At 65.8% G+C, this 57308-nt stretch carries 51 protein-coding genes and 1 tRNA gene (2 of these 52 only partly in view); 23 read left to right on the plus strand and 29 right to left on the minus strand.

Annotation, left to right across the window (positions count from 1 at the left end; genetic code table 11):
- Together ACLBWL_RS07675 and ACLBWL_RS07680 are read right to left on the minus strand one after the other, a co-directional pair.
- Window positions 1–28, minus strand: the start of a protein-coding gene (locus tag ACLBWL_RS07675) for an IlvD/Edd family dehydratase (RefSeq protein WP_447791653.1). The gene continues 1775 nt to the left of window position 1, outside the view; only the first 28 of its 1803 coding nucleotides appear in the window; the start codon lies at window positions 26–28; its stop codon lies beyond the left edge, outside the window.
- 24 nt (window positions 29–52) lie between these two features.
- The gene (locus tag ACLBWL_RS07680; protein WP_447792057.1) at window positions 53–1147 is read right to left on the minus strand and encodes an aldose epimerase family protein; all 1095 of its coding nucleotides are present in this window, start codon (window positions 1145–1147) and stop codon (window positions 53–55) included.
- 194 nt (window positions 1148–1341) lie between these two features.
- Between ACLBWL_RS07680 and ACLBWL_RS07685 the strand changes: the two genes are divergently transcribed.
- Both ACLBWL_RS07685 and araD1 read left to right on the plus strand, forming a co-directional pair.
- On the plus strand, window positions 1342–2670 hold the full coding sequence (locus tag ACLBWL_RS07685; protein WP_447792059.1) for a sugar MFS transporter: 1329 nt from the start codon (window positions 1342–1344) through the stop codon (window positions 2668–2670).
- Window positions 2671–2859: 189 nt separating this feature from the next.
- Window positions 2860–3852 (plus strand): AraD1 family protein, encoded by a 993-nt coding sequence (gene araD1, locus ACLBWL_RS07690; RefSeq protein ID WP_447792061.1) that lies wholly within the window; start codon window positions 2860–2862, stop codon window positions 3850–3852.
- Between the two features lie 116 nt (window positions 3853–3968).
- On the opposite strand, the gene ACLBWL_RS07695 is transcribed toward araD1, so the two are convergent.
- The 3 genes from ACLBWL_RS07695 to ACLBWL_RS07705 form a co-directional block, all read right to left on the minus strand.
- Window positions 3969–4044 (minus strand) — tRNA-Ile (locus ACLBWL_RS07695).
- A gap of 120 nt (window positions 4045–4164) precedes the next feature.
- A complete protein-coding gene (locus tag ACLBWL_RS07700) occupies window positions 4165–4431 on the minus strand; it encodes a hypothetical protein (protein WP_380780816.1) in 267 nt (88 codons plus the stop codon).
- A 154-nt stretch (window positions 4432–4585) separates the two neighbouring features.
- Window positions 4586–5986, minus strand: coding sequence for a M20/M25/M40 family metallo-hydrolase (locus ACLBWL_RS07705; RefSeq protein WP_447792063.1), 1401 nt, complete (start codon window positions 5984–5986; stop codon window positions 4586–4588).
- Between the two features lie 106 nt (window positions 5987–6092).
- Here ACLBWL_RS07705 and ettA point away from each other — a divergent pair, with 106 nt between their 5' ends.
- The gene (gene ettA, locus ACLBWL_RS07710) at window positions 6093–7772 is read left to right on the plus strand and encodes an energy-dependent translational throttle protein EttA (protein ID WP_307084344.1); all 1680 of its coding nucleotides are present in this window, start codon (window positions 6093–6095) and stop codon (window positions 7770–7772) included.
- A gap of 480 nt (window positions 7773–8252) precedes the next feature.
- On the opposite strand, the gene ACLBWL_RS07715 is transcribed toward ettA, so the two are convergent.
- The gene (locus ACLBWL_RS07715; protein ID WP_447791656.1) at window positions 8253–8975 is read right to left on the minus strand and encodes a Uma2 family endonuclease; all 723 of its coding nucleotides are present in this window, start codon (window positions 8973–8975) and stop codon (window positions 8253–8255) included.
- 119 nt (window positions 8976–9094) lie between these two features.
- On the opposite strand from ACLBWL_RS07715, the gene ACLBWL_RS07720 reads away from it, so the two are divergent.
- Window positions 9095–10288, plus strand: a complete 1194-nt coding sequence (locus ACLBWL_RS07720; protein ID WP_447791658.1) for a sensor histidine kinase — start codon at window positions 9095–9097, stop codon at window positions 10286–10288.
- A gap of 120 nt (window positions 10289–10408) precedes the next feature.
- On the opposite strand, the gene ACLBWL_RS07725 is transcribed toward ACLBWL_RS07720, so the two are convergent.
- The 4 genes from ACLBWL_RS07725 to ACLBWL_RS07740 are packed head-to-tail and all read right to left on the minus strand — an operon-like array spanning window position 10409 to window position 15356.
- Window positions 10409–11140, minus strand: coding sequence for a phosphocholine cytidylyltransferase family protein (locus ACLBWL_RS07725; protein WP_447791660.1), 732 nt, complete (start codon window positions 11138–11140; stop codon window positions 10409–10411).
- Window position 11141: 1 nt separating this feature from the next.
- Complete coding sequence (locus tag ACLBWL_RS07730; RefSeq protein ID WP_447791662.1) at window positions 11142–12233, minus strand: inositol-3-phosphate synthase; 1092 nt, start codon at window positions 12231–12233, stop codon at window positions 11142–11144.
- A gap of 15 nt (window positions 12234–12248) precedes the next feature.
- Window positions 12249–13109 carry a CDP-alcohol phosphatidyltransferase family protein gene (locus ACLBWL_RS07735; protein ID WP_447791664.1) on the minus strand — a complete coding sequence of 287 codons (861 nt, stop codon included), beginning with the start codon at window positions 13107–13109 and terminating at the stop codon, window positions 12249–12251.
- 54 nt (window positions 13110–13163) lie between these two features.
- Entirely contained in the window at window positions 13164–15356 is a 2193-nt protein-coding gene (locus ACLBWL_RS07740; protein ID WP_447791666.1) for an NAD(+) synthase, read from the minus strand.
- 77 nt (window positions 15357–15433) lie between these two features.
- Here ACLBWL_RS07740 and ACLBWL_RS07745 point away from each other — a divergent pair, with 77 nt between their 5' ends.
- From ACLBWL_RS07745 to ACLBWL_RS07765, 5 genes are all read left to right on the plus strand, one after another.
- On the plus strand, window positions 15434–16444 hold the full coding sequence (locus ACLBWL_RS07745) for an alpha/beta hydrolase (RefSeq protein ID WP_447791668.1): 1011 nt from the start codon (window positions 15434–15436) through the stop codon (window positions 16442–16444).
- Between the two features lie 110 nt (window positions 16445–16554).
- Window positions 16555–18381, plus strand: coding sequence for a DUF885 domain-containing protein (locus ACLBWL_RS07750; RefSeq protein ID WP_447791670.1), 1827 nt, complete (start codon window positions 16555–16557; stop codon window positions 18379–18381).
- 8 nt (window positions 18382–18389) lie between these two features.
- Window positions 18390–19883, plus strand: coding sequence for a S10 family peptidase (locus ACLBWL_RS07755; protein WP_447792065.1), 1494 nt, complete (start codon window positions 18390–18392; stop codon window positions 19881–19883).
- A gap of 23 nt (window positions 19884–19906) precedes the next feature.
- A complete protein-coding gene (locus tag ACLBWL_RS07760) occupies window positions 19907–20269 on the plus strand; it encodes an ArsC family reductase (RefSeq protein ID WP_447791672.1) in 363 nt (120 codons plus the stop codon).
- Between the two features lie 11 nt (window positions 20270–20280).
- Window positions 20281–20562, plus strand: a complete 282-nt coding sequence (locus ACLBWL_RS07765) for a DUF427 domain-containing protein (RefSeq protein ID WP_447791674.1) — start codon at window positions 20281–20283, stop codon at window positions 20560–20562.
- Between the two features lie 128 nt (window positions 20563–20690).
- Here ACLBWL_RS07765 and ypfJ read toward each other — a convergent pair whose 3' ends face one another.
- Window positions 20691–21602: a KPN_02809 family neutral zinc metallopeptidase gene (ypfJ, locus tag ACLBWL_RS07770; RefSeq protein WP_447791676.1), complete on the minus strand. Its 912-nt coding sequence runs from the start codon at window positions 21600–21602 to the stop codon at window positions 20691–20693.
- A 98-nt stretch (window positions 21603–21700) separates the two neighbouring features.
- Here ypfJ and ACLBWL_RS07775 point away from each other — a divergent pair, with 98 nt between their 5' ends.
- Together ACLBWL_RS07775 and ACLBWL_RS07780 are read left to right on the plus strand one after the other, a co-directional pair.
- Entirely contained in the window at window positions 21701–22486 is a 786-nt protein-coding gene (locus ACLBWL_RS07775) for a 3-hydroxybutyrate dehydrogenase (protein WP_447791678.1), read from the plus strand.
- 86 nt (window positions 22487–22572) lie between these two features.
- On the plus strand, window positions 22573–23232 hold the full coding sequence (locus ACLBWL_RS07780) for a DUF4893 domain-containing protein (RefSeq protein WP_447791680.1): 660 nt from the start codon (window positions 22573–22575) through the stop codon (window positions 23230–23232).
- A gap of 55 nt (window positions 23233–23287) precedes the next feature.
- Here ACLBWL_RS07780 and ACLBWL_RS07785 read toward each other — a convergent pair whose 3' ends face one another.
- Window positions 23288–24256: a cation diffusion facilitator family transporter gene (locus ACLBWL_RS07785; protein ID WP_447791682.1), complete on the minus strand. Its 969-nt coding sequence runs from the start codon at window positions 24254–24256 to the stop codon at window positions 23288–23290.
- A 202-nt stretch (window positions 24257–24458) separates the two neighbouring features.
- Window positions 24459–24623, minus strand: a complete 165-nt coding sequence (locus ACLBWL_RS07790) for a hypothetical protein (RefSeq protein ID WP_164913371.1) — start codon at window positions 24621–24623, stop codon at window positions 24459–24461.
- 189 nt (window positions 24624–24812) lie between these two features.
- Between ACLBWL_RS07790 and ACLBWL_RS07795 the strand changes: the two genes are divergently transcribed.
- Window positions 24813–26195, plus strand: a complete 1383-nt coding sequence (locus ACLBWL_RS07795; protein ID WP_447791684.1) for a helix-turn-helix domain-containing protein — start codon at window positions 24813–24815, stop codon at window positions 26193–26195.
- Between the two features lie 154 nt (window positions 26196–26349).
- On the opposite strand, the gene ACLBWL_RS07800 is transcribed toward ACLBWL_RS07795, so the two are convergent.
- The 3 genes from ACLBWL_RS07800 to ACLBWL_RS07810 are packed head-to-tail and all read right to left on the minus strand — an operon-like array spanning window position 26350 to window position 27911.
- A complete protein-coding gene (locus ACLBWL_RS07800) occupies window positions 26350–27297 on the minus strand; it encodes an aldo/keto reductase (RefSeq protein WP_447791686.1) in 948 nt (315 codons plus the stop codon).
- The gene (locus ACLBWL_RS07805; RefSeq protein ID WP_447791688.1) at window positions 27294–27536 is read right to left on the minus strand and encodes a hypothetical protein; all 243 of its coding nucleotides are present in this window, start codon (window positions 27534–27536) and stop codon (window positions 27294–27296) included. Before ACLBWL_RS07805 ends, ACLBWL_RS07800 begins: the two co-directional genes overlap by 4 nt.
- 3 nt (window positions 27537–27539) lie before the next feature.
- Entirely contained in the window at window positions 27540–27911 is a 372-nt protein-coding gene (locus tag ACLBWL_RS07810) for a hypothetical protein (protein WP_447791690.1), read from the minus strand.
- Window positions 27912–28082: 171 nt separating this feature from the next.
- Here ACLBWL_RS07810 and ACLBWL_RS07815 point away from each other — a divergent pair, with 171 nt between their 5' ends.
- The 5 genes from ACLBWL_RS07815 (at window position 28083) to ACLBWL_RS07835 (ending at window position 35762) form a co-directional block, all read left to right on the plus strand.
- Entirely contained in the window at window positions 28083–29036 is a 954-nt protein-coding gene (locus tag ACLBWL_RS07815; RefSeq protein WP_447791692.1) for an ArsR/SmtB family transcription factor, read from the plus strand.
- A complete protein-coding gene (gene metF / locus ACLBWL_RS07820; RefSeq protein WP_447791694.1) occupies window positions 29033–29989 on the plus strand; it encodes a methylenetetrahydrofolate reductase in 957 nt (318 codons plus the stop codon). Before ACLBWL_RS07815 ends, metF begins: the two co-directional genes overlap by 4 nt.
- Before the next feature lie 36 nt (window positions 29990–30025).
- Window positions 30026–31084, plus strand: coding sequence for a homocysteine S-methyltransferase family protein (locus tag ACLBWL_RS07825; protein WP_447791696.1), 1059 nt, complete (start codon window positions 30026–30028; stop codon window positions 31082–31084).
- Window positions 31085–31211: 127 nt separating this feature from the next.
- On the plus strand, window positions 31212–33917 hold the full coding sequence (gene metH / locus ACLBWL_RS07830; protein ID WP_447791698.1) for a methionine synthase: 2706 nt from the start codon (window positions 31212–31214) through the stop codon (window positions 33915–33917).
- 69 nt (window positions 33918–33986) lie between these two features.
- Window positions 33987–35762 (plus strand): SLC13 family permease, encoded by a 1776-nt coding sequence (locus ACLBWL_RS07835; RefSeq protein ID WP_447791700.1) that lies wholly within the window; start codon window positions 33987–33989, stop codon window positions 35760–35762.
- A 167-nt stretch (window positions 35763–35929) separates the two neighbouring features.
- On the opposite strand, the gene ACLBWL_RS07840 is transcribed toward ACLBWL_RS07835, so the two are convergent.
- Complete coding sequence (locus tag ACLBWL_RS07840; RefSeq protein WP_447792067.1) at window positions 35930–37390, minus strand: aldehyde dehydrogenase family protein; 1461 nt, start codon at window positions 37388–37390, stop codon at window positions 35930–35932.
- Between the two features lie 106 nt (window positions 37391–37496).
- On the opposite strand from ACLBWL_RS07840, the gene ACLBWL_RS07845 reads away from it, so the two are divergent.
- From ACLBWL_RS07845 to ACLBWL_RS07855, 3 genes are all read left to right on the plus strand, one after another.
- On the plus strand, window positions 37497–38471 hold the full coding sequence (locus ACLBWL_RS07845; RefSeq protein ID WP_447791702.1) for a quinone oxidoreductase family protein: 975 nt from the start codon (window positions 37497–37499) through the stop codon (window positions 38469–38471).
- Window positions 38472–38796: 325 nt separating this feature from the next.
- A complete protein-coding gene (locus tag ACLBWL_RS07850) occupies window positions 38797–39477 on the plus strand; it encodes a response regulator transcription factor (protein ID WP_447791704.1) in 681 nt (226 codons plus the stop codon).
- Window positions 39477–40826 carry an ATP-binding protein gene (locus tag ACLBWL_RS07855; RefSeq protein ID WP_447791706.1) on the plus strand — a complete coding sequence of 450 codons (1350 nt, stop codon included), beginning with the start codon at window positions 39477–39479 and terminating at the stop codon, window positions 40824–40826. Before ACLBWL_RS07850 ends, ACLBWL_RS07855 begins: the two co-directional genes overlap by 1 nt.
- Before the next feature lie 63 nt (window positions 40827–40889).
- Here the strand turns inward: ACLBWL_RS07855 and ACLBWL_RS07860 are convergent, their stop codons facing one another.
- The 9 genes from ACLBWL_RS07860 to aroQ all read right to left on the minus strand — a co-directional run bounded on the left by ACLBWL_RS07860 (window position 40890) and on the right by aroQ (window position 50860).
- Window positions 40890–43424: a TonB-dependent receptor gene (locus ACLBWL_RS07860; RefSeq protein ID WP_447791708.1), complete on the minus strand. Its 2535-nt coding sequence runs from the start codon at window positions 43422–43424 to the stop codon at window positions 40890–40892.
- A gap of 363 nt (window positions 43425–43787) precedes the next feature.
- Window positions 43788–45116: an ABC1 kinase family protein gene (locus tag ACLBWL_RS07865; protein ID WP_447791710.1), complete on the minus strand. Its 1329-nt coding sequence runs from the start codon at window positions 45114–45116 to the stop codon at window positions 43788–43790.
- A 528-nt stretch (window positions 45117–45644) separates the two neighbouring features.
- Window positions 45645–47057 (minus strand): type I glutamate--ammonia ligase, encoded by a 1413-nt coding sequence (gene glnA, locus ACLBWL_RS07870; RefSeq protein ID WP_447791712.1) that lies wholly within the window; start codon window positions 47055–47057, stop codon window positions 45645–45647.
- A 143-nt stretch (window positions 47058–47200) separates the two neighbouring features.
- Entirely contained in the window at window positions 47201–47539 is a 339-nt protein-coding gene (locus tag ACLBWL_RS07875) for a P-II family nitrogen regulator (protein WP_055875939.1), read from the minus strand.
- Between the two features lie 163 nt (window positions 47540–47702).
- Window positions 47703–48038 (minus strand): arsenate reductase family protein, encoded by a 336-nt coding sequence (locus ACLBWL_RS07880; RefSeq protein WP_447791715.1) that lies wholly within the window; start codon window positions 48036–48038, stop codon window positions 47703–47705.
- On the minus strand, window positions 48035–48538 hold the full coding sequence (locus tag ACLBWL_RS07885; protein WP_447791717.1) for a hypothetical protein: 504 nt from the start codon (window positions 48536–48538) through the stop codon (window positions 48035–48037). The genes ACLBWL_RS07880 and ACLBWL_RS07885 overlap by 4 nt, the downstream gene beginning before the upstream one ends.
- A gap of 17 nt (window positions 48539–48555) precedes the next feature.
- The gene (gene accC / locus ACLBWL_RS07890) at window positions 48556–49908 is read right to left on the minus strand and encodes an acetyl-CoA carboxylase biotin carboxylase subunit (protein ID WP_447791719.1); all 1353 of its coding nucleotides are present in this window, start codon (window positions 49906–49908) and stop codon (window positions 48556–48558) included.
- Window positions 49908–50411, minus strand: coding sequence for an acetyl-CoA carboxylase biotin carboxyl carrier protein (gene accB / locus ACLBWL_RS07895; protein WP_447791720.1), 504 nt, complete (start codon window positions 50409–50411; stop codon window positions 49908–49910). The genes accC and accB overlap by 1 nt, the downstream gene beginning before the upstream one ends.
- Before the next feature lie 14 nt (window positions 50412–50425).
- Window positions 50426–50860 carry a type II 3-dehydroquinate dehydratase gene (gene aroQ / locus ACLBWL_RS07900; RefSeq protein WP_093399197.1) on the minus strand — a complete coding sequence of 145 codons (435 nt, stop codon included), beginning with the start codon at window positions 50858–50860 and terminating at the stop codon, window positions 50426–50428.
- Between the two features lie 132 nt (window positions 50861–50992).
- Here aroQ and thiS point away from each other — a divergent pair, with 132 nt between their 5' ends.
- The 3 genes from thiS (at window position 50993) to ACLBWL_RS07915 (ending at window position 53224) form a co-directional block, all read left to right on the plus strand.
- Window positions 50993–52000, plus strand: a complete 1008-nt coding sequence (gene thiS / locus ACLBWL_RS07905) for a sulfur carrier protein ThiS (protein WP_447791722.1) — start codon at window positions 50993–50995, stop codon at window positions 51998–52000.
- Between the two features lie 125 nt (window positions 52001–52125).
- Window positions 52126–52308, plus strand: coding sequence for a CsbD family protein (locus ACLBWL_RS07910; RefSeq protein ID WP_056050734.1), 183 nt, complete (start codon window positions 52126–52128; stop codon window positions 52306–52308).
- Between the two features lie 262 nt (window positions 52309–52570).
- The gene (locus ACLBWL_RS07915) at window positions 52571–53224 is read left to right on the plus strand and encodes an HAD-IA family hydrolase (protein WP_447791725.1); all 654 of its coding nucleotides are present in this window, start codon (window positions 52571–52573) and stop codon (window positions 53222–53224) included.
- 121 nt (window positions 53225–53345) lie between these two features.
- Here the strand turns inward: ACLBWL_RS07915 and ACLBWL_RS07920 are convergent, their stop codons facing one another.
- From ACLBWL_RS07920 to ACLBWL_RS07930, 3 genes are all read right to left on the minus strand, one after another.
- A complete protein-coding gene (locus ACLBWL_RS07920) occupies window positions 53346–55016 on the minus strand; it encodes a formate--tetrahydrofolate ligase (RefSeq protein ID WP_447791727.1) in 1671 nt (556 codons plus the stop codon).
- A gap of 338 nt (window positions 55017–55354) precedes the next feature.
- Complete coding sequence (locus ACLBWL_RS07925) at window positions 55355–56950, minus strand: isocitrate lyase (RefSeq protein ID WP_447791729.1); 1596 nt, start codon at window positions 56948–56950, stop codon at window positions 55355–55357.
- A gap of 252 nt (window positions 56951–57202) precedes the next feature.
- A protein-coding gene (locus ACLBWL_RS07930; RefSeq protein WP_447791731.1) for a response regulator crosses the window boundary here: on the minus strand, window positions 57203–57308 show its 3' end. 3044 nt of this gene lie beyond the right edge of the window; the window shows 106 of its 3150 coding nt (coding positions 3045–3150); its start codon lies beyond the right edge, outside the window — the gene reads right to left on this strand; its stop codon occupies window positions 57203–57205.

Consider the following 57308-nt stretch of genomic DNA (forward strand, 5'->3'; position numbering starts at 1 on the left):
TGCTGGAAGCGGGGGACATGTCGGTCATCGGGAGCTTTCTGGAGATCGGGTGTCAGCGGGCGACGGAAAGGCGGTAGATCATCGCGTGGTGATACGGCTTGCCCGGATCGACGCGCGCGGAGACGAAGTTCGGTTTGTTCGGGGCATCGGGGAATTTCTGCGGTTCGAGCGCGATCCCGTCACCCATCCGGTAAAGATGGCCGTGCTTGCCGACATACGTCCCGTCAAGGAAATTGCCGGTGTAGAACTGCACGCCGGGCTCGGTCGTCAGCACTTCGAGCACGCGGCCGGATGCGGGATCCTCGAGCCGCGCGGCCAGTTCCGGCTTGGCGGTCAGGCCCTTGTCGAGCGCGAAATTGTGATCGTAGCCCTGGCCGTAGCGGATCTGCTGGTCGCGGCCGTCGCGGATGCCGTCGCCGACGATACGGCCGGCCCGGAAGTCGAACACGGTGCCGTCGACCGGTTGCAGCGCGCCGGTCGGGATCAGCCTGGCGTCGACCGGGGTGATCGCCTTGGCGGGAATCGTCAGGCGGTGGCCATAGGTGCCGATCCGCGAGCCTTCGCCGCCGAGATCGAAGATCGCGTGGTTGGTCATGTTGACCACCGTCGGCTTGTCGGTCTTCGCGTCATAGGCGATGCCGAGATTGCCCGCCTCGTCGAGCGTGTAGGTGACGGTGACGTCGAGGTTGCCCGGATAGCCGGCTTCGCCATCGGGGCTGCGATGGCCGAGCACCAGCGTGGCGACCGGGCCGCTCTTGACCGAAAGGACCTTCCACGCGGTCTTGTCGAAACCCTTGCCGCCGCCGTGCAGCGAGTTGGTCTTGTCGTTGAGCGGCAACTGGTAGGTCTTGCCGTCGAGCGTGAACTTGCCGCCAGCGATGCGGTTGGCATAGCGGCCGACGGTGACGCCGAAGAAATTGGGATGATCGACATAGGAGGCGAGGTCGTCATAGCCGAGCATGACGTCGGCGATCTTGCCGCTGCGGTCCGGGCCCATCAGCGATTGCAGCGTCGCGCCATAGGACAGGACGCGCGCGGAGATGCCGTGCGCGTTGCTGAGCGTGATCGCCTCGATCGCGGTGCCGTCCTTCAGCGTGCCCGCGGGCGAACGCTTCGCCTCGGCAGCGTGCGCAGCCTGTGTCGGCATGACCGCCAGTAACGTCGCCACGATGATCCCCGTCTTCCCCAGTCCGCGCATTTAGGTTCCCATCCTTAATCGTCCGACGCCGTTGACGCGCCTTGCCGGGGTATATAGTCCGACAATATATTTCTGAGCAAGCCATGCGGTGAAAGACTGTCGATCGGTCGCCGACATGGCACGGAGGATGGACGAACATGGCGATGCCGATACAGCCTACACAGACGACACGACCCTTGGAGCAGGGAACGCAGGAGGCGGGGCCGAGCTATCGGTCGGCGCTGACATTGCTGGCCAGCCTGTTCTTCATGTGGGGCTTCATCACGGTCATCAACAACACGCTGCTGCCGCACCTGCGCAGCGTGTTCGACCTGAGCTACACGCAGACGACGCTGATCGAGAGCGTCTGGTTCATCGCCTATTTCTTCGCGTCGATCCCGTCGGCCAAGCTGATCGAGCGGATCGGCTATCAGAAGTCGATGGTGTTCGGCCTCGCGCTGATGGCGGGCGGTGCGCTACTGATGGTGCCCGCGGCGCGGATCCCGTCCTACGGCGTCACGCTGGTCGCGTTGTTCATCATCGCGAGCGGGATCACGCTGCTGCAGGTCGCGGCGAACCCTTATGTCGCAGTGGTCGGGCCGCCCGAGACCGCGTCGTCGCGGTTGAACCTCGTACAGGCGTTCAACTCGGCCGGCGCGACGCTGGCGCCGCTGTTCGGCGGGTATCTGATCCTTGGCCGTTCGACTTCGGGCACGGCTGCGGCCGGATCGACCACCGCGCTGACTGCCGCCGAGCGACTCGCGGATGCGCAGTCGGTGGTGTTGCCGTATCTGATCGTCGCGGGCGTTCTCGTGGTGCTTGCGATCGTGATCGCCAAGTTCCCGCTGCCGGCGATGGGCTCGTCGACGCAGCGCTCCGCCAAGGAGGCGCGCAAGGGCCTGTCGCTCTGGTCGCACCGCAACCTGGTGTTCGGCATCCCGGCGATCTTCATCTACCTGGTCGCCGAGATCGGCGTCGCCAACCTGTTCATCAACTTCGTCAGCCAGCCGCAGATCGGCAACCTCAGCCACGAACAGGCGTCGCACTACCTGTTCATCCTGTGGGGCGGCATGATGGTCGGCCGCCTGATCGGCAGCGTCGTCATGCGAACGATTCCCGCCGAGCGCGTGCTGGCGTTCGCCAGCATCGGCGCGTGCGTCGTCATGCTGATCGCGACCTTCACCACCGGCCATGTCGCGATGTGGGCGCTGATCTCGGTCGGGCTGTTCCACTCGATCATGTTCCCGACGATCTTCACGCTCGGCATCAAGGGCCTCGGGCCGTTGACCGAGGAAGGCTCGGGGCTGCTGATCATGGCGATCGCCGGTGGTGCGCTGGTGATCGTGCAGGGCTGGCTGGCGGATACCTACGGCCTGCAGTCGTCGTTCCTGCTGACCGCGGCGTGTGAACTCTACGTGCTGTTCTACGCGGTGTGGGGCTCCAAGGTCACCGATCCGCTGCCCGATCCGACTCCCGTTCAGCCGGTCGCCTAAGCCTGAAAAGGAGGCGCGGCCGGCGATCCCGTCTGCCGCGTGTCATGTCCGACTATTCTAGCCAGTTCATTTATACGATATATACGCCTCGATCGTGCTCTTGCCGATCGGGGCGTTCGCGCGTTTGATGGCGGAATTCCGCCGCGTATCGGTGCAACCCGGGACCGTTGGGTCCATCAGGAGAGAATGATGACGTTACGTTTGCTGCAGCATGTCGGCGCCGACGGTACGCGCTCGGTGATCGCCGCGACCGCCGAGGGCGCGGCGGTCGTGAAGGGGGTCGACAGCGTCCGTGCGCTCGCGGCCAAGGCGATCGCCGACGGCAGTGACCTTGCGGCCACCGTAGCCGCCTGCGGAACGGGCGCGGGCGTCGACATCGCGGCCGAGCTGGACGCCGGACGTCTGGTGTCGCCGATCGACCATGTCGATCCGGCGCATCTGATCATGACCGGCACCGGCCTGACTCATCTCGGCTCGGCCGAGGGACGCGACAAGATGCACCGCGCCGCCGCCGACACGGCGAAGCAGACCGATTCGATGCGGATGTTCCTCGAGGGCGTCGAGGGCGGCAAGCCGGCGCCGGGCCAGCGCGGCCAGCAGCCCGAATGGTTCTACAAGGGCGACGGCTCGGGACTGGTCGCACCGGGCGGCGCGCTGACGATGCCCGACTTCGCCGAGGACGGCGGCGAGGAGCCCGAACTCGCCGGGATCTACCTGATCGGCCCCGACGGAACGCCGTTCCGGCTCGGGCTGTGCCTTGCCAACGAGTTCAGCGACCATGTGACCGAGCGGCACAATTATCTGTGGCTCGCGCATTCGAAGCTGCGCCAGGCGTCGCTCGGCCCCGAACTGCTGGTCGGCACGCCGCCCGAGCATATCGAGGGGGCGAGCCGCATCCACCGCGATGGCGCGGTGCTGTGGGAAAAGCCGTTCCTGTCGGGCGAGGCGAACATGTCGCACACGATCGCCAACCTCGAGGCGCATCATTTCAAATACGACCTGTTCCGCCGGCCCGGCGACGTCCATGTCCATTTCTTTGGAACTGCGACGCTGTCGTTCGCGGACGGCGTGACGACCCGCGAGGGCGATGTGTTCGAGATCGAGGCGGCGCCGTTCACGCTGCCGCTGCGCAACACGCTGACCAAGGCCGCCGCGCGGCCGTTGTCGGTCGTCACGCTCTAGGCCGCACATGAAGGACTGACGCCACGGTGCCCGGAACTTTCCGCGCATCGTGGTGAAGTCGTGGTGAAGTCGTGTCTGGGGCCGCTCATGGGCGGCTCTGGCTACGTGTGAAGGGTTGGTGGGCCCGGCAGGAATCGAACCCGCAACCTAGCCGTTATGAGCGGCCAGCTCTAACCGTTGAGCTACAGGCCCCACCGGCGCCCGCGTTAGCGCAAGCATTTGCAAAGCAAAAGACACAAAGAAAAAGGGCGCCCCCGAAGGAACGCCCTTTCCGACACTAAATCCTATCGGGCGCGAACGCCCGATGGAATATTAGTTCATGTTGTCGGTCTTTGCGTCGGCAGCGTCACGGACGTTGTCGGCAGCAGCGTTCATGTTGTCGGCTGCGTTCTCGAGCACGTCGGTAGCGACTGCGTTCGAGGTGTTGTCCGCCATGGCGTCCATGTTGTCAGCCTGCATTTCCATGTTGTCAGCCAGCATGTCCGCGTTGTTCTCAACGGCGGCGGCTTCTGGCGACTTGCTGCAGGCTGCGACGGACATCAGGCCGGCGGCAGCAGCGATCAGAACGATCTTCTTCATTCGAATGCTCCCAAGCATAGTTTCACTCGCGGCCGACCCGATTGCCGTCGCGAAGTCACGTCAAATAGCGGACCGCGGCGGCCGGTCAATCCGCTAAATTCATCTGTCCGCAAGGTTTGCGGCAGAACGATGACAGATCGGCCCATGCAATTGGTCACTTTCGGGGCACGACCGGACCGATTTCCTCGCGCGCATTGGCGACCGTCGCGATCATCGCGGTCCACGCGGCGACGTTCTGGCGAAGCTGTTCGGGATCGATCCGTTCCAGCGTATCCTCGGGCGTGTGGTGGTAGTCGAAGTAGCGCAGACCCGACTGGTTGAGGTCGATCCCGGCGACACCCGTCGCGATGGTCGGGCCGACGTCGGTGCCACCATGCGGCGCAGCGGTCCCGCGGATGATCCCGAGCGGCGCGAGTGCGACGGCTAGGCGGTCCTCGATAGGCTTGGCAGCGGCGGGCAGGCTGCTTTCGAACCGCCAGACGCGATCCGCACCGAAATCCGATTCGGCGGCGGTGGCGTGGCGCTCGCCGGCGTGCGCCTTGGCATAGGCGGCCCCGCCGAATCCGCCGCTCTCCTCGTCACCGAACCAGACGACGCGGATCGTCCGGCGTGGCCGCTGGCCGCTGTCCATGACGAGTTTGGCGGCAGCGGCGGTGATCGCGATGCCCGCGCCGTCGTCGATCGCGCCGGTGCCGAGATCCCAGCTGTCGAGATGGCCACCGACGAGGACGATGCCCGCCTTGGGGTCGGTGCCCGGAACCTCGGCGACGACGTTACCCGATTCCTGCATCCCGGCCTGCTTGTCTTCGAGCACCAGCTTCAGCGTCACCGGCTTGCCGAGCTTCACCAGCCGCTCGACATGCTCGGCGTCCGCGACCGACAGCGCCGCCGCGGGGATCGGAGCCACGCCCGCTTCGAAATTGGTGGTGCCCGCGTGCGGCCCGCGGCCGTGATCGGTGCCGATCGACCGGATCACGATCGCCGCTGCACCCTTCCTGGCGGCGACGTTCGGTCCGACGAAGCGCGCGGTGCCCTGCGATCCATAGCTCGATCCGTCCTGCGTCGGCTGCATCGAATTGGAGACGAACGCGATCTTGCCTTTGAGGCTGCCGTCTGCGGCCAGCGCGAGATCATTGTATGTCGGGAAATACACGATCGGCAGGGTCAGCCCGCCCGGCGGCGTCGCGCCTGAATTGCCGAGGCCGACCAGATGAAGTTTCTGCGCATAGGGTGCGACCAACTCCCCGCTCTCCGTGCCGCGCGACCAGACCGGCAGCTGGTATTTCTCGATCCGCACGTTCTTGAATCCGAGCGCCTTCAGCTTGGCGAGCGACCAGGCGCGCGCCCGCGGTGCCGCCTCGGTACCGGTCATGCGTGGGCCGACCTCGGTCGTGATCCCCTCGACGATCTTGTACGCGGTGTCGTCGGTCAGCGCCTTGTCGCGGAGCGCTGCGACCTTTGCATCGGCCGCGGTCGGCGGGGCGGCGGTACGCTGCGCCATCAGGGGAGAGGTGAGGGCGGAAGCGGCCAGCGCCGCGAGCAGGGTGCGTTTCATCATCAGGGTAGCGTATGGCGGCGCTCGCCGTTTGCCAACGGCTCGCCGCATCGCTATCTGCGCACGTCAAATCCCGCCCTTATTCAGAACGGAGCTCGGCACCCACATGGCCGTCCAGTATACCTACGTCATGAAGGGTCTGTCTAAGACCTTCCCCGGTGCCAACAAGCCCGTTCTCAACAACATACATCTGCAGTTCATTCCGTCGGCGAAGATCGCGATCATCGGCCCAAACGGTTCGGGCAAGTCGACCCTGATGAAGATCATGGCCGGCATGGATCCCGATTTTACGGGCGAGGCCTGGGCGGCGGAAGGCGTAAACGTCGGCTACCTGGCGCAGGAGCCTCAGCTCGATCCGACCAAGGACGTGATGGGCAACGTCAAGGACGGCGTGCGGCCCGTCGCGGACCTGGTCGACCGGTTCAACGCGATCTCGGCCGAGATGGGCGATCCGAAGGACGACACCGACTTCGACGCGCTGATGGAGGAGATGGGCGAGCTCCAGGCCAAGATCGACGCGGTCGACGGCTGGGCGCTCGACAGCCAGCTCGAACAGGCGATGGAGGCCTTGCGCTGCCCGCCGGGCGATGCGTCGGTGGTCAACCTCTCGGGCGGCGAGAAGCGCCGCGTCGCGCTCTGCAAGCTGCTGCTGGAGAAGCCGCAGATCCTGCTGCTCGATGAGCCGACCAACCATCTCGACGCCGAAAGCGTGTCGTGGCTGGAGAACTACCTCAAGGAATATACCGGCAACGTCATCCTCGTGACGCATGACCGCTACTTCCTCGACAACGTCGTCAACTGGGTCCTCGAGCTCGATCGCGGGCGCTATTACACCTACGAGAGCAACTATTCGGGCTATCTGGAGAAGAAGGCACAGCGCCTCAGCCAGGAAGAGCGCGAAGAGGCCGGCAAGCAGAAGGCGATCGCCGACGAGCTGGCGTGGATGCGCCAGACCCCCAAGGCCCGCCAGACCAAGTCGAAGGCGCGTATCCGTGCGTTCGACGAGCTGATGGAGAAGCAGGAGAACCGCGTCGCCGGCAAGGCGGCGATCCTGATCCAGCTGCCGGCGCGTCTCGGCGGCAAGGTGATCGAGGCGAAGGGCCTGACCAAGTCGTATGGCGACAAGCTGTTGTTCGACGGTCTCGACTTCACGCTTCCCCCCGGCGGCATCGTCGGCGTGATCGGCCCCAACGGCGCGGGCAAGTCGACCTTGTTCAAGCTCATCACAGGCCAGGAAACGCCCGACGAGGGCACGATCGAAGTCGGTTCGACCGTCAAGCTCGGCTATGTCGACCAGAGCCGCGACGATCTCGATCCGAACAAGAACGTCTGGCAGGAAATCTCCGACGAGCTCGAGATCTTCCGCTTCGGCAAGCAGGAGATGGGCACGCGCGCCTATGTCGGCGCGTTCAACTTCCGCGGGCCGGACCAGCAGAAGAAGGTCGGCCAGCTGTCGGGCGGTGAGCGCAACCGCGTTCACATGGCCAAGATGCTCAAGGAGGGTGGCAACGTCCTCCTGCTCGACGAGCCGACCAACGATCTCGACGTCGAGACTCTCCGCGCGCTCGAAGAGGCGCTGGAGACGTTCGCGGGCTGCGCGGTGGTCATCAGCCATGACCGCTTCTTCCTCGATCGCCTCGCGACGCACATCCTCGCATTCGAGGGCGACAGCCACGTCGAGTGGTTCGAGGGCAACTACGCGTCGTACGAGGAGGACAAGCGTCGCCGGATGGGTGACGCCGCCGATCGTCCTACGCGTCTGGCGTACAAGAAACTGACCCGCTGATCGCCTAAAGGGGCAGCGCGACCACCTTGCAATCCTCCCCTGCAAGGGGGAGGTGGCTGGCACTTGCCAGACGGAGGGGGAGGAAAGGGAAAACCTCTGTTCCGTGTCCTCCCCCTCCGTCGCCTCCGGCGCCACCTCCCCCTGGCGGGGGAGGATTGCTGGGAGACCACCTGGGGGAGGTCGGCCCGTCTTTCCCGTCATTCCAAGCCCTTGGGCTAGGTGAATTTGGATCTGGGGGGGTAGCGGCTCAGGTCGGCGCTTGTCTCTTTCAACTAGGGGCAAGACCACGATCCGCTGCCGCCACTCTCTCCCATGTTCTCCCGCGAAGGCGGGAGCCCAGTCTGGATCCCCGCCTTCGCGGGGAAACAGTGCTTACGTGGTTGAGAGGAATGTCCGCCGAACAGGTCTCGGTCGAACAACCAGTTGATCAGCTGTAACTCTACCGAGCGACCATCCACAAGCCGCGCATCAATGTGCTTATCAAAGCGTGATGGTCTCGATCTTCAGGCCAGGTATCGTCACCGACTCGATCCTCGCATCGAACGGGACGTCCCGTGACTGATTAAGGCGATCGCCTACCGGCGCCCACATCTGGTGGATCATCCGCGCCGCGACATCGGCGACCCAATATTCCGGAATGCCGGCCTCTGCGTAGATCCGGGCCTTCTCACGCAAGTCGAACGCAAGCGTGCTTGCCGATACCTCGCAGATCAGAGCCACCGACGCGCCCGGGATTGGGCCATCGCCCCGCGGTTCGCGGGTCAGCATGATATCGGGCTGGGGTTCGCTGAACGAAGACAGCGCCGCGGATTGCTCGGTCGCCACGTGCAGCGACGATCCCAGCGCTTCCAAGGCACGCCGCAACCGGTAGGCGATCTCGTCCTTCACGAAACCGTGCGGACGATATTGCGGACTCAGCGCGTAGATTGCGCCATCGAGCATCTCCGTTTTGCCATGACCTTGCAACGATCCCGCATCGGCGCGCAGGCGATATGCGCGACTGTCGAGCTTGATCGGCTTCGAGCCATCATATTCCGGTTCGTCGTCATCCTGGAGTCGAACGCCCGAGAGTTCCCCGTCGAGAAGCTCGACCTTGCCGTAACCGGCGAAGCTTCCCGCCCGCTTCAGCAGGATGAAGTCGTCGATCGTCAGCGGAACGGGATCGCGATGCAGGATGGGCGCATGGACGTTCACGCCGTTCATGTATCACGGCCGATCGCCGCCCCCAACAGTCGCCCCCGACAGCCGCCATGCAAGCGCCATGTTGATCCTTCAGGGAAGGTCGGTACTAGAGACGCTTGGTATCGACGAACGGAGCATACGTGGCAGTTATCGAACCTTCTCCCGGCGGGGATACTCCTCCGGGTGCGGGCGAGCTTCAGTATCGCCTTCGCCAGCAGTCGATCCTGGCCGATTTCGGGATCGAGGCACTGCGCGCGCGGGATCTGCAGCCGATGTTGCAGCGCGCGACCGAGCTGTGCGGCGAGGGGATGCGCTCGAAATATTGCAAGTTCCTCGAATATCGCCCCGAGCAGGACACGTTGCTGGTGCGTGCCGGCATCGGCTGGGAGCCCGGCGTGGTCGGGTCGACCGAGATGCGCACCGATCTCGGCTCGCCCGCTGGGTTCGCGCTGGAGACGGGCCTGCCGGTGATCTCGAACCATCTCGAGAACGAGCAGCGGTTTCGGACGCCCGAGTTCATGGCGCGACACAATATCCGACGGGCGATCAACGTGCTGGTCGAGACGTCGGGCAAGCGGTTTGGCGTGCTCGAGGTCGACAGCCCCGACGAGGGCCAGTTCGAGCCTGCCGACTTCGCGTTCATGCAGGGGTTCGCCAATCTCATCGGCGTCGCGATCGAACGGCAGCAGGCGGAGCAGCGGCTGAGCGAGGCGATGGAGCACCAGGAGCTGCTCACGCGCGAGGCCAGCCACCGCGTCAAGAACAGCCTCGCGCTCGTCTCGGCGATGCTCAACCTGCAGATGCAGGAGGACGACGATCCGCGAATCCGGCGGCTGCTCGGGGACGCGCAGGCGCGGATCACGGCGATCGCGCAGACGCACGACCAGCTGTGGCGCGGCGATCAGGTCGGCATCGTCGCGCTCAACGACCTGGTCTGCGGGATCGCGACGGGGCTGGGCGAGCAATCGCTCAAGCACCGGATCGAGTGCGATATCGAGCCGATCCTGATCAGCGCGGACGTCGCGATACCGGTCGGCCTGTTGGTGACCGAACTCGTCACCAACGCGATCAAATATGCGTATGGCGACAACGGCGGGGTGATCCTGATCACTGTGCGCAGCGCGGATGGGCGGATCGTGTTGACGGTGTCCGACGAGGGCGATGGATTGCCGGTGGACTTCGACCTGAAGGCGGCATCGCGGAAAAGCCTCGGGATGCGGATGATCGGCAGCCTCGCGCGCCAGCTGCGCGGGACGGTGACGATCGAGAACGCGGCGGTCGGGACGTGCGCGACGCTGGACGTACCCGATCCGCGGGTCGAGGAAGCGGGATAGGCGTTGCGTGCGCGATCCTCCCCCGCCAGGGGGAGGATACGCAACGTCCGTTGCACGTTCCTCCCCCTCCGTCTCGCTACGCGATCCACCTCCCCCTGGCGGGGGAGGATCGCGAAAAAGTTACGCCGCGACCGCGTCCGCTTTGGTCGCCATCCACGCCTCTGCCTTGGCCAGCGCGGGGGCGTCGTCGACGTCGATCCAGTCGATGTCGCTGCAATCCACGATGCGGGCGAGGCCTTGCGCGGCCAGCAACCGGACGCCTTCGGTGAGCGAAGGGCTCGCCAGCGTCGCGAGTGCATCCGACAGCGCAGGGCCGATCGCGAAAACGCCGGTATCGTAGCAGTCGTGCGGTTCGAGGCCCTTGCCGATTGCGACGATGCGGTCGCCTTCGGTGGCGACGCAGGTCACGTCCTCGGGGTCGACCCAGTCGTGGCCGAGACGTCGGTCGATGCCGAGCCGTAGACCACCGCCAGCGCCGGCTTTCGCCATCCGTGCGTAGAGGTCTGGGCTGACGAGGTGGTCGCACATCGCCAGCACCGCTTCGCCGCCGGCCAGCGCATCGCGTGCCGCGAGGACCGAAACGCCGTTGGGTTCGCGGTGGTCGGCGAGCACCGTCTCGACCTTCAGCGGCCAGCGCCGGCTACCGAGATACGCTTCGATCGCCTCACGTCCGTAGCTCACCGTCACGATCGCCCGCGCGAAACCGGCTTCCGCCAGCCCTTCGAGCGCGTGGGCGATCAACGGCCGCCCCGCGACCGCGCAGAGCGGCTTGTACGGGGCGGAGGTGCGAAGGCGGCTGCCTTCCCCGGCGGCGAGGATGATCGCCGTTTGAATCCGGGGCGTATCGGTCACGTCAGGCGGCCTTGATGAACCGCTCGACTTCGATCTGCGCGAGATCGTCGGTCATCTGCGTGCGCGGGTGCTTGCAGAAATACGCCGAGGCAGGGTCGATCACGCCGGCGATGCCGCGATCCTTGGCGATCTTGGCGCAGCGGATCATGTCGATCGCGACACCCGCCGAGTTGGGGCTGTCTTCGACCGAGAGACGCAGTTCGAGGTTCATCGGCACGCCGCCGAACAGCTGGCCTTCCATGCGTAGGAAGCAGACCTTGTTGTCGTTCTGCCAGGGGACGTAATCCGACGGACCGATATGGACGTTGTCGTCGTCCATCCGCTCGGCCGCGACCGACTGGACGGCTTCGGTCTTCGAGATCTTCTTCGATTCGAGACGGCGATGGTTCGACATGTTGAGGAAGTCGGTGTTGCCGCCGGTGTTGAGCTGGTAGGTGCGATCCAGCTTCACGCCACGCTTGGCGAACAGGTCGGTCAGTACGCGGTGGACGATCGTCGCGCCGAGCTGTGCCTTGATGTCGTCGCCGATGATCGCCACGCCGGCGTCTTCGAACTTCTTCGCCCAAACCGGGTTCGACGCGATGAACACGGGGATGTTGTTGACGAACGCCACGCCGGCTTCGATCGCGCAGTCGGCGTAGAATTCGGTCGCTTCCTGCGAACCGACCGGCAGGTAATTCATGAGCACGTCGGCGCCCGATGCCTTCAGGTCGGCGATGACCTCTTCACGCGTCGGCTCGGCGGCGTCGGACATCAGGAACGTGCGATCGTCCTTGAAGTCGGCCATGTGATCGGCGACGCCGTCCAGCTTCTTGCCCATCTTCACGATCGTGCCGGTGTTGCCGACATTGGGTGCGAACACCGCGGTGCAGTTGGGCTTGGCGAAGATCGCCTCGGCGACGTCCTTGCCGACTTTCCGCCGATCGATGTCCCAAGCCGCGACGACCTTGATGTCGCTCGGCTTGTAGCCGCCCATATCGAAATGCATCAGGCCGACCTGGTCGTTGGCGCCCTCACGGTAGTGCTCGAGGCCTTGCACGAGCGAGCTCGCGCAGTTGCCGATGCCGACCACGGCGATCCGAATGCTATTCATTACTGACCCTGTTCCTTACGATAGATGCATGCGCGACGCGGTCTTCGGTCGCGGCGGCGTTGTACTACGAACAAAGGCACGTTCGACACGACGGTGCCAGACGAGCCCGACGATGGCCACGAGCGTCAGAGGGACGATCTCGAACCACCAGAAGATGCGTGGGTTGCCCGCGAAGCAGGCGACGAAGATCGCCCATACCCGGACATTCGCGGTAAGCAAGGCCATGAACCGCAATGGCGCGACGGCGCGGGCCCCATAACTGGCACCAAGCGCGATCGGATCGCTCGCCTGACCGAGCGCGCGTTCGAACGGCATGGCGATTCGATCGATGCTGCTCGCGACGCCGTCGTAGAAGCGGACGAGTGCGTTACCGGTGGGTACGGGAGGCGCCGCAAGCGCCAAGCCCTTTAGCCGACGATGGAAGCGCGCGCGCTCGCCTTCGTACAGGTTCGACTGGACTGCATGGACGCCACCGGCGGCAAAGGCGAGAACCCAGCCTTCCGGCGTGGCGATAGTGATCGCCAGCGCGGTGTAGATCAGCGCGAACACGCCGTGATCGCACAGCCCGTCGAGCATGCGGCCGAGCGGACTTGCGGTCTTGGTCGCGCGCGCGACCATTCCGTCGAGTCCATCGGCGATCAGCCAGCCGACCGACAGGACCAGGCCGACCAGAGCGAGCGCCCAGCTATGCCAATTCGCGTACGCCAGCGCGGCGGCACCGCCAAAGCAGAGTCCCATGACCGACACCGCATTGGCCGAAATGCCACGCGCGAGCGCGAGCGGCAGCAGCGCACGGCCCGCCGGGTGTATCAGCCAAAGGTTAGATGGGATCTCGATCCGGCGATCGCGCGATCCATCCGGTGGAGCCACTGTCATAGGATTTTCATAATGCGCCGGGCGGCCGATTTATGCAAGGCGGCGCGGCGAACCTTAAGGAACGCTTGACCGCAATTCTTCGATCCAGGCCGTTGCGATGCCGTCCGACGGCGCCCGCCAATCGCCACGCGGCGACAGTGCGCCACCCGCCGAGACCTTCGGGCCATTGGGAATCGCCGAGCGCTTGAACTGGCTGGTGGTGAAGAATCTGAAAAGGAACTTTTCCAGCCACGTCATGATCGTCGGCAGGTCGTAGGCCACGCGCGCATCGTCGGGCAGGTCCTCAGGCCATGCGCCCACGCTCACGTCGCGCCAGGCGTGCCAGGCGAGAAACGCGATCTTCGACGGCGCGAGGCCGTGGCGGATCACGTAATGCGCGAAGAAGTCGTTGAGCGCGTACGGCCCGATCATCGACTCGGTGCTCTGCAACGCGCCGTCCGCGCCTGCCGGCACGAGCTCGGGCGAGATTTCCTGCGCGAGGATCGTCGACAGGATCGCATCGGTCGCCGCGTCATACTGGTCGGTGCGGATGCACCAGCGGATCAGGAACTGGATCAGCGTCTTCGGCACGCCCGCATTCACGGCGTAATGGCTCATCTGGTCGCCGACTCCGTACGTGCACCAGCCGAGCGCCATCTCGCTGAGATCGCCGGTGCCGAGCACGATCCCGCGCCGCTGGTTGGCCAGGCGGAAGAGATAATCGGTGCGGAGGCCCGCCTGCACGTTCTCGAAGGTGATGTCGTAGACCGGTTCGCCATCGCTGAACGGGTGACCGATGTCCTCGAGCATGCGGCGTGCGGCGGGGCGGATGTCGATCTCCTCGGCGGTGATGCCGAGCGCGCGCATCAGCGCCCAGGCGTTCGCCTTGGTGCCGTCGCCGGTCGCGAAGCCGGGCATGGTAAAGCCTAGGATCGCGCTGCGGGGGCGGCCGAGGCGGTCCATCGCCTTGGCGGCCACGATGAGCGCGTGGGTCGAGTCGAGCCCGCCGGAGACGCCGATCACGATCGTTTCGGCCTGCGCGGCGGCGAGGCGCTTCGACAGCGCCTCGACCTGGATGTTGAACGCTTCGTAGCAGTCGTCGTCACGCCGCGCCGGGTCGTTGGGCACGAACGGGAAACGACGGACGGCGCGCTCCAGCCTGTCCGATCCTCCCCCGCCAGGGGGAGGTGGCGCCGTAGGCGACGGAGGGGGAGGGCACGGAACAGAGGTTGCCCTTTCCTCCCCCTCCGTCAGGCTGCGCCTGCCACCTCCCCCTGGCGGGGGAGGATCGCTGGCTTGACCGTCGATTTCGGCTTCACGCTCAGCCAGATGATCGAACGCAATCCGCCGGAAGCGGGTCTCGGGATTGCCGGCGAATACAGCGGCATCGTTGAACGTGCCGTTGCGCAGACGCTCCTGCGTGATGCGCTCGCAGTCGATGTCGGCGATCACCAGTTCGGGCTCGGTCGAGAACCGCGCCGACTCCGCGATCTGTTCGCCGAGTTCGTGGATCAAGCCTTGGCCATCCCAGGCGACTTCGGTGGTGCTCTCGCCCGGGCCGGCTGCGGAATAGACGTACGCGCAGACCGCACGCGCCGACTGCGCCGCCGCCAGCATCGCCCGCTCGCGCGCCTTGCCGATGACGATGTTCGAGGCCGACAGGTTGCAGCAGATCAGCGCCCCGGCGAGCGCACCTGCGGTCGAGGGCGGGGTAGGGGCCCAGTAATCCTCGCAGATCTCGGCATGGAACACGAAGCCGGGCAGGTCGCGCGCGGCGAAGATCAGATCGGTCCCGAACGGCACCTCCTCGCCACCCAGGTCGATCGTCAGCCCGGTCAGGCCGGCCCCGCTCGCGAACCAGCGCTTCTCGTAGAATTCGCGGTAGTTCGGCAGGAACGTCTTGGGGACGACGCCGAGGATCTTGCCCCGAGCGATCACTAGCGCGCAGTTATAGAGGCGCCCGTTTCGCACCAGTGCCGCGCCGACCAGCAGCACCGACATCACCTCTGCACTGGCCGCCACCACGGCCGCAATCGCGGTCAGAGTCGCCCGCTGCTGCGCGGTCTGCAGATGCAGGTCGTCGATCGCGTAGGAGGTCAGGTTCAGTTCGGGGAACACGACGAGGTCGACACCCCGCGCGTCCGCCTCCTTTGCCAGCGCGATCGTCGCGTCTGCGTTGGCGGCGGTGTCCCCGACCGACGCGCGCGGCGTGGCGGCGGCAACCCGGATCATGCCGTGGCGATGGATCGCGAAGAACGGATGCGTCATACCCCACCGATAAACGCCAAGCCCGCGTCGCGCCACCGGCTTGGCGTTTATCGGCGCGCGCAAAAGGAGTCGTGGGTTTGAACACTGTCTTGGCCCTCGTCTCGGCATCGCTGCTGGCGATCGGCGCGGTCGCGATCGGACCAGCGCAGACCGCGCCGACCGCCGATCATGCTACCGAGATCGCGAAGGTCGCGACGGTCGGGGTGTGGCAAGCGGGGCCGGGCGGCACGCAGATGCCGCTGTGGCCGGCCGACCTTGCGATCCGCAAACCCGACACCGGCGACCATCCCGAGGAAACAGGCAACGGCTCGCCGCTCGTCGGCGGGCGAGCGTGGCATTGGGCAAGCTATGTCTCGCGACCCACGATGGCGCTCTATCGACCGAAGCGAAAGACTACCGGGGCGACGATCCTGGTCCTGCCGGGTGGCGGCTTCTCGGCGGTGGCGATCGATCTCGAAGGCACCGAGATCTGCGATTGGGTCGTCCGGCAGGGCATGACCTGCGTGATCCTGAAATACCGCGCGCCCCAGGAATGGATCGTCGACAAGACAACGGGGTTCGGTCGGCGACCCGAAGTGCTGTTGGCGTTGCAGGACGCGCAGCGCGCGATGGCGTTGCTACGACATCGTGCCGCCAGCTATGGCATCGATCCGCACAAGCTCGGCGTCATGGGTTTTTCGGCCGGCGCCTACGTTGCGGCGTCGCTGAGCAATGCCGAGCGCCGCACCTATCCGACGGTCGATGCAGCCGACCGCGAGCCGTCGCGGCCCGACTTCGCGGTGCTGGCCTATACCGGGCGTATCTGGGATCGGAGCAACGCCAAGACCGATCTCGGATTGGCACCGTGGGTGACGATCAGCGCGAAGGCGCCGCCGACGCTGCTGATCCACGCGATGAACGATCCGACCGACAATGTCCGGCATGCGATGGCGTATGCGCTCGCGTTGAACGAGGTCGGCGTGCCGGTCGATCTGCGCCTCTATGCCAAGGGTCGCCATGCCTTCGGCATGCGGCCGACGGCGGATCCGGTCACGCGGGAGTGGCCGGGGGAGGTCGGACAGTGGCTGCACGATCTCGGTATGCTCTGACCTTCGATATCGGCGAGATGCGGGTCCGGATGGCCCGATCTGCTCGCGGACGCTTGCGGGCAAACCTGTCGCATCCTACCCCTGCGTCGTCGCATTCGAAGGAACGCCTGTTGACCGTGAAATTGGTGATCGCCGCCTTGTTGTCCACCACGCTCCTAGCCAATGTTGCGACCGCGCAGGCGCTGCCGCCGCCGACCGCACAATCCGGCGAAAGTGCCGACGATGCCCGGCTCAAGCGGTTGTTCTACGACAGCGACGAGGCGAGCCTGAAGCGCAATCCGATCGAGGCGATCTTCCGCGGCGATCTGCGCTATGCCGACCGGCTGGGCGACTATCTGACCGACGCGTATCTTGCCGCCGAACGCGCTGCGATCGAGCATGATCTTGCCGCGCTCAAGGTGATCGACCGGACCAAGCTGACGCCGACCGACCAGATCGCCTATGACGTGTTCAAGACGCGCAACGAGACCGATCTTGCCGGTTATGCGCCGGCGATCCTCAAGGTCCAGCGCGACCTGCCGATCGACCATTTCGGGGGATTCCAGACCTTCTACCCCGACTTCGCGTCGGGAAAGGGTGCCGCGCCGTTCAAGACGCTCGCCGACTATGAGAACAACCTCAAGCGCAACGCGCAATATGCGGTGGTGCTAGACCGTGCGATCGGACTGTTTCGCCAGGGCATGATGGACAAGATCGTCCAGCCCAAGCTGGTCGTCACCAACATGATCCAGGAGTTCGACAATCTGATCGCGGAAGGCGTCGAGGGCTCGACCTTCTACGGCCCGGTGAAAACCTTCCCCGCGACGATCTCCGCGGCCGATCAGGCGCGTCTCAAGGCGGCCTATGCGGCGCAGATCCGCGACGTCATCACGCCCGCGCACCAGCGGATGCGCGATTTCCTCGCCAAGACGTATCTGCCGGTCGCGCGCGATACGGTGGGGCTGTCCGCGCTGCCCGGCGGCGATGCCTATTACGCGTATCTGATCCAGCAGCGCACGACGCTGCCGATGACCGCCGAGCAGGTCCATCGGCTCGGGCTGTCGGAGGTGGCGCGGATCCTGAAGGGGATGGAGGCGCAGAAGCAGGCGGTCGGGTTCAAGGGCGATCTGCCCGCGTTCTTCACGTTCCTGCGCACCGACAAGCAGTTCCAGCCGGGCTCGGTCGCGCAGCTACGCGACGGCTATCAGGCGATTGAGAAGCGCATCTATCAGCGCATCCCCGAGCAGTTCTCGCTGACGCCGAAGACCGCGCTCGAAATCCGGCCGGTGCCCGCGTTCAAGGAAAAGACCGCCGCGGGCGGATCGTACGAGGGCGGCACGCCAGACGGATCGCGGCCGGGCGTGTTCTACTACAACAGCTACGATCTGCCCTCGCGCTACATGTGGGAGATGGAGACTCTGTTCCTCCACGAAGGCGTACCGGGGCACCATTTCCAGATCAGCCTCGCGCAGGAGAACACCGCTCTCCCCGCCTTCATGCGGTTCGGCGGCAACACCGCCTACGTCGAGGGCTGGGCGCTGTACGCCGAGAGCTTGTGGAAGGAGCTCGGCATGGAGACCGATCCGTATCAGCGGATGGGTGGGCTGAACGACGAGATGCTGCGCGCGATGCGGCTGGTGGTCGACAGCGGCATCCATGCCAAGGGTTGGACGCGCGACCAGGCGATCGCCTACATGCTGGCCAACTCGCCGATGTCGCGGACCGACGCGACCGCCGAGGTTGAGCGGTATATCGCGATCCCGGGCCAGGCGCTGGCGTACAAGATCGGCCAGCTGACGATCGCGCGGACCAAGGCGAAGGCGCAGGCGGCGCTCGGGGCGAAGTTCGATCCGCGCGATTTCCATGCGCAGGTGCTCGATACCGGGTCGCTGCCGATGCCGGTGCTCGAACGCAAGATCGACGCGTGGATCGCGGTCGGCGGGGGGGCAGCCAAGTGATCGCGCGCATGCTCACCGCACTGGCCGCCGCCAGCCTGCTCGCCGCGCCGATCGCGGCGCAGGACAAGAAGGAGACCTCGACCGTCGAGAAGAAGGTCGACGAAGAGGTCAAGTTCCCGCCGCTCCCCGCCGACAAGACCGTGCGCCAGTCGGCGTCGATCGGCGGCCGGTCGATTGCGTACGACGCGACGATCGGGACGATCTCGGTTCGCGACGACAAGGGCAAGGAGATCGGTCAGGTCGTCTACACGTCCTATGTCGCAACCGGTGGAGCGACCAACCGCCCGGTGACGTTCGCGTTCAACGGTGGGCCCGGCGCGTCGTCGGTCTACCTCAACCTCGGCGCGGTCGGACCCAAGCGCGTCCAGTTCGGCGCACAGGGCAATGCGCCGTCCGACGCACCGATCACGACCGACAATCCCAACAGCTGGCTCGACTTCACCGATCTCGTCTTCATCGATCCGGTCGGCACCGGCTTCAGCCGCAGCCTGGTCGACGAGGAGAAGACCAAGAAGGCGTTCTACGCCAACGATCCCGACATCAAATATCTGTCGAAGGTCGTTTACGACTGGCTCGTGAAGGCCGGACGTCTGCGCTCGCCCAAATACGTCATGGGCGAAAGCTATGGTGGCTACCGCGCGCCGCGGATCGCGTACGAACTCCAGTCGCAGATCGGCGTCGGGGTCAACGGGATCGTCATGGTCTCGCCGTATCTCGATCCCGCCTCGGGCGACGGCGCCACCGCGCTCTCGCCGTTGCCGTGGATGATCGACCTGCCGTCGATGGCGGCGGCGCATCTCGAGCAGCAGCATCAACTGACGCCCGCCGCGATGGCCGATGTCGAGGCGTATACCAGGGGCGCGTTCGCGACCGACCTGCTGCGCGGGCGGACCGATCCGCAGGCGGTCTCGCGGCTGGTATCCAATGTCAGCCGGCTGACCGGGCTCGACCCGGCGCTGGTGCAGCGGCTCGGCGGGCGAGTCGATTCGGCGACGTTCCTGCGCGAGATCCACCGTGCCGACGGGACGATCGGCAGCGTCTATGATTCGAACGTGACGGCGTTCGATCCCTTCCCCTGGTCCGCGCAGCGCCAGTCGAACGATCCGATCCTTGACGCGCTGATCGCGCCGACGACCAGCGCGATGGTCGATTTCGTCACGCGCGTGGTCGGCTGGAAGACCGACGCGCGCTATCATGCGCTGTCCTACGCGGTGAACGAGGCCTGGGATCGCGGCAAGCCCGACGACACGCCGGTGACCGACCTGCGGAAGGCGATCGCCAACGATCCGAAGATGGCGGTAATGATCGTGCACGGCTGGGACGACCTGTCCTGCCCGTTCTTCGCCTCGCGGCTGATCGTCGACCAGATGCCGAGCTTCGGCGCGGCGGAGCGGGTGAAGCTCACCGTCTATCCGGGCGGGCACATGTTTTACAGCCGGCAGGATAGCGGCGCGGCGTTCAAGCGCGACGCCCGCACGATCTACGCGGGCAGGGCCGGGTAAGATCGGTCGCGAGTACGGAGGACATGGTTTTGACGATCACGATGTTCGGGATCAAGAACTGCGACACGATCAAGAAGGCGCGCGCCTGGCTCGACGAGCGCGGCGTCGCCTATGCGTTCCACGACTATAAGACCGCCGGGATCGATGCGGCGCATCTGCGCGACTGGATTGATCGGGTCGGCTGGGAGGTGGTGCTCAACCGCGCGGGTACGACGTTCCGGAAACTGCCCGAGGCGGACCGTGCCGATCTCGATGCGGACAAGGCGGTGGCGCTGATGCTGGCGCAACCGTCGATGATCAAGCGGCCGGTGCTCGACACCGGCGAGACGCTGCTGGTCGGGTTCAAGCCCGAGCGGTATGAGGCGGCGGGATTGGGACCTGCCTGAAGGAGACTGATATGCCTGTCGCAACTTGGAACGGCCAGGAAATTGCCCGGTCCGACGATACCGTCGTCGTCGAGGGCAATCATTATTTCCCCGCGAACAGCGTCGATCCGGCCCTGCTGGAGGACAGCGCGACTCACTCGAACTGCCCGTGGAAGGGCGTGGCGAGCTACAAGACACTGGTCGTCGACGGGAAGCGCAACGTCGATGCGGTCTGGTATTATCCCGACCCGAATTCCGCCGCGGCCGAGATCAAGGACCGATATGCGTTCTGGAAGGGCGTGACGGTCGGCTGATCCGCGGCCGCCGCCCCGCGCCTTGTTCTCCCGCGAAGGCGGGAGTCCAGGGTCAAGCAGGACGGCGTTAGTAGCTCCTGGACTCCCGCTTTCGCGGGGGAACGGGAGTGGGGCGGACCGATCCTGCGTCAGATCGCGCCCGAGAACGTATCGCACTGCGCCGGATCGCCGCTGTCCAGGCCGCGCTTCAGCCATGACTGACGCTGTGCCGACGTCCCGTGCGTGAAGCTGTCGGGCACGACGCGGCCCTGCGTTTCCTTCTGGAGGGTGTCGTCGCCGATCGCCTGCGCCGCGGTCATGCCTTCCTGGATGTCGCCGTCTTCCAATCGCGACCGATTTGCGGCCGCCCACACGCCCGCATAGCAATCCGCCTGCAATTCGAGCCGCACCGATAGCGCGTTGCCTTCTGTCTCGCTTGCCTGGCGTTGCGCCTGTTGGACCTGCGCGTTGGTGCCGAGCAATTTCTGGATGTGATGCCCGAATTCGTGCGCGATCACGTAATCTTGCGCGAAATCGCCCTGTGCGCGGAAGCGGGTCGACAGCTCGTTGAAAAAGCTGGTGTCGAGATAGATGCCCTGGTCGGTCGGGCAATAGAACGGTCCCATCGCCGACTGCGCCGCGCCGCAGCCCGAGCGACCGGTGCCGTCATAGAAGACGAGCTTGGGCGCTTCGAATTTCTGGCCGTTCTTGGCGAAGATCGCCTCCCAGGTGTGATCGGCCGAGCTGAACGCGTTGCACGCCGCCTTGCTCTCTGGGGTCAGGGTGCAGCTCGACGTCGTGTCGGTGCCTGCGCGCGGGCCGCTCTGCGTGGTCGGTGCCGAGGTTTGCCCGCCACCGAGCAGCCCGCCAAGGCCGCCCATGCCGCCGAACACCGCCATCAGGATCAGCACCACGACGATCCCGCCGCACCCGAACCGGCTGCCGATCATCGGCAACAGTCCCATCAGCAGGCCGCCACCGCCGCCGAAGCCGCCGCCACCGCCGCCCGAGCCGCGCTGATCCTCGACGTTGATGTTCGGATCGAAGTCGTCGAGCCGCATGATATGCCCCTTTTCGTTTCTGCTTGGGAACGAAATGCGCAAGGTGGCGCTAGAGTTGCAAGGCCGTCGCATCGGCCGGACGCAAAGGAGGAGTGCGCATGTTCCTGCAGGGCAAGACCGCGGTCATCACCGGATCGACGTCGGGAATCGGGCTCGCCTACGCCAAGGCGTTCGCGACCGAGGGCGCGGCGGTCGTCCTCAATGGCTTCGGTGATGCGGATGCGATCGAGCGCGAACGCGCCGCGCTCGCGCAGACCAGCGGGGCCGCCGCGCTCTACGATGCAGCGGACATGACCAGGCCCGACGAGATCGCCGCAATGGTAGCGCGCGCGGCGACGGAAACCGGCAGCGTCGACATCGTCGTCAACAACGCCGGAATCCAGCATGTCGCGGGGATCGCCGACTTTCCGGTCGACAAGTTCGACGCGATCATCGCGATCAACCTGTCTTCGGCATGGCACATGATGCGCGCCGCCGTGCCGCTCATGCGCGAAAAGGGCTGGGGGCGGATCATCTCGACCGCGTCGGCGCATTCGCTGGTCGCGAGCCCCAACAAGTCCGCCTACGTGATGGCCAAGCACGCGATCGCCGGGCTGACCAAGACGATCGCGCTTGAGACCGCGACCGACGGGATCACCGTCAACTGCATCTCGCCGGGCTATGTTTGGACGCCGCTGGTGGAGAACCAGATCCCCGACACGATGGCGGCAAGGGGCATGACGCGCGACCAGGTGATGAACGACGTGCTACTGGCCGCGCAGCCGACCAAGGCGTTCGTCACCCCCGAGCAGGTCGCGGCGTTCGCGCTGTATCTGTGCCGCGACGAGGCCAAGTCTATCACCGGCGCGAACCTGTCGATGGATGGCGGCTGGACCGCGGCGTGAGAAAGGGGCTTGCCAGCCTCATGAAAACCGTTTCAGATCAAGGTGATGCAGGCGTGGTTTTGCGCAGGCCAGCGGGGCACCCGACGATGCGGACTTGGTTCGGCACGAGTGCGTGCATGATGGTCGCGGTCTGCGGCTCGACCGTTATCGGGGCCGGGACTGCGCGCGGCGACTCCTCGCGCGCCGCGCTCGACTGGCGGCGCGTCGCCACCAGTGCGGATCGCGCGCGGCTGCGGAACTGGCGTGAAGCGTGGATCGACGCCTTGGCACAGGTCGATGCGCAGGAGCTCGCGCGCGATCCCGTGCTGTTCAACCCCGACCGTTCGCTGGTCGATCCGCTGCCGCCCGCCGGCGCGTATCGGTGCCGCACCTACAAGCTCGGCGCACGTGCAAAAATCGGCCCGACCTTTACGATCTCGGGCTGGTTCGCCTGCCGGTTCGGCACGACCAAGCAGGACGGGGAAAACGATGGCGATGCCGGCGGCGAGAGTACGGTCAGCCTGATCAAGCTCGACGGATCGCAACGGCCGGTCGGCACGATCTTTCCCGACACCGACGCGCGGGCCGTGTTTCTGGGGACGATGGAGCTCGGCGATGAGAAACGGCCGATGCGTTATGGCCGCGACGCGAACCGCGACATGGCCGGGTTGATCGAACGGGTCGGGCCGCAGCGCTGGCGCGTGGTTCTGCCCTATCCGCGGTTCGAATCGGTCCTCGACGTGGTCGAGCTGGTCCCTGCCGGCTAGCGAGCGGGCGCTCAACCCGTGTTCGGTCTGATTTCTGTTAGCGACGCCTGACAGCTCAGGCGGGTTCCGGGGTAGCGGGCGAAATCGGCGCGAGCGTAGCGTTCTCCTGCTTTTCGGGGCGGATATAGATCGACGACAGCATCGGCACCGCAGCACGCAGCTCGGTTTCCATCGCCTCGATCATCGTCTCGCCGGCGCCCATCGTGATCGAATCGTCGAAGTCGGCGCTGATCGCAGCGAAGATGCTGTCAGGCGCGGTGTGGATCGTGCGGACGTGGTTGACCGACACGATCGCGGGGTGCGCCGCGACGATGCCGCGGATCTTGGCAATCACTGCCGGGTCGGCGCGCTCGCCGATCAGCAGCCCCTTCGATTCGCGCGCGAGGAGCACGGCCACCAGCGCGAGAATCACGCCGATCGCGATCGAGGCGGCGCCGTCGATCCGCGGATCGTTGAACGCGTGGCTCGCCCACACACCGATCCCGGCGATGACAAGCCCGGCCAGCGCCGCCGAATCCTCGAACAGGACGATGAAGCCCGCCGGATCCTTCGACCGGTGGATCGCGTCCCACCAGCCCATGTCGCCCTTTGCCTTGGAGAATTCGTGCACCGCGATCGTCCAGCTGCTGCCCTCGAGCGCGAACGAGATCGCCAGCACGATATAGTTGATTGTCGGGCTCGCAAGCGGCTCGGGCTCCTGGATATGCCGCCAGCCTTCGAAGATCGAGACGCCCGCGCCGATCGCGAAGATCAGGATCGCAACGACGAACGCCCAGAAATAGAGTTCGCGGCCATAGCCGAACGGGTGCGCCTCGTCGGCGGGGCGTTTGGCCTTGCGCTGGCCATAGAGCAGCAGCACCTGGTTGCCGCTGTCGACCACCGAGTGGAACCCTTCGGTGAGCATTGACGACGATCCGGTCATCCCGGCGGCGACGAATTTCGCCACGCCGATCCCGAGATTGGCGGCGAGTGCGCCGTACAGGACGACGTCGTCCTTGATGTGAGCGATCAATCCTTTGGCCATGTCGCTGTCCTACACGAGGCAGCGGGGTTGGAAAGGGGCCGCTTCGCAACAGGTTGGGGGTGCGGAGTTTACTGATCCTCCCCCGCAAGGGGGAGGGTGAGGGGAAGGGTGTCGCCCTCCTTGCCCGCCAAAAACAGGAATATCCGCCGGTGGACGAACCACCGGCGGACACCTTTCCTCCCCAGGAAACTTCTTGAAACTTTCAGCCGAGCCGGCCGAGGCGATGATAGAGCGCGCTCATCCGCGTCAGCCGCTCGTCGTCGATCGAGGTCTTGCTGATCATCTCGCCCAGCACTTCCTTCATCAGCGCGAAATCATTGGTCGAGAAGACGGCGCGGGCGCGGGGTTGTTCGGTGGTCGTCTGCATGGCTTGCCTCCTTCAATAATCTTGTCTCTCTCTTTACAGTGGCCCTGTGCGGAGCGAGGCGATGCACACCGAATAGCCAACATTGCCGCCCGGTTGGAATGCATGACCGCACTGGACTAGCGTCGCGCTGTGCTTCACCCTTGTGCCTCGCGTGTCGATCTGTAAAGATCGTGACAGGAGGGTACTGCGATGGCCGAACGCAAATTGCTGGCGGGACATGCGATCCGGCGGTTGCGGCGCGGGGCGGGGCTGACCCAGGCGGCGATGGCCGACATGCTCTCGATCAGCCCGAGCTATCTCAACCTCGTCGAGCGAAACCAGCGGCCGGTTTCAGCGACGTTGCTGATCAAGCTGGCGGAGAGCTTCGACTTCGATCCGCGCTCGCTTACCGCGGCCGAGCCGGGCGGCGGTGCGGACGCGATCCGGCGGCGGCTGGCGGACCCGATGTTCGCCGACCTCGAGATCGACCGCAACGAGGTCGAAGAGTGGCTCGCCAGCGCCCCCGGTGGCGCGGCGGCGTTCGCGCGCGTGTTCGACCGGATCGGCGGCGGCGCGGTGATCGAGGCGGGCGACGATCCGGTCACGCTCGTGCGGCGCGAGATCGAGCGTTGGCGCAACCATTTCGCCGATCTCGACGCCGCGGCCGAAGCGCTGGCGGACGAATTGCGGCTCGGCGCGGGCGATCTGTACGGCGCGATCGCCGAGCGGTTGCGCGCGAAACATGGCCTGACGATCCGCGTGCTGCCCGCAGACGTGCTGCCCGACACACTTCGCCGACTCGACCTGCACGCGCGGCAATTGCAGTTGAGCGAAATGCTCGACCCCGCCTCGCGCACGTTTGCGGTGGCGTTCCAACTCGGCCAGATCGAAGCGAAGGCGGAGATCGACGCTTTGGCGAAAGGTGCAGGCTTCACCGACCGCGCCGCGGAAAGGCTCTATCGGCGCCACCTGCTCGGGTATTTCGCTGCGGCACTGATGATGCCCTATGCGCGGTTCCTGCGCGCGTGCGAGACGACCGGCTACGATATCGAACTGCTCCAACGTCGGTTCGGCGCGGGCTTCGAACAGGTCGCCCACCGGCTGACGACATTGCAGCGCGTCGGGGCCCGGGGGCTGCCGTTTTTCATGATCCGGATCGATCGCGCGGGGCAGGCATCGAAGCGCTATCCCGGCGCAAGCGGTGCGGCGCTGGTCGAGGCGGATGGGCGCTGTCCGCTGTGGCGGCTCCACCACGCGTTCGATCGGCCGGGTGGCCTGATGGTGCAGCTCGTCGAACTGGAGGATGGCGCACGCTGGCTGACGATGGCGCGCACGGTGACGCCGCAGGGGAGCCGCTTTGGTGCGGTCCACGCCGAGTTCGCGATCGGCCTCGGCGTCGCGGCGTCACAGGCGGGCGTGCTCGCGGCGGCAAGCGGTTTCGATCTGGCGGGAAGGGCGATGCCGATCGGGCTTGGCTGCCGAGCCTGCTTTCGCAACGACTGCCCGCAACGCTCGGTCGCGCCGGCAGGTCGGGCGCTGCTGATCAACGAACGCGAGCGGCGCACGTCCGCCCTGACGTTCGCAGGCGACTGATCGAAAGGACGACCCTGGAACCAATCCTCCCCCGCCAGGGGGAGGTGGCACCGAAGGTGACGGAGGGGGCGGAGACGCAACGAGCGTTACCCTTTCCGCCCCCTCCGTCTGGCAAGCGCCAGCCACCCCCCCCTGGCGGGGGAAGATCATCAGGTCAGGCGCCCGCGTCGGTCAGCGCGTCCAACTGGTCCTTGGTCAATTCCAGCGTCATCGCGGGGAGGAGGTCTTCGATCTGCTTCACGCTGGTCGCACTGGCGATCGGGGCGGTGACGCCCGGTTGCGCGATCAACCAAGCCAGCGCGACCTGCGCATGCGTCGCCCCAGTCGCCTCCACCACCGAGTCCATCGCGTCGAGAACGACCTTGCCCTTGCCTTCGAGTAGTTCGCCCATCCGGCCTCCACGGACGCTCTGCCCGAGATCTTGCTTGGTGCGGTACTTACCGGTGAGGAAACCCGACGCGAGGCCGTAATAGGGCAGCACGCCGATGTTCTCGGTCACGCAATAGTCTTGCAACTCGCCCTCGAACTTGGTCCGGCTGACCAGGTTATATTCGGGCTGGAGGACGTGATAGCGCGGCAGGTCCGACGTCTTGGCGGCCTCGACCGCGGATTTCAGGCGAGCGGCATGGAAGTTCGACGCACCGATCACGCGGACTTTCCCAGCGTCGACGAGCTTGCCGAACGCGTCGAGCACCGCGTCCTGCGGCACGTCCTCGTCATCCTGATGCGCGTAATAAAGGTCGATCCGATCGGTGCCGAGACGTTTGAGCGACGCTTCGGCAGCGGCGGCGATGCGCGCAGGGGCCAGTTTCTCGCCGCCTTCGCCGGGGAGCATGCCGACCTTAGTCGCGATCAGCACGTCGTCGCGCTTGCCGCTGGCCTTCAGCCACTCCCCGATCATGCTCTCGGACTCGCCGCCCTTATGGCCGTCGACCCAGGCTGAATAGACGTCCGCGGTGTCGATCATCGTGCCGCCGCCGGCGACGAACGCGTCGAGCACGGCAAAGCTGGCGGCGCGGTCGGCGGTCCAGCCGAACACGTTGCCGCCGAGCACGAGCGGGGCGATCTTGAGGTCGGTCGAACCGAGGCGGCGTAGGGTCATCGGGTCTGATCGCTTTGATTCGAGGGTGTTTCGGTACCGTCAGGATCGGCGGACACCGCGTTAAGGTCGACGCTGTTCGCATCGAGCATCGCGGCGGCTTCGTTCAACTGATGCGCTTCGTCAGCGGTGACCGCGCCGGGTTCGCTGGCCGGCGAGCAGGCGCCGAGCACCACGGCAACGAGAAACGCCCCCACCCGAGCGCTCGCCGAGATGGCGGAGAGGTGGGGGCGTCTGGCCACGGCTTAGTCCTTGATCGCGTTGCCGGCGCGGGTCAGCGCGTTGCCGGTGGCGTCGGCGGCGCGGTCGGCACCGTTGCTGATCGCGTTGCCAACATGCTTGGCGCCGTTCTCGATCTTGTCGCCAGCATGGTCGGCCTTTTCGTCGGCATGATCGGCGGCGTTGTCGAGATGCGCACCGGCTCGATCGAGCGAGTTCTCGGCCGAGCCCAGCGCACGGTCGCTGGCTGCAGCGACGTCGTCGACGGCATTCTCGGTAGTTGCGCTTGCGTCGGCGGCGATCGCGTTGGCGGCCTGGGCGGTCTGGTCCTGTGCGTTGTTGCTGCAGGCGGCGAGACCGGCGGTGAGCGCCAGGGCGGGGATCAGGAACTTCTTCATGCGTATGCACTCCCGTGGATGTCGTCTTGTGGACCAGCGAAAGTCCGGCCCATAGCGCAATCGAACGCGGGTCGAGCGTTTCCGATCCGTCACGATCGACCGGGATGCGATAAGTCGCAGACGCTTACGCCCGCGTTGACCTCATATAAAGAAATCTTTATATGACCTGTCATGACGATGGCGCTCGAAATCTTCCGTGCTTTGGCGGACGCGACCCGGTTGCGGATCCTCGCGCTGTTGCGGCGGATGGAGTTGTCGGTCGGCGAACTCGCGCAGGTGCTCGGGCAGAGCCAGCCGCGCGTTTCGCGGCACGTGAAGATCCTGTGCGATGCCGGGCTGGCCGAACGGCGCAAGGAGGGCAGCTGGGTGTTCGTCGCGCTGGGCGCGCCGGATGTGGTCGAGCCTGTCGCGGGTGCGCTTGATGCCTGGGCGAAGGCCGAACCGGATCACTGGGCGGTGGCGGACGCGGCGCGGTTGGCGGCGGTGCGCGCGGATCGGGCGGCGTCGGCGGCGGCATGGTTCGAGGGGCATGCCGACGAGTGGGACGCGATCCGGTCGTTGCACGTTGCCGACAGCGAGGTCGAGGCGGCGATGTCGGCGGTGCTCGGTGACGCTCCCGTCGGTACGCTGATCGATATCGGCACGGGGACCGGGCGGATGCTCGAACTGTTCGGCGGGCGTGCGACGGTGGCGCTCGGGATCGATCGCAGTTCGGAGATGTTGCGGCTCGCGCGTGCCAAGCTGCACGACATGACGCACGCGGAACTGCGTCAGGCGGACCTGTATGCGCTGCCGATGGCGGATGCCGCCGCCGATGTCGCGATCCTGCACCATGTGCTGCATTTCGCGCAGCAGCCCGGGGCCGCGGTCAGCGAGGCGGCGCGCGTCCTCGCGCCCGGCGGTCGGTTGCTTATCGCGGATTTCGCGAGCCACGACCGCGAGGAGTTGCGGGTGCGTGATGCGCATACGCGGCTCGGGTTTGCGGACGAGCAGATGGCAGCGTGGTTCGAGGCGGCGGGCTTGCAGACGGCGCGCGTTGAGACGCTCGAGGGCGGCGAGTTGACGGTAAAATTATGGCTCGGTCGGAAGATCGGCGCGAGCTTGCGTGAGGTGAAGGCGGCATGACGAACTCTTCGATTTCCCAATTGGCCCCCAATCCGACCGAGGCGCGCCGCGCGCTCGAGGAACCGCTGTTCGCGGATCTGGCGGGCGACGTCGGCATCAGCTTCGAATTCTTCCCGCCGAAAAGCGACAAGATGGAGACGCAGCTCTGGGAGGCGATCCGCACTTTGGAGCCGCTCCAGCCCGATTTCGTGTCGGTGACCTATGGCGCCGGCGGGTCGACGCGCGAGCGGACGCATGCGACGGTGGCGCGGATCCAGCGCGAGACGTCGATGAATGCGGCGGCGCATCTGACCTGCGTCGAGGCGACCAAGGCGGAGATCGACCAGGTCGCCGAGGAATATTGGGCGGCGGGCGTGCGCCACATCGTCGCTTTGCGCGGCGACATGCCCACCTTGGGCCAGCCGTATCAGGCACATCTGGGCGGGTATGAGAATGCGGCGGCCTTGGTCGCTGGCCTCAGGAAGCTGCACCCGTTCGAGATTTCGGTCGCGGCCTATCCCGAATGCCATCCTGAATCGGGTGGGCACGACGCGGACATCGACAATCTCAAGCGCAAGATCGATGCCGGTGCGACCCGCGCGATCACGCAGTTCTTCTTCTCGCCCGAGGCGTATTTCCGGTTTCGCGACCGGGTCGCGGCGGCGGGAATCACCGCACAGATCCTGCCGGGCATCCTGCCGGTGTCGAACGTCGCGCAGACGCGGAAATTCGCGGGACTCTGCGGGGCCGAGATCCCGGCGTGGATGGACCGCTTGTTCGAGGGGCTCGACGATCATCCCTCGGCACGGCAGCTCGTGGCGGCGACGATCGCGGCCGAGATGTGCCGGCGGCTCTATGCGGGCGGCGTGAAGGATTTCCACTTCTACACGCTCAACCGCGCGGAACTGGCCTATGCGATCTGCCACATGCTCGGAGTCCGCGCGAAGCCGATCGACAAGATCGCCGCGGCGTAACTCCCCTCCCGCTTGCGGGAGGGGAGGAGATTGACGATGACACCACGTGAACGATTCAACGCGGAAGCCGCCAAGCGCATCCTGATCACCGACGGCGCGTTCGGCACCGAGATCCAGAACTGGAAGCTCGACGAGGCGGCCTATGCGGGCAATCTCGGCTTGAGCCATGACCAGAAGGGCAACAACGACATCCTGGCGATCACCAAGCCGGAAGTCCCCGAGACGATCACGCGCGAATATCTGGAGGCGGGGTCAGACATCGTCTCGACCAACACGTTCAGCGCGAACGTCATCAGCCAGGCGGATTACGGCGCCGAGGCACTGGTGCGCGACATCAACGTCGAGAGCGCCAAGATCGCCCGTCGGCTCGCGACCGAATATGAGGCGAAGGACGGCCGGCCGCGGTTCGTGGCGGGGGCGATCGGGCCGACCAACAAGACGCTGTCGCTGTCGCCCGATGTCAACGATCCCGGCTTTCGCGAGATCGACTTCGATTATCTGAAGGGCGTGTACCGCGAGCAGATCGACGCGTTGCTGGAGGGCGGCGAGGGGGTCGGCGTCGACTTCATCCTGATCGAGACGGTGTTCGATACGCTCAACGCCAAGGCGGGCATCATGGCGGCGATCGAGGCGGGCGACGCGCTCGGCCGCGAGGTGCCGATCATGCTGTCGATGACGCTGACCGATCTTTCGGGGCGTAATTTGTCGGGGCATACGGTCGAGGCGTTCTGGCACGCGGTGCGGCATGCCAAGCCGATCACGATCGGGCTGAATTGCTCGTTCGGGGCGGAACAGTTGCGGCCACACGTGAAGACGCTGAGCGCGATCGCCGATACGCTGATCATGATCTATCCGAACGCCGGGCTGCCCAACGAACTCGGTGAGTATGACGAGCAGCCGGAGACGACCGCGGGTCTGGTCGGCGAGTGGGCGGTGGCCAAGCAGGTCAACGTGCTCGGCGGCTGCTGCGGCTCGACCCCGGCACATATCAAGGCGATGGCGGACGGCGTGCGCGGGCTCGAACCGCGTGCGGTCGCGAAGCCGGAGGTGCGGACCAAGCTGGCCGGACTCGAACCGTTCACGATGGCGGCTTAGGCCGCTGCTCCCTCTCCCCGTCGGGGAGAGGGCCGGGGTGAGAGGCGCCGCAAACGCTACCCTCCCCAACTACCCCTCACCCCAACCCTCTCCCCGGAGGGGAGAGGGGGCTAGAAGAAACGAACCGATGACCACTTCCTCCTCCTCCTTCGTCAACATCGGCGAGCGCACCAACGTCACGGGCTCGGCGCGCTTCAAGAAGCTGATCATGGCCGGCGACTACCCCGCCGCGGTCGAGGTCGCGCGCCAGCAGGTCGAGAGCGGCGCGCAGGTGCTCGACGTCAACATGGACGAGGGGCTGCTCGACGCGCATCACGCGATGACGACGTTCCTGAAGCTGATCGCCGCCGAACCCGACATCGCGCGCATTCCGTTCATGGTCGACAGCTCGAAATGGAGCGTGATCGAGGCCGGGCTGAAGTGCGTCAGCGGCAAGCCGATCGTCAATTCGATCAGCATGAAGGAGGGCGAGGAGCAGTTCCTGGCACAGGCCAAGAAATGCATGGCGTACGGCGCGGCGGTCGTCGTGATGGCGTTCGACGAGGTCGGCCAGGCCGATACCAAGGATCGGAAAGTCGAGATTTGCGAGCGCGCCTACAAGCTGCTCGTCGGGATCGGTTTCCCGCCCGAGGACATCATCTTCGATCCCAACGTGTTTGCGGTCGCGACGGGGATCGAGGAGCATAACAACTACGGCGTCGACTTCATCGAGGCGTGCAAGGAGATCAAGGCACGCTGCCCGCACGTCCACATCTCGGGCGGGCTCTCGAACTTCAGCTTCTCGTTCCGCGGCAACGAACCCGTGCGCCGGGCGATGCACAGCGTGTTCCTGTATTATGCGATTCCCGCGGGCATGGACATGGCGATCGTCAACGCCGGGCAGCTCGACATCTACGATGATATCGATCCCGAACTGCGCAAGGCGGTCGAGGATGTCGTGCTCAACACCGATCCCGAGGCCGGCGACCGGCTGGTCGCGCTCGCCGAACGCTATCGCGGCACCGACGTGGTCGCCGAGAAGGCGGCGGCGGAATGGCGGTCGCTGGGGGTGAACAAGCGGCTCGAATATGCGCTGGTCAAGGGTATCGACCTTCACGTGGTCGAGGATACCGAAGAGGCTCGGCTGATCATCGCCGGTAATGGCGGGCGCCCCATCGAGGTCATCGAGGGGCCGCTGATGGACGGCATGAACGTCGTCGGCGACCTGTTTGGATCGGGCAAGATGTTCCTGCCGCAGGTCGTGAAATCGGCGCGCGTGATGAAGAAGGCGGTCGCGCATCTGCTGCCGTATATCGAGGCGGCCAAGGAGCCCGGTGCGCGCGGGAAGGGCAAGATCATCATGGCGACCGTCAAGGGCGACGTGCACGATATCGGCAAGAACATCGTCGGCGTGGTGCTGCAGTGCAACGGCTTCGACGTGGTCGATCTCGGTGTGATGGTGCCGTGGTCGAGAATCCTCGAGTCTGCGAACGAGAACGACGCGGACATGATTGGCCTCAGCGGGCTGATCACGCCGTCGCTCGACGAGATGGTGACGGTCGCCGAGGAGATGAAGCGCGCGGGGATGACGATGCCGCTGCTGATCGGTGGCGCGACGACCTCGAAGGTGCATACCGCGCTTCGGATCGCGCCAGCGTATGACGGTCCGGTGGTGCATGTGCTCGATGCGAGCCGTGCGGTGGGCGTCGCGTCGACGCTCGTCAGCGACACGATCCGCGACGAGTTCGTGGTGAAGACAGCGGACGAGTATGAGGCGGTACGAATCTCGCGCGCGAACAAGGGGCAGAGCGAGTTGCTGCCCCTGGCGACCGCGCGGGAGCGTAAGTTCGTGGCGGACTTTTCGCTGAAGCCTGCGGCGCCGGCCAAGCCCGGCGTGCATGTCTTTGCGGACTGGGATCTGTCGGACCTGCGCGAGTATATCGACTGGACGCCGTTCTTTCGCGCTTGGGAGCTGGCGGGGAATTTCCCGGCGATCCTGACCGACGAGGTCGTCGGCGAGAGCGCGAGTGCGCTGTATGCGGACGCGCAGGCGATGCTCGACACGATCGTCGCGGAGAAGTGGCTGACACCGCGCGGTGTTGCGGGGCTGTGGCCGGCGCGGCGTGAGGGTGATGATGTGGTGGTCACTGCTCCCTCTCCCCTGCGGGGAGAGGGCTGGGGTGAGGGGCAGCCAAGCAGTGCTGCGCCCGGAACAGCCCCTCACCCCGACCCTCTCCCCGGAGGGGAGAGGGAGCAGAAGGACGTCCGTCTCCCCATGCTGCGCCAGCAGATCGCCAAGCGCGAAGGGCGCGCCAATATGTGTCTGGCCGATTTTGTCGACACGCAGGACGACTGGTTCGGCGGCTTCGCGGTCGGCATCCACGGGATCGACGAGCATATCGCGCGGTTCAAGGCCGGGCATGACGATTACAACGACATCCTGCTCAAGGCGCTCGCCGACCGCTTCGCCGAAGCCTTCGCCGAACGCCTCCACAAGCATGTCCGCCAGGAACTCTGGGGCTATGCGCCCGAGGAGCAGCTGACCAACGACGCGCTGATCAAGGAGCAGTATCGCGGCATCCGCCCGGCACCGGGTTACCCCGCGTGCCCGGACCACAGCCTCAAGCCGATCCTGTTCGACCTGCTCGACGCGCCGACCGCGACCGGGCTCGAACTCACCGAGAGCTTCGCGATGTTCCCGACCGCAGCGGTGTCGGGCTTCTATTTCGGCCACCCGCAGGCCGAGTATTTCGGCGTCGCGCGCGTCGGCCGCGACCAGCTCGAGGATTACGCCGCACGGCGTGGTGCGGACCTGAAGACCGCAGAACGCTGGCTTCGTCCTAACCTAGACTAAGGTCCGGGCTCGCGCGCGGAACAACCGCCGCGAGCCCGCGCTTATTATGGGTCCACAAGCGGAGACCCAATGACCGTTCCCCAGTATCTCTCGATCGCCACGCTGTTCGGCATGATGGCGCTCTTCATCTGGGGCAGGTTCCGCTACGACGTCACCGCGATCCTCGCGCTGCTCGCCAGCATCGCGCTCGGCATCGTCAGCCCGAAGGACGCGTTCAAGGGCTTCTCCGACGACATCGTCATCATCGTCGGCTCGGCGCTGGTGATCTCGGCGGCGGTGCAGCGCTCGGGTATCATCGAACGCGCGCTCGCCAAGTTCGCCAGCCGCGTGACCCGCGTCCGCTCGCAATTGCTGCTGCTGACCGCGTCGGTCGGGTTCGCCTCCGCGCTGGTGAAGAACATCGGCGCGCTGGCGATGCTGATGCCCGCCGCGTTCCAGATGGCGAAGAAGAACGACACGTCTCCGTCAGTCTTCCTGATGCCGATGGCGTCCGCATCTTTGCTCGGCGGGCTCATCACGCTGGTCGGCACATCGCCGAACATCATCGTCAGCCGCGTCCGCGAACAGATGACCGGGCATCCGTTCGGCATGTTCGACTATGCCCCTGTCGGCCTAGGCCTCACGCTGATGGGGCTGATCTATCTCCGCTTTGCGTACCGGCTGCTGCCGCGCGATCGTCGCGCCGCCCCGACGATGGGCGAGGCGCTCGACATCAAGGGGTACGTGACCGAGGCGATGATCCCGGAGGGGTCTCCAGCGGTCGACGATACGGTCGACGCGTTCCTCGACCGCCACGACCGCGAGGTGACGATCACGCGGATCCTGCGCGCCGGGATGCGCAGCGCGCCGCATGAGCACACGCATCTCCGCGCGGGCGACACGCTGATCCTCGGCGGCGATCCCGACGCGCTCGAACGCGTGATCGCGCGCGACCGGCTGAAGCTGGAGGGCGAGGACCGCGAGAAGGCGGACGAGGATGACGACGACGAGGTCGGCGTGATCGAGGCGGTGATCGGGCTCGGCTCGGCGCTGGTGGGCAAGACCGCGGCGCGGCTCGCGTTGCAGGCGCGCTACGGCGTCAACCTGATCGCGATCTCGCGGCAGGGCGAGCATCTCTCGCGCCGTCTCGCCAACACCGAGTTGCGCGCCGGCGACGTACTGGTGTTGCAGGGGCCACTCGAGCAATTGCCGGGCAAACTGCGCGATCTCGGCTGTCTGCCGTTGGCGCAGCGCGAGATGCGGCTCGGCGTGTCGAAGCGGAGTTGGTTGCCGATCGGCATCCTGGCCGTGGCGATGAGCGCGACCGCGCTGGGGTTCGTCCCGGTGGCGGTCGCGTTCTTCGCCGCGGCGGGCCTGATCATGGCGACCGGCGTGCTGCCGGTGCGCGAGGCGTACGACCATGTCGAATGGCCGATCCTGATCATGCTCGGCGCGCTGATCCCGGTCAGCGATTCGCTGCGCACCACCGGCGCGTCGGAGGTGATCGCAACCTGGCTGTCGTCGACTGCGGCGACCTTGCCGCCCTGGGGCGCGGTCGCGCTGATCCTGGCGGCGGCGATGGCGGTGACGCCGTTCCTCAACAATGCCGCGACCGTGCTGGTGATGGCGCCGATCGCCGCCACCTTCGCGGGTGATCTCGGGTTTCGGCCGGAGGCGTTCCTGATGGCGACTGCGGTCGGGGCAGGGTGCGATTTCCTCACCCCGATCGGCCACCAGTGCAACACGCTGGTGATGGGGCCGGGCGGGTACAGGTTCAGCGACTACGCACGGCTCGGCGCGCCGCTGTCGCTGCTGGTGTTGCTAATAGGCACCCCGCTAATCGTAGCGGTCTGGCCAATGCACTAGCCCACCTAAATCCTCCCCCGCCAGGGGGAGGTGGCTGGCCCTTGCCAGACGGAGGGGGAGGAAAGGGTCACATCTGTTCCGTGTCCTCCCCCTCCGTCGCCTACGGCGCCACCTCCCCCTGGCGGGGGAGGATCAGAAGAAGATTCCGCGTCTCTCCGGGAAAGGGATTACGCGCCAGCCTCAGCCGGCTTGCCCTCGCGAACGTCCCCCGGCAGGCCGGTAATCGTCTTCACCTCCATGAAGTCCGTCAGCCCATACCGCCCGTTCTCGCGGCCGTTGCCCGATTGCTTGTAGCCACCGAACGGCGCGCCGATGTCCGGGCTCCACGAGTTGATCGTCACCAGCCCCGCGCGCAACCGCGGCGCGACCTTTGCCGCCGCCACCGGATCGCCCGAGATCGTCGCCGACAGCCCGTATTCGGTCGCGTTGGCGATGCGGATGCCCTCGTCCTGATCGGCATAGGACGTGATCGTCGCGACCGGGCCGAAGGTTTCCTCCTGCGCGATCCGCATGTCCGGTCGCACGTCGGTGAACAGCGTCGGCTGGATGTAGAAGCCCGCATTGCGTCCGTCCGGTCGCCCGACGCCGCCCGTCACCAAGGTCGCGCCTTCGTCGATCGCCGACTGGATCAGCCCCTGGATCTTGTCGAACTGCGCCTTGTTGACGACCGGGCCGATATGCTGGCCCATCTCGGCGGGATCGCCGACCTTGGTTTGCTCCATCATCGACTTTACGATCGCAGTCGCCTCCGCGACCTGGCTCGCATGCACCAGCAGCCGGGTCGGCGCGATGCAGCTCTGGCCCGAATTGGCGAGCACGCCCGCGACGGTCGGCGGCAATACGGCCGCCAGATCGGAGCCCTCCAGCACGAGGTTCGCCGCCTTGCCACCGAGTTCCTGATGGACGCGCTTCACCGTCGGTGCTGCGGCCAGTGCCACTGCGATGCCGGCCCGCGTCGAGCCCGTAAAACTCACCATGTCGACGTCGCGGTGCGCGCACAGCGCCGCGCCGACGCCCGGACCGTCGCCGTTGACGAGGTTGAAGACCCCCGCCGGCACGCCCGCCGCGTCCATGATCTCCGCCAGGATCACCGCGCACGATGGTGCCTCCTCGGACGGTTTCAGGATCATCGTGTCGCCCGCCGCCAGCGCCGGGGCCACCTTCGCGCAGATCTGGTTGAGCGGCCAGTTCCACGGCGTGATCATCGCGACGACGCCGAGCGGCTCGTGCACGACGGTCGCATTGCCGATGACTTCGGAGAACTCGAACGCCGCCAGCGCCTTCGCGGTCGCGGAGAAATGCGCGAGCCCCGTTGGCGCCTGCGCCATCGACGCGAGCGCCATCGGTGCGCCCATTTCCTGCGACATCGCCTTCGCCAGATCGGGCATCCGCGCCTTGTATTCGGTCATGATCCGGCCGAGCAGGTCGAGCCTTTCCTGCACGCTGGTCTGGCTCCAGCTCTCGAATGCCGAGCGTGCCGCGGCGACCGCCTTGTCGACATCGGCCGCGGTGCCGAGCGTGATCTCGGTGCAGGGCTGTTCGGTCGACGGGTCGATGACCTGGTAGACGGTACCGCCTTCGCTCGGGACCCACGCGCCGTCGATATACTGGTTCAGATAGCTTTTCATCATGCCTCTCCGCATCTTGTCGTGCAAAGGTTTGGGCTCGGCGCCGATCGGTTGCAACCCGAAACGCGTTCGATAGGTTGACCGGGAAATTCACCAGGAGGCCGGCATGGCGAGAGTAGCATTCATCGAGAAGACCGGCGGCCCCGAGGTGATCCAGTGGCGCGACGTGACGCTGCCGCCGCCAGGCAAGGGCGAGGTGTGGATGCGCAACACGGCGGTCGGACTCAACTATATCGACACCTATCACCGCGGCGGCGTGTACCCGGTTGACCTGCCCTCTGGCCTCGGCAGCGAGGCGGCGGGCGTGGTGATGACGGTCGGCGAAGGCGTCACCGACTTCGCGCCCGGCGACCGCGTCGGTATTTTCGGCCCATCGCGTGGCGCCTATGCGACTGAGCGCAACGTGCCCGCGACCGAACTCTTCCATCTGCCCGATACGCTCGACGATCGCACCGCGGCGGCGATGCTGCTCAAGGGCTGCACCGCGGAGTTTCTGGTCGAGCGCTGCGCCAAGGTCCAGGCGGGGCAGACCGTGCTTGTCCATGCGGCGGCGGGCGGCGTCGGCCACATCCTCGTCGGGTGGTTGAAGGCGATCGGCGCGTCGGTGATCGCAAGCGTCGGCAGCGAGGACAAAGCTGAGCGGACGCGCAAGGCGGGTGCCGATCACATCATCCTCCACAAGTCCGAAGACATCGCCGCACGTGTCCGCGAGATCACCGACGGCAAGGGCGTTCCCGTGGTGCTCGACGGCGTCGGCGGCGCGACGTGGGCCGCCTCGCTCGACAGCGCGGCACGGCGGGGATTGATCGTCAGCTATGGCAATGCCGGCGGTGTGGTGGACGGCGTGAACATCGGCGTCCTTGCGCGGAAGGGCTCGCTGTTCGTCACGCGTCCGACGCTGTTCGATTATTACGTCACGCCCGAGGAGCGGAAGGCCGGCATCGCTCGCCTGTTCGCGATGATCGAGAACGGTGCGATCACCCCCGAGATCGGCCAGACCTTCGCGCTCGAGGACGCAGTCGAAGCGCACCGCGCGATCGAGGGCGGCGCGACGTCCGGCAGCACGCTGCTGCTCCCTTAGTCCGAGCGCAGCTCACGAAAGAGATTGGTTCACGCGAAGCTTGTCCTGAGCGAAGCCGAAGGGGCGCGAAGGCGCGAAGAAGATTTGTTCGCGCGGAGACGCGGAGACGCGGAGGTGTCGCGAGCGGGATCTCTGTCGCGCGCACTTTGGCCGTCGATGATGAGGAGGACCGTTGGTCCCATATTCACCACCTCCGCGTCTCCGCGTCTCCGCGCGAACCCATTCTACTCTCGTCTTTGCGCCTTCGCGCCTTCGCGTGAATCCATGCTAGGCTATCGCTTCCGCGCACGATGATAGCGCAAGCGCCTGCCCGAGTGAGACGACGATGAGCCTGAACCTGTTGCTGGTCGAAGATGATGCGATGTTCGCGCAGACGCTGGCGGAGGAACTCCGCGGACTCGATCATTCCGTCACGGTCGCGGTCGATGGCCGCGAGGCACTGGCGGCGGTCGACAGCGCGCCGTTCGATGCAGTCGTGCTCGATCGGATGTTGCCCAAGGTCGACGGAATGTCGGTGCTGGAACGGCTACGCGGCGGCAACATGACGCTGCCGGTGATCATGCTCACCGCGCTCGGCCGGTCGGTCGAGAAGATCGAGGGATTGCAGGCGGGCGCCGACGATTACGTCGTCAAGCCGGTCGCCGCGGAGGAACTCAGCGCGCGGCTGGGTGCGATCGTCCGCGGGCGCGGCTGGACGGGCGGCAGCGCCGACACGATCCGCGCGAGCGATATCGTCGTCAGCCCGACCAAGTTTCGCGCGTGGCGCGACGGCATCGCGCTCGATCTCGGCAAGCTCGAATTCAAGCTGCTCGCCGAATTCGTCGCCAACGCCGATGCGGTGCTGACGCGGGCGATGCTGGTCGAGCGGGTCTGGGGGTATGACTTCGCGCCGACCACCAACATCGTCGACGTCTATATCCGCCACCTGCGCGTCAAGCTGACCGCGGCGGGGGGCGAGGACCCGATCGTGACGGTGCGCGGCGTCGGTTACATGCTGCGCGGCTGATGCGCTTCCGGTCGCTGCGGGCCCTGACGCTGACGTTCCTGCTGGCGTTTCTCGTCGCGACGCTGGGTACCGGGCTGGCGATCCACAGCGCGACCCGCCAGACCGTGGAGCAGTTGGTCGATCGCCGTATCCTGGCGGTGAACGATAGCGTGGGCGGCGGGAACGGCGCGCGGCGACCCGCCGATATCCTCCGCCGGATCGAGGCGGCGATACGGCAGCGCGACACCGGCGATATCGGCTTCGTTTTGCGCGCAGCCGATGGCCATGTGCTGGCTGGCAACATCACGCCGTCGCGCCGCCTGCCGCTCGGCTTCTCGACGCTGGAAGAGGGGGACCGGATCGCGGGTCTCTCGGCGGGGCGCTCGCTGGTTCGCAACGTCGGCGGCGGCATGACGCTGACGACGATCGCCGAGACCGAGCCGTTCGACGATGCGGACGCCGCGCTGGTTCGCATCACGGTGATCGGGTTCGGATCGATCGTCCTGCTCGTCGTCGGCGGTACGCTGGCGTTCGCGATGACGGTGCGGCGGCGGATCGGCGCGGTGCGAGTCGCGGTCGATGCGATCATCGACGGCGATGTCGGGCACCGCATCCCGGTCGATCGATCGGACGGCGAGTTCGCGCAACTGGCGGTCGCGTTCAATCGCATGCTCGATCGCATCGCCGAGCTGATGGCGAACATCAGCAACGTTTCCAACGATATCGCGCATGATCTTCGCACGCCGTTGGCGCGGTTGCGGAGCCAGCTCGCGCTGTCGCTCGAGCATGCGGTGGGCGATCGGCAGCGCGACGACCTGACCGCGGCGATCGCGATGAGCGACGACGTGCTTGCGATGTTCGCCGCCATCCTGCGGATAGCCGAACTCGAGGAGGGCGATCGCCGCGCGGCCTTCACGTCGTTCGATCTCGCGGCGCTGGTCGATGATGTGGCGTCGATGATGCAGCCGGTGGTGGTCGATGGCGGCCGGACGCTGGTCATCGCCGCCGCCCCGCGGACGCCGATCGTCGGCGACCGGCAGCTGCTCGGCCAGATCGTCGTCAACCTGATCGAGAATGCGATCCGCCATACGCCGGTCGGCAGCCGGATCGAGATCGCGATCGCGACGCGCGGCGATTTCGCTATCCTCAGCGTGACCGATGACGGGCCGGGCATTCCGGACGATCGCCACGACGTGGCGCGGCGGCGGTTCGGTCGGCTCGACCAGAGCCGTCACGATTCGGGGCATGGCCTGGGCCTGCCGCTGGTCGATGCGATTGCGAAGTTGCATCGCGGCACGCTGGCGCTGGAAGACGCCGGCCCCGGACTGCGCGTCGTCGTCAGCCTGCCCAAAGGCCTGCTCAGAGCCTGAACGCAAAACGACCCGAGCGGGCGCTGGTGCCTGCTCGGGTCGCGATGCCAACCTATGCTCGGATCAGAACTTGACCGAGGCCTCCGCGCCGAAGGTGCGCGGCGCGTTGAAGTTGCCGTAGTCGCCGAGGATATTGTTGATGCTACCCGACGTCGAGGTGGCCGAGGTCGGTGCACCCGGCAGGCTGTTCGACGGGTCGCGACGGAAGATATACTGCTTGTCGAACATGTTGCGGACCCATGCCGAGATCGTCACCATGTTCGTGTCGCTCACCCGGATATTGGCGAGTGCGACACGACCGTTGACGAGGAACGAGGCATCGTTCTTGGTCGCGAACTGATCGAAGGCCTGCGTGGCCTGCGAGTAGTTGCCGTCGAGGTGGAACTTCAGATCCATGTCGCCGAGCGGCATCGTGTAGTCGATCGCGCCGTTGGCGGCATTGCGCGGCGTGAACACGATGTAGAAGTTTTGGTACACGCCGGTCGACGCGATCAGCACGGGCGGGATCTTGGTGTAGGTATAGGCGTAGCCCGCGGTCAGCGTCAGGCCGGTGACCGGCTGCACCGTCAGATCGGCCTCGATGCCGCGGATCTTGGTGATGCCGGGGGCATTGATCGTGACCAGGTTGTTGAAGCTGCCCGACGCGGTGGTCTGGATCGAGCTGATGTCGACCTGGCTGTTCTTGCGGTCCATGATGTAGCCGGCAAGGTTCAGGCGTGCGCGGTGGTTCCAGAAATCGGTCTTCGCGCCGATCTCGTACGACTTCACGTCCTCGGGGTTGAACGTCTGGTAGTTCGACGTGCGCGAGCTGGCACCACCGGCGCGGTAGCCGGTCGCGTATTTCGCATACAGATGCACCGAATCGCTGGCGTCGTAGGCGAGCGTCGCCATCGGATTGAAGCGGTTCCAGCTGGCGTCGAGCGGCTTGTAGCCCGCCGCGGTCAGCTGTGCCGGGGTGGCGGTGTCGTAGTTCAGGTTGCGCGAGAAGTGCAGGACGCCCTGCTTCTCGTCATGCGTGTAGCGACCACCGGCGGTCAGGTGGATCGCGTCGGTCGCGTTCCACGTCACCTGGCCGTAGCCCGCATAGCTCTTCGAGAAGACTTCCGATGCACGATCGATCGAGCGGCAGCCGACCTGCGACCCGAACCCACCCGAGCCAGTGCACGGATCGAGAACCGAGATGGTCGTCAGCGCGGAGTTGAACGCGAGCGAGTTCGGCGTCGCCGCGTCGTCGCTGATGTGCTCGTTGAAGTAATACAGGCCGGCGACATAATCGATCTGGCCGACGGTGCCGACCGCCTGGAATTCCTGGCTGAACTGGTTCTGATGCAGGTCGGCGAGGCTGTAGCGGCTGAAGTTACACGCGCTGCCGGTGCAACCAGCGGCGACGACGGGCACGCGGTGATACCCGCCGCTATTGTCCCACTGCGTTGCGCTGACGCCGCGCCATGCGGTGATCGACCGGAGTTCGATCTCGGGCGCGACATCCCAACGGATGTTCGAGGTGAAGCCGTGCGTCTTGTCGATGCTCGGCTGCTGCGGCACGCCGATATCGGCGGTCTTCATCCGGCTGGTGCCATTGACGACGACCTGGCTCGGCAGCGGCTTCACCGTGCCGGTCAGCGTGGCGTAGTTCGAACCCGGCAGGTAGCAGGCGGACGACGCGGCCTGCGTCCCGGCCTTACAGCCGTTCGGGTTGTAGTTCAGCAGCTGGCTGTAGAACGGGCTGTTCGAGTCGTAGCCGTTGTCGTAGCTGAAATCGGCGGTCATGCCCGAGACCGGGTGGATCCGCGCTGTCGCCTTGAAGCCGCGACGATCGTAATAGTTGAAGCCGGTCTGGCCGGCGAGCGGGTTCTTGGTGGTCGGGCCCTGATACTGGACGACGCCATCGAGCTTCAGCGACACGCCGTAGACTTCGGGAAGGTCGAGCCGCAGCGCGCCGTTATAGCCGCCATAGTTGGCGATGCCCGCGGTGGCGCTGCCGCCCCATTTGCCGCTCGGGCCCTTGGTGACGATGCTCAGCGCGCCGCCTTCGGTGTTGCGACCGAACAGCGTGCCCTGCGGACCCTTGAGAACCTCGATCCGGTCGACGTCGAACAGCGCCGCGTTCAGGCCGTGCTGGCGACCGAGATAGACGCCGTCGATATAGACGCCGACGCCCTGCTCGCGGGCGGGCTGATTGGCGTCGAGCGGAACGATGCCGCGGATACCGATCGTGAGCGCGGACTGGCGCGCCTCGAACGTCGCGACGCGCAACGACGGCACGGCGCCGTCGGCGAGATCGTAGAGGCTCTGGACGTGACGATCGGTCAGCGCCTGGCTGCTGAGCACGTTGATCGCGATCGGGGTCTTCTGCAGGTTCGTCTCGCGCTTGGTCGCGGTGACGACGATCTCGCCGAGACCGGTCTGGTCTGCGGGGTCGGCGGCTGGCGCTACTGCCGGATCGGTTGGATCGGTCGGCGTCGTCGTCGCGGGAGCGGTTACGGCGGCGTCCTTGGCATTCACCGGATCGGCATGCGCGAGAGCGGGCGAGGCGATCGCCACGGTCAGCGCGGCGCCGGCCAGCAACCGCACGCGCAGGCTTGCTGCATTCAACATCGAGATTTCCCTTTTCAGACACCTTTGCCTTGAGGGGCGCGATAGGAGGCGGACGTGGCGCCTTGGTTACGGATTTAAGAATCGCGTGTAGGGTATCTTTAATGTTCGTTTAATGTTGGGGCGCGGTGGTGGCGTGCCGATCCAGAATCGCAACGGGCGTGGCTTGCCGATCGTGACGCCACGAAGGGGGCGAGCAAACGCGCCGCCGCCGACCATTCCGATTGCCCCCGACTCGAGTATCCGAGTCTACATCGTGCGGGCGCGCACCGCGCGACTATTGCCGGCGCGGCCCCCTGCGATTTTTTTGCCGTGTTTTCAGGCGGCCATGTTTTCAGGCGCCCATGTTTTCAGGCGGCGGTGCGTTCAGCCGAACGCGTCGGCAATCATCGCGCGGATGTCGATGCGCGCTTTCAACCGCGCGGCGAGCAGCGCGGTGCCACTGATCTTGCGCTGGACGAACAGCGTGTCGATCGGCGGGAGGTGCCAGGTGCCGCGGTCGCGCGCGATCTCGGTGCCCTGGTCGCGGAGCACGCTGACGAACGCGCGGTCACCGAAGTCGAACGGGCCAGGCTTGGCGAGTTCGGCGAGAATCACGTCGATCATCCGGTCGACCAGCGCGCGGTGCTGGAGCACCGCTGCTTCGCCGAGAAAACCGGCGGCGATCGCGGCCTCGCGCACCGCGTCGCGGTCACCGGCGAGCGCGGCGGTCAGCAGGCGTCGATAGCCTAGCGCGGTCTCGGCCGGTATCGGGCGGGCAGCACCGAAGTCGAGCAGGACGAGCTTTTCAGTGTCGGGCTGCCAGCGGTAATTGGCGAAGTTCGGATCGGTCTGCATCAGATGCCAGTCGAACAGCTCGCGCAGTACCAGCGATATCAGGTCGTGCATCACCGCATCGCGCACCGTTTGCGACGCGGTTTCCAGCGTCTCGACCGGCACGCCGGCGACGAAGCTCATCGCCAGGACGCGCGGCGTGGTGAGATCGGAATACAGCTTGGGGACGACGAACGCTGTCTGATCGGCGAGCAGCTCGCCGTAGCGCGCGAGCATCTGCGCCTCACGGAGGTAATCGGCTTCCTCATGGAGTTGCTTCTTCGCTTCGGCGAGCAAAGGCGCGATGTCGAGCGACTTGGGGAGCATGCCCGACACGCGCAGCAGCGTCGCAACGTTGTCGACATCGGCGTCGATGCTCTCCTTCACGCCGGGATACTGGACCTTGATCGCGAGTTCAGTGCCGTCCGGCATTCGAGCGCGGTGAACCTGACCGATTGAAGCGGCGGCGACCGGGTGCGCCTGGAAATGCGCGAACTTGCGGCGCCAGTCCTTGCCCCATTCGGCGGCAAGCACGCGGTCGAGCTGCTGCGGCGGCATATGGTAGGCGTTGTTGCGCAGCCGTGCGAGGATCGTCGCGAGTTCGGGCGGGAGCATGTCGCCCGCGTCCATCGAGATCATCTGGCCCAGCTTCATCGCAGCACCACGCAGGTGGGATAGCTGGTCGGCGACGCGGGTGGCGTTGGCGGGGGTCATCAGAAGGTCGCCGAGCTTGGGCCGTTCACCGCTCGCGAGGCGGCGCGCGCCTTCGGCAACGACCCCGCCCGCGACGCCACCGGCGAGTTTGCCGAAGATGCCGAGGCGCGCGAGGCGGCCGCTCGGGATGGCGCGTCCGGCGCCGGCGTTTCCGCTGTCTTCGGTCACGGGTGTTCCTTGATTTTGGGGAAGCTTTCTCACGAGATATGGGTGGCGGGAGCGGTCGATCAATTGGAGCACCCGCGCGAAGTTAACCGATGCTACCCTGGTGTTCGCCCGCGAACCCGGGAGCCCCGGGGGTTCGAACGCTATGGCTTTGGACTCCCGCGTTCGCGGGAGAACCAAAGACTTTACCGAGCAATCTCGCCCTCGAGCGTCTCCCGATCTCACCGGCGCTCCCGCCCGCCCGGCCGTCATCCCAGCGAAAGCTGGGATATCAGCGTGAGGTAGACGTCGCGTGTCACGAGGAAGATCGCAGTTTTCGTTGGGGTCATGGGATAGCTGGGTCACGGGACAGTGATTCAGCTGTCACACGGCCCGGTGATTTCGGCGTTACAACAGAAAAAGGGCGCCCGGATTGCTCCGCGCGCCCTCTTTTCAATTCGCGACGTGGCGAAGCCACGCCGTCGGTCGTCGCTGCTCGACGCCGGCCGACAGCGGCTGTGCGCTCTCGCGCACCGCTGCCGGCACGGCTGCTCAGCCGCTATAGTACATATCATACTCGACCGGGCTGGGCGTCATCTCCCAGCGCGCGACTTCGGCGCGCTTGATCTCGATATACGCCTCGATCTGGTCCGCCGAGAACACGTCGCCCTTGAGCAGGAAATCGTGGTCCGCCGCCAGGCAGTCGAGCGCCTCGCGGAGCGAACCCGCGACGGTCGGGACCTGCGCGAGCTCTGCCGGCGGCAGGTCGTACAGATTCTTGTCCATCGCTTCGCCCGGATGGATCTTGTTGAGGATGCCGTCCATGCCCGCCATCATCAGCGCCGCATAGGCGAGATACGGGTTGGCGAGCGCGTCGGGGAAGCGCACTTCGACGCGCTTCGCCTTGGGGCCGGTGCCGTAGGGAATGCGGCACGAGGCCGAGCGGTTGCGTGCCGAATAAGCGAGCAGCACCGGGGCTTCGTAGCCGGGGACGAGGCGCTTGTAGCTGTTGGTCGACGGGTTGGTGAAGGCGTTGACCGCCTTGGCGTGCTTGATCACGCCACCGATGAAATACAGGCACATGTCGCTCAGGCCCGCATAGCCGTTGCCGGCGAACAGCGGCGTCTTGCCGTTCCAGATCGAGAAATGCGTGTGCATGCCCGAGCCGTTGTCCTCCTTGATCGGCTTCGGCATGAACGTCGCGGTCTTGCCGTAGGCGTGCGCGACCTGGTGGACGACGTACTTGTAGATCTGCATGCGATCCGCGGTCTGCGTCAGCGTGCCGAAGGTCAGGCCCAGCTCATGCTGCGCGGCCGCGACCTCGTGGTGATGCTTGTCGCAGGGCAGGCCCATCTCGATCATCGTCGAGACCATCTCGCCGCGGATGTCGACGGCCGAGTCGACCGGCGCGACCGGGAAATACCCGCCCTTCGCGCGCGGACGATGGCCCATATTGCCACCTTCATATTCGCGACCGGAATTGCCCGGCAGCTCGATGTCGTCGATCTTGTAGTAGCTGCTCGAATAGGTGTTTTCGAAGCGGACGTCGTCGAACATGAAGAATTCGGCTTCGGGGCCGACATAGACGGTGTCGCCGACGCCGGTAGTCAGCAAATACGCCTCGGCGCGCTTGGCGGTCGAGCGCGGGTCGCGGGCGTACAGCTCGCCGGTGACCGGATCGGCGATGTCGCAGATCAGGATCATCATCGGAGTCGCCGAGAACGGATCGATGTAGATCGCATCGAGATCGGGCTTGAGCGTCATGTCGCTCTCGTTGATCGCCTTCCAGCCCTCGATCGACGAACCGTCGAACATCAGGCCGTCGGTCAACTCGTCTTCGCCGATCAGGCTGGCGACCATCGTCAGATGCTGCCACTTGCCCTTGGGATCGGTGAACCGCAGATCGACCCACTCGATCTCCTGCTCCTTGATCATCTTGAGAACGTCGGAGGCCGAATTCGCCATGATGCTTGCCCTTCGTTTAAGAGATTGCCCACGCCGTGCGGGGGAATCTAATTGCTGTATGGAACTGGATTTCCACACAATGTTGCGCTGCGTCAAATGACGATGTCGTCACGCGTCGTCAACGCCGTATGTGTGGTTTCGACCTAGATCGCGTCGTCGTCGCGTTCGCCGGTGCGGATGCGAAGCGCGCTCTCGACCGGAATGACGAAAATCTTGCCATCGCCGATCCGGCCAGTCTGTGCGGCGGCCGCGATCGCCTCGACGACGCGCTGCGCAAGCCCGTCCTCGACGACGACTTCGAGCTTCACCTTGGGCAGGAAATCGACGACGTATTCCGCACCGCGATACAGCTCGGTGTGGCCCTTCTGCCGGCCGAAGCCCTTGGCCTCGGTCACGGTGATGCCGCTCACGCCGATCTCGTGGAGCGCTTCCTTCACCTCATCGAGCTTGAACGGCTTGATGATGGCTTCGATCTTTTTCACAGCTACGCCCCTGACAGTCGTTGAAACCCTCGCCCTTGCGGGCGCCTTGCACCAAGCGTGCCAGCCGCAGCGCCCTCGGGCAACCGTGGAATATCGTTGATTTCACTGCCCGAAATTGCGGCACCTGGGCGGTGCTTGCGCAATGTAAGGGCAGGGCGGTCGATCACAGGATCTCGTGCAGCCGCGCGATCGGACGGCCGAGCCGGACGCCCTTGTCGGTCTCGACCAGCGGGCGTTCGATCAGCAATGGATCGATCATCATCGCATCGAGGATCGCCTCGGCGTCGCCATGCTTCACGGCCTTGGCGCCGTCCTCGGCCATGCGGAGACCCTGGCGCGGCGTCATGCCCGCGCGGTCGTAGAGGCGGACGAGTTCCGTGCGGGTCGGCGGGGTCTTCAGATATTCGACGATCGTGACGTCCGCCCCGGCCTCCTGCAGCAGGGCGAGCGCCTCGCGGGACTTCGAGCAACGCGGGTTGTGGTAGATCGTCGCCTTCACGATGCAGCTTTTCCCGTACGCCATTCCGTCATCGCGCGCCGATACTGCTCGGATGCCTTGAGACGCGGCATGTAGCGGATCGGGCGGCGGCTTGCGAACGGCACGCTCATGTTCGTCAGGCTTCCCCGTGCGCCGCAATAGGTGCTGCACCCCCGATTGCCATCGTCGAGTTTGAGCGAAGACCCGGCGCGCGAGACCGTGAGCACGCACGCCGGTTCTCCGGGTAACGGCGTTTCGAGGTCGCGATAGACGAGTGTCGCCCCGCGGGAAGTCGCGATGCCAGCGATGTCGCACTGATGACCGTTGAAGAAATCGAGATGCGCGCGGACATAGGCTGCGTTCGCAGCTACGGGCACGATCTCGACGACATTCTCGCCCGTGTATTTTTCGCCGGTCACCGTGCCGTCGGCAAACTGGGCGTAATAGCGCCCGGCCAATCCCTTGACCGGATCGGGGGATGCCGGTCCCGCAGCCAGCAGGACCGGAACGGCAAGTAACATCCACCGCGACATCGTCCCTACGCCCCCTGCTTGGCCAACCACTCTTCCAGCCACTTGATCGTGTACGCGCCTTCCTGGAACTCGGGGTCGTCGAGCAGGGACTGATGCAGCGGGATCGTCGTCGTGACGCCTTCGATCACCATTTCCTCGAGCGCCCGCCGCAACCGGCGCAGCGCACCCTGCCGCGTCGTTCCGTAGACGATCAGCTTGGCGATCATCGAGTCGTAGTAGGGCGGCACGCGATACCCCGCGTACAGCCCGCTATCGACGCGGACGTGCATCCCACCTGGCGCATGATACACCTTCACCAGCCCCGGCGACGGCGCGAACGTGCGCGGGTCCTCGGCGTTGATGCGGCACTCGATCGCATGGCCGCGGAACTGGACGTCCTGCTGGCGGAGCGTCAGCGGATGGCCTTCCGCCACGCGGATCTGCTCGCGCACCAGATCCAGGCCGGTTATCATCTCGGTCACCGGATGCTCGACCTGGAGCCGGGTATTCATCTCGATGAAGTAGAACTCGCCCGCTTCCCACAGGAACTCGATCGTCCCCGCGCCGCGATAGCCCATGTCAGCCATCGCCTTGGCGACGATCCCGCCCATCCGCTCGCGCTCTTCCGCGGTGATGATCGGCGAGGGCGCTTCCTCGAGCACCTTCTGGTGGCGACGCTGCAACGAGCAGTCGCGCTCGCCCAAGTGAATCGCGTTACCCTCACCGTCGCCGAAGATCTGGAATTCGATATGCCGCGGATTGCCGAGGTATTTTTCCATGTAGACGGTCGCGTCGCCGAACGCGGCCTTCGCCTCGCTGCCGGCCTGCTGCATCTGCGTTTCGAGATCTTCGGCATCGTTGACGACCTTCATCCCGCGCCCGCCGCCGCCCGATGCCGCCTTGATGATCACCGGATAGCCGATCGACTCGGCGATCGCCTTTGCCTCGGCAATGTCGCTGATTGCGCCGTCCGAACCGGGGACGAGCGGCAACCCGAGCGCGCCCGCGGTGCGCTTCGCCTGGACCTTGTCGCCCATCGTGCGGATGTGCTCGGGCTTGGGCCCGACGAACAGGATGTTGTGCAGCTCGACGATCTCGGCGAACTGCGCGTTCTCGCTGAGGAAGCCGTAGCCCGGATGGATCGCGTCGGCGCCGCTGATCTCTGCCGCCGAGATGATGTTCGGGATGTTCAGATAGCTGTCGGTCGCCGATGGCGGTCCGATGCAGATCGCCTCGTCCGCGAGCCGAACGTGCATCGCGTCGGCGTCGGCGGTAGAGTGCACCGCGACCGTCTTGATGCCCATCTCGTGGCAGGCACGGTGGATCCGCAGCGCGATCTCGCCGCGATTCGCAATGAGCAGCTTGTTGATTTGCCGCATTATTCCACCACGACCAGCGGCTGGTCGAACTCGACCGGCTGGCCGTTCTCGACCAGGATCGCGGTCACGGTGCCGGCCGAGGGCGCGACGATCGTGTTCATCACCTTCATCGCCTCGATGATCAGCAGCGTATCGCCCGCATTGACCTTTTGGCCGACCGTCGAGAACGGCTTAGCCTCGGGGTTGGCGGCGAGATAGACGGTGCCGACCATCGGCGACTTGACCGCACTCGCGCTGATCGCGGGGGCGGACGCGCCGACCTCAGCCTGCGGGATCGACAGCGGTGGCGACACGGGGGCCGGGGCGGGCGCCTGCGCATAGTGCGCTACGGGTGCCGCCTGGGCGGCTTTCCGCGCGACGCGAATCCGGCGCGAGCCGTCCTCGACTTCGATCTCGGTCAGCTGCGTGGTGTCGAGCAGTTCGGCGAGCTGGCGCACCAGGGTCACGTCGACCTGCATTGCGCCCGTGCTGCCAAAGGGGGTGGTTTCTGGTGTATCGTTCATGGCGGGGCCTCCTGTCAGAACCGTGCGACGGCTTCAAGCGCGAGCAGATACGAAAGCGCGCCGAAACCCGCGATCGTACCCTTCGCCGCCTGACCGACCAGGCTCACATGCCTGAACGATTCACGGGTGTGGGGATTGGAAAGATGCACTTCGATGACCGGCGTCTTCACGCCCTTGATCGCGTCGTGGACCGCGACCGAGGTATGCGTGAACGCGCCGGCGTTGAGGATCACCGCCTTCGCCCCGCGTGCCTGCGCCTCCTGGATCCAGTCGACGAGGTGGCCCTCGTGATTCGACTGGCGCATGTCGATCTCCAGGTCGAGCTCGCGCGCGCGGTCTTCCAGCATCCCGGCGATATCGTCGAGCGTCTCGTCGCCATAGATTTCCGGCTCGCGCGTTCCCAGCAGATTGAGGTTGGGGCCGTTCAGGACGAATATCGTATCGGGCAAGGGCGGCCTTTCGGTTACGGGTCGGTTGCGGGTGCTACGGAGCGGTCTCTATATGCGGCTCACGCCATTCCTTACAGGCCCGTCTCGCGACAAGTCGAGCCGCGCCGTCGCTATATAATGGATACTGTACCCATGCCCCATTCAGACGGCACCGTCTCGATCACCGTCAACGGCGAGCACAAGCGTGTCGCTGCCGGGTTGAGCCTCGCGGGACTCGCGACCGAACTCGGCCTCGTACCCGAGAAGATTGCGGTCGAGCGCAACATGGAGGTGGTGCCGCGCTCGACCTTGGCGGACGTGATGGTCGAGGACGGCGACGATCTCGAGATCGTGCATTTCGTCGGAGGCGGGGACCATGATGATAGCGGGCATGAGGACAGCTGGACGGTCGCGGGCCAGACCTTCAAGTCGCGGCTGATCGTCGGCACCGGCAAATACAAGGATTTCGCGCAGAACGCCGCCGCGGTCGAGGCATCAGGCGCGGAGATCGTCACTGTCGCCGTGCGCCGCGTCAACGTGTCGGATCGCAACGCGCCGATGCTGACCGACTTCATCGATCCGAAGAAGATCACCTACCTCCCCAACACCGCCGGCTGCTTCGACGCCGAATCGGCGATTCGCACGCTGCGACTGGCGCGCGAGGCGGGCGGCTGGGAGCTGGTGAAGCTCGAAGTGCTCGGCGAGGCGAAGACGCTTTATCCCGACATGGTCGAGACACTGCGCGCGACCGAGATCCTGGCGAACGAGGGCTTCAAGCCGATGGTCTATTGCGTCGACGATCCGATCGCCACCAAGCGCCTCGAGAACGCCGGCGCTGTCGCGATCATGCCGCTGGGCGCGCCGATCGGTTCGGGGCTGGGCATCCAGAACCGCGTGACGATCCGGTTGATCGTCGAGGGGGCAGGGGTGCCCGTGCTGGTCGATGCCGGCGTCGGCACCGCGTCGGATGCGGCGGTGGCGATGGAGCTCGGTTGCGACGGCGTGCTGATGAACACCGCGATTGCCGAGGCGAAGGACCCGCTGATGATGGCCGCGGCAATGAAGCTGGCTATCGAATCAGGGCGTCTGGCCTATCGCGCCGGGCGCATGGGCCAGCGCCGCTATGCCGATCCGTCGAGCCCGCTGGCAGGTCTGATCTGAAACAGTCTGATCTGAAACAGGGGTCATGACGAGAACGTCACGGAACCCACGGTAAAGACAGCCGTTATATCTCCACAAGTTCAAGCGGCCCGGCAGTCGGGTCTGCAAAGATGATGGAGGCTCTGATGGGTGAGTTCACCGATAAGGTCGCAGCAGCAGGCAACAAGGTTGCAGGCAACGTCAAGGAAGCCGTCGGCAAGGCGACCGATAACGAGAAGCTGGTAGCCGAGGGCGAGGCGCAGCAGGCCAAGGGCACTGCGCAGAACGTCAAGGGCAGCGTCAAGGGCGCACTCGGCGACGACATCTAAGCTTTAGCTTGGTGTGGGAATACAGGCCGCTTCGGGAAACCGGAGCGGCCTTTTCTTTGTCCGGTAGGTTTTTACTGCCGCCACTATCAGAACTGCCACCACCCCGGCGAAGGCCGGGGCCCAATTGGGGGACGATTCTGATAAAGGGCGGGGCGCCGTTACCTCGGACATGCCAATTGGGCCCCGGCCTTCGCCGGGGTGGTGCAGAGAACCGAACCAAACCACCTTGCCCAACCCGCCAACCTCCCTCACGAGCACCCGCATGACTCTCCCCACCCGCAGCTATGCCGCCTTCCTGTTCGACATGGACGGCACGATCCTGACCTCGATCGCGTCGGCCGAGCGCACCTGGACCAAATGGGCGATCGCGCACGGCCTCGACGCCGCGACGTTCGTCCCGACGATCCACGGCGTGCAATCGGTCGAGACTGTCCGACGCCTGAACCTCCCCGGTGTGGATCCGGTTGCCGAAGCCGCAGCGATCACCGCGGCCGAGATGAAGGACGTGGACGATATTGAGCCCATCGCCGGCGCCGCGGCGTTCCTGGCAAGCCTGCCGCCCGAACGCTGGACGATCGTCACTTCGGCACCGCGAGCGTTGGCCGAAGTCCGGTTAAAGGCGGCTGGCCTGCCGATCCCTTCGACCATGATCGCGGCCGATGACATCCCCAACGGCAAGCCGGCACCCGATTGTTTCCTAGTCGCGGCCAAACGGCTCGGCTTTGCGGCGGGCGATTGCCTCGTGTTCGAGGACGCCGCCGCTGGGATCGCGGCGGGTGAAGCGGCGGGGGCGGATGTGCTGGTTATCACCGCCACGCATTCGCACGGGGTGAAGACGTCGCATCCTACGGCGGCCGATTATATCGGGCTATCGGTGGCGGCGCGTGCGGACGGGCTTGCCCTCACGCGAGACTGACACGCCCCCGCTCGTCATCCTGACGACGTCAGGACCCCAAGCCACGATGGTCGGCATCTGGTATCCTGGGTCCTGACTTTCGTCAGGATGACGGGAGTGTGGGGGATCTTCCACCCTGCTCTTAGAACAGCCCCTCGATCAGCCCGTCCTCGTTCAAATGGATCGCCTCCGCCGCCGGCACGCGCGGCAGGCCCGGCATGGTCATGATCTCGCCGCAGATCGCCACGACGAACCCCGCACCAGCGGCGAGGCGGACTTCGCGGACCGGAACGATGTGGCCGGTTGGCGCGCCTAACAAGGCGGGATCGGTCGAGAAGCTGTACTGGGTCTTGGCAAGGCACACGGGCAGATGCCCATAGCCCGCGTCCTCCCAGCGCCTGAGCTGCGCCAATACGCTCGGCTCGGCGACCGCGTGTTCGGCGCGATAGATGCGCCGCGCGACCGTGTCGATCTTGTCGAACAGCGACAGTTCGTCGCCATAGATCGGCGCAAATCCGCCGCCATGCGTCTCGCAGATTTCGGCGACCGCGTCGGCCAGCTCGACTGCGCCGGCGCCGCCTTCGGCCCAATGCCGGCAGAGGATCGCGCGCGAGCCGTGCTGGGCCGCGGCCTCCTGGATCGCGGCGATCTCGGCATCGCTGTCGGTGTAGAAATGGTTGATCGCGACGATCGCGGGGACGCCGAACTGGCGGATGTTCTCGATATGGCGGACGAGGTTGACCGCGCCCTTGCGGACCGCCTCGACGTTCTCGTGCGCGAGATCGGCCTTCGCCACGCCGCCGTTCATCTTCAGCGCGCGCGCGGTGGCGACGATCACGACCGCGTCGGGGGCGAGACCCGCCTGGCGGCACTTGATGTCGAAGAACTTCTCTGCGCCCAGGTCGGCGCCAAAGCCGGCTTCTGTAACGACGTAATCGCCGAGCGACAGCGCCGCCCGCGTCGCGATGACCGAGTTGCAGCCATGCGCGATGTTGGCGAAAGGGCCGCCGTGAAGGAAGGCGGGCGTGCCTTCGAGCGACTGGACGAGATTTGGCTTGATCGCTTCGGCCAGCAGCACCGCCATCGCGCCGTCGGCCTTGAGATCGCGCGCGGTGATCGGCTTGCGGTCGCGGGTGTAGGCAACGACGATATCGCCCAGTCGCCGCTCCATGTCGGCGAGGTCGTTGGCGAGGCACAGGATCGCCATGACTTCGGAGGCAACGGTGATGTCGAACCCCGATTCGCGCGGATAGCCGTTGGCGACGCCGCCGATCGACTGGACGATGTCGCGTAGTGCACGGTCGTTCATGTCGAGGACGCGGCGCCAGACCACGCGGCGGACGTCGATCTGGAGCGCGTTGCCCCAGTGGATGTGGTTGTCGATCATCGCCGCGAGCAGGTTGTGCGCGGCGGTAATTGCGTGAAAATCACCGGTGAAGTGGAGGTTGATGTCCTCCATCGGCGCGACCTGCGCGCGTCCGCCGCCGGTCGCGCCGCCCTTGGTGCCGAAGCAGGGGCCGAGCGAGGGTTCGCGTAACGCCAGAACCGCTTTGCGCCCGGTGTGGCGCAGCGCATCGGCGAGACCGATCGAGGTGGTCGTCTTGCCTTCGCCCGCGGGAGTCGGGTTGATCGCGGTGACGAGGATCAGGCGGCCTTTCGCGCTCGATTTGCGCGTTTCGAGCCAGTCGAGCGCGATCTTGGCCTTGTAGCGGCCATAGGGCTCGATCGCCGCGTCGGGGATGCCAAGGCCGTCCGCGATGGTGGCGATGGGGCGCAGCGCGACGCTGCGGGCGATGGCGATATCGGTGTCCATGCGGGCGTGCGTAGCGGCGGACGGGGCGGGGTGCCAGAGTTGCGTAACGATCCGACGTCAAACACGCTGACCACCCCGGCGAAGGCCGGGGCCCAATTGGGGGACGATGCGGGGAGAGCGTTGCCTCCAGTTACTCTGACCTTCCCAATTGGGCCCCGGCCTTCGCCGGGGTGGTATGGTGAGGGCTGGACTTCCCTTGACGCGTGCCGCGGCTAAGCCGCCCTTCGACTACCTGCGAAGGCAGGCGCTCAGGACAGGCTACGTCGAACGGGGCTGCGGGCCCCGCCGGCCGGGCGTGATGCCGGGTCCGCGCCGGAGCTTTCGCTCCGGCTTGGGCATCACGCCGCGAACTGGTTCATCGTGTTGTGCGCGCCGCCCGCCTTCAGCGCCGCCTCGCCCGCGAAATACTCCTTGTGGTCGTCGCCGAGGTCCGAGCCGGACATGTTCTGGTGCTTCACGCAGGCGATACCCTCGCGGATTTCCTTGCGCTGCACCCCCTTCACATAGCCAAGCATCCCCGCATCGCCGAAATACTCCTTGGCGAGATTGTCGGTCGAGAGCGCGGCCGTGTGGTAGGTCGGCAGCGTGATCAGGTGGTGGAAGATGCCGGCGCGCTTGGCCGAATCCGCCTGGAAAGTGCGGATGCGTTCGTCGGCTTCGTCAGCGAGCGCGGTGCCGTCATAGTCGACGCTCATCAGGCGCGCGCGATCATAGGCGGATACGTCCATGCCCTCGGAGACCCAAGCATCGAACACCTGCTGGCGGAAGTTCAGCGTCCAGTTGAAGCTCGGCGAGTTGTTGTAGACGAGCTTCGCGTTAGGCACGACTTCGCGGATCCGATCGACCATGCCGGCGATCTGTTCGATGTGCGGCTTCTCGGTCTCGATCCAGAGCAGGTCGGCACCGTTCTGGAGCGACGCGATGCAGTCCATCACGCAGCGATCTTCGCCCGAGCCGGCGCGGAACTGGAACAGGTTCGAGGGCAGGCGCTTCGGACGGAGCAGCTTGCCGTCGCGGTTGAGGATGACGTCGCCGTTCCGTGCGGTCGTGGGATCGATCTCCTCGCAGTCGAGGTACGAGTTATACTGGTCGCCGAGATCGCCCGGCTCCTTGCTGACTGCGATCTGCTTGGTGAGACCAGCGCCGAGCGAGTCGGTGCGCGTGACGATGATGCCGTCCTCGACGCCGAGTTCGAGGAAGGCGTAGCGGCAGGCGCGGACCTTCGCGAGGAAGTCCTCGTGCGGCACGGTGACCTTGCCGTCCTGGTGGCCGCACTGCTTCTCGTCGCTCACCTGGTTCTCGATCTGGAGCGCGCAAGCCCCCGCCTCGATCATTTTCCGCGCGAGCAGGTACGTTGCCTCGGCATTGCCGAAGCCGGCGTCGATGTCGGCGATGATCGGGACGACGTGCGTCTGGTGGTTTTCGATCGCGTTGAGCAGGCGCTGTTCCTCGATCGCATTGCCGGCGGCACGGGCCGCGTCGACGTCGCGGAACATCATGCCGAGTTCGCGGGCGTCGGCCTGGCGGAGGAAGGTGTAGAGTTCCTCGATCAACGCGGGGACGCTGGTCTTCTCGTGCATCGACTGGTCAGGCAGCGGGCCGAATTCGCTGCGCATCGCCGCGACCATCCAGCCCGAGAGGTACAGATACCGGCGGTCGGTGGTGCCGAAATGCTTCTTGATGCTGATCATCTTCTGCTGCGCGATGAACCCGTGCCAGCAGCCGAGCGACTGGGTGTAGTTGGCCGGGTCCGCGTCGTAGGCGGCTATGTCCTTGCGCATGATCGCCGCAGTGTAGCGGGCGATGTCGAGCCCGGTCGCGAAGCGGTTCTGGAGCCGCATCCGCGCGACCGATTCGGGCGAGATCGCGTCCCAGGTACCGTTCCGGTCGGCGATGAGGTTGGTCAACTGGGCGATGTGAGTCTGGTAGGTCACGGGCGATCCTTCGCTGCTGCGTTGATCGTCGTGTAGGGTTGTTGACAGGGTTTTTACTGGGAATACCGCGCGGCGGCGGGTGTTGGTGTCGGTTGCGTCGGGGCCAGGGATGTCGCGTTGTGAAGAATGTTACACGCTCCATGCTGGACTCCCGCGCCCGAGGGAGTCCAGGGATCACACGTGGTTCGCTAAGTAACCCTGTTCCCCCGCTTTCGCGGGGGAACAGTCACGTCGCTGTTCCCTCTCGGGGCGTCAGTCTGCTTCGGGCACCCGGTCGGCGACCGTCGCCGTAAGCGGCTCTGCCAGCGCCGTTTCACCAAGCGACGCGAGCACTGCCGCCGCCAGCGCGTCGAGGCCG

It is taken from the genome of Sphingomonas sp. M1A8_2b (assembly GCF_053345535.1).

Excerpts from the sequence above, each read along its gene's own strand:
- ACLBWL_RS07735 (WP_447791664.1), bottom strand. The coding sequence starts at position 13,109 with ATGACAGTGGCTCCACCGGATGGATCGCGCGATCGCCGGATCGAGATC.
- ACLBWL_RS07825 (WP_447791696.1), top strand. The coding sequence starts at position 30,026 with ATGACACCACGTGAACGATTCAACGCGGAAGCCGCCAAGCGCATCCTG.
- accB (WP_447791720.1), bottom strand. The coding sequence starts at position 50,411 with ATGAACGATACACCAGAAACCACCCCCTTTGGCAGCACGGGCGCAATG.
- accC (WP_447791719.1), bottom strand. The coding sequence starts at position 49,908 with ATGCGGCAAATCAACAAGCTGCTCATTGCGAATCGCGGCGAGATCGCG.
- ACLBWL_RS07760 (WP_447791672.1), top strand. The coding sequence starts at position 19,907 with ATGGTTTTGACGATCACGATGTTCGGGATCAAGAACTGCGACACGATC.
- ACLBWL_RS07730 (WP_447791662.1), bottom strand. The coding sequence starts at position 12,233 with ATGAATAGCATTCGGATCGCCGTGGTCGGCATCGGCAACTGCGCGAGC.
- ACLBWL_RS07860 (WP_447791708.1), bottom strand. The coding sequence starts at position 43,424 with ATGTTGAATGCAGCAAGCCTGCGCGTGCGGTTGCTGGCCGGCGCCGCG.
- ACLBWL_RS07765 (WP_447791674.1), top strand. The coding sequence starts at position 20,281 with ATGCCTGTCGCAACTTGGAACGGCCAGGAAATTGCCCGGTCCGACGAT.
- ACLBWL_RS07700 (WP_380780816.1), bottom strand. The coding sequence starts at position 4,431 with ATGAAGAAGATCGTTCTGATCGCTGCTGCCGCCGGCCTGATGTCCGTC.
- thiS (WP_447791722.1), top strand. The coding sequence starts at position 50,993 with ATGCCCCATTCAGACGGCACCGTCTCGATCACCGTCAACGGCGAGCAC.
- ACLBWL_RS07790 (WP_164913371.1), bottom strand. The coding sequence starts at position 24,623 with ATGCAGACGACCACCGAACAACCCCGCGCCCGCGCCGTCTTCTCGACC.
- ACLBWL_RS07740 (WP_447791666.1), bottom strand. The coding sequence starts at position 15,356 with ATGACGCATCCGTTCTTCGCGATCCATCGCCACGGCATGATCCGGGTT.
- ACLBWL_RS07715 (WP_447791656.1), bottom strand. The coding sequence starts at position 8,975 with ATGAACGGCGTGAACGTCCATGCGCCCATCCTGCATCGCGATCCCGTT.
- ACLBWL_RS07885 (WP_447791717.1), bottom strand. The coding sequence starts at position 48,538 with ATGTTACTTGCCGTTCCGGTCCTGCTGGCTGCGGGACCGGCATCCCCC.
- metH (WP_447791698.1), top strand. The coding sequence starts at position 31,212 with ATGACCACTTCCTCCTCCTCCTTCGTCAACATCGGCGAGCGCACCAAC.
- araD1 (WP_447792061.1), top strand. The coding sequence starts at position 2,860 with ATGACGTTACGTTTGCTGCAGCATGTCGGCGCCGACGGTACGCGCTCG.
- ACLBWL_RS07795 (WP_447791684.1), top strand. The coding sequence starts at position 24,813 with ATGGCCGAACGCAAATTGCTGGCGGGACATGCGATCCGGCGGTTGCGG.
- ACLBWL_RS07780 (WP_447791680.1), top strand. The coding sequence starts at position 22,573 with ATGCGGACTTGGTTCGGCACGAGTGCGTGCATGATGGTCGCGGTCTGC.
- ACLBWL_RS07680 (WP_447792057.1), bottom strand. The coding sequence starts at position 1,147 with ATGCCGACACAGGCTGCGCACGCTGCCGAGGCGAAGCGTTCGCCCGCG.
- ettA (WP_307084344.1), top strand. The coding sequence starts at position 6,093 with ATGGCCGTCCAGTATACCTACGTCATGAAGGGTCTGTCTAAGACCTTC.
- ACLBWL_RS07855 (WP_447791706.1), top strand. The coding sequence starts at position 39,477 with ATGCGCTTCCGGTCGCTGCGGGCCCTGACGCTGACGTTCCTGCTGGCG.
- ACLBWL_RS07835 (WP_447791700.1), top strand. The coding sequence starts at position 33,987 with ATGACCGTTCCCCAGTATCTCTCGATCGCCACGCTGTTCGGCATGATG.
- ACLBWL_RS07755 (WP_447792065.1), top strand. The coding sequence starts at position 18,390 with ATGCTCACCGCACTGGCCGCCGCCAGCCTGCTCGCCGCGCCGATCGCG.
- ACLBWL_RS07840 (WP_447792067.1), bottom strand. The coding sequence starts at position 37,390 with ATGAAAAGCTATCTGAACCAGTATATCGACGGCGCGTGGGTCCCGAGC.
- ACLBWL_RS07910 (WP_056050734.1), top strand. The coding sequence starts at position 52,126 with ATGGGTGAGTTCACCGATAAGGTCGCAGCAGCAGGCAACAAGGTTGCA.
- ACLBWL_RS07705 (WP_447792063.1), bottom strand. The coding sequence starts at position 5,986 with ATGAAACGCACCCTGCTCGCGGCGCTGGCCGCTTCCGCCCTCACCTCT.
- ACLBWL_RS07685 (WP_447792059.1), top strand. The coding sequence starts at position 1,342 with ATGCCGATACAGCCTACACAGACGACACGACCCTTGGAGCAGGGAACG.
- ACLBWL_RS07850 (WP_447791704.1), top strand. The coding sequence starts at position 38,797 with ATGAGCCTGAACCTGTTGCTGGTCGAAGATGATGCGATGTTCGCGCAG.
- ACLBWL_RS07810 (WP_447791690.1), bottom strand. The coding sequence starts at position 27,911 with ATGAAGAAGTTCCTGATCCCCGCCCTGGCGCTCACCGCCGGTCTCGCC.
- ACLBWL_RS07915 (WP_447791725.1), top strand. The coding sequence starts at position 52,571 with ATGACTCTCCCCACCCGCAGCTATGCCGCCTTCCTGTTCGACATGGAC.
- ypfJ (WP_447791676.1), bottom strand. The coding sequence starts at position 21,602 with ATGCGGCTCGACGACTTCGATCCGAACATCAACGTCGAGGATCAGCGC.
- ACLBWL_RS07785 (WP_447791682.1), bottom strand. The coding sequence starts at position 24,256 with ATGGCCAAAGGATTGATCGCTCACATCAAGGACGACGTCGTCCTGTAC.
- metF (WP_447791694.1), top strand. The coding sequence starts at position 29,033 with ATGACGAACTCTTCGATTTCCCAATTGGCCCCCAATCCGACCGAGGCG.
- ACLBWL_RS07920 (WP_447791727.1), bottom strand. The coding sequence starts at position 55,016 with ATGGACACCGATATCGCCATCGCCCGCAGCGTCGCGCTGCGCCCCATC.
- ACLBWL_RS07815 (WP_447791692.1), top strand. The coding sequence starts at position 28,083 with ATGACGATGGCGCTCGAAATCTTCCGTGCTTTGGCGGACGCGACCCGG.
- glnA (WP_447791712.1), bottom strand. The coding sequence starts at position 47,057 with ATGGCGAATTCGGCCTCCGACGTTCTCAAGATGATCAAGGAGCAGGAG.
- ACLBWL_RS07775 (WP_447791678.1), top strand. The coding sequence starts at position 21,701 with ATGTTCCTGCAGGGCAAGACCGCGGTCATCACCGGATCGACGTCGGGA.
- ACLBWL_RS07845 (WP_447791702.1), top strand. The coding sequence starts at position 37,497 with ATGGCGAGAGTAGCATTCATCGAGAAGACCGGCGGCCCCGAGGTGATC.
- ACLBWL_RS07800 (WP_447791686.1), bottom strand. The coding sequence starts at position 27,297 with ATGACCCTACGCCGCCTCGGTTCGACCGACCTCAAGATCGCCCCGCTC.